58 protein-coding genes and 1 pseudogene (1 of these 59 cut by a window edge) are annotated in these 56,244 nt (G+C 72.1%); 26 read left to right on the top strand and 33 right to left on the bottom strand.

Annotated elements, in window-relative coordinates; genetic code table 11:
- Positions 1-153 precede the first annotated feature (153 nt).
- From AC0NZQ_RS00245 to disA, 3 genes are all read left to right on the top strand, one after another.
- On the top strand, positions 154-1,020 hold the full coding sequence (locus AC0NZQ_RS00245) for a copper chaperone PCu(A)C domain-containing protein (protein WP_474527596.1): 867 nt from the start codon (positions 154-156) through the stop codon (positions 1,018-1,020).
- A 115-nt stretch (positions 1,021-1,135) separates the two neighbouring features.
- Entirely contained in the window at positions 1,136-2,695 is a 1,560-nt protein-coding gene (radA, locus tag AC0NZQ_RS00250; RefSeq protein ID WP_474527597.1) for a DNA repair protein RadA, read from the top strand.
- A gap of 34 nt (positions 2,696-2,729) precedes the next feature.
- Positions 2,730-3,809, top strand: coding sequence for a DNA integrity scanning diadenylate cyclase DisA (disA, locus tag AC0NZQ_RS00255; RefSeq protein ID WP_474527598.1), 1,080 nt, complete (start codon positions 2,730-2,732; stop codon positions 3,807-3,809).
- Positions 3,810-3,813: 4 nt separating this feature from the next.
- Here the strand turns inward: disA and AC0NZQ_RS00260 are convergent, their stop codons facing one another.
- Positions 3,814-4,488, bottom strand: a complete 675-nt coding sequence (locus AC0NZQ_RS00260) for a hypothetical protein (RefSeq protein ID WP_474527599.1) — start codon at positions 4,486-4,488, stop codon at positions 3,814-3,816.
- A 96-nt stretch (positions 4,489-4,584) separates the two neighbouring features.
- Between AC0NZQ_RS00260 and AC0NZQ_RS00265 the strand changes: the two genes are divergently transcribed.
- On the top strand, positions 4,585-5,481 hold the full coding sequence (locus AC0NZQ_RS00265; protein WP_474527600.1) for an HhH-GPD family protein: 897 nt from the start codon (positions 4,585-4,587) through the stop codon (positions 5,479-5,481).
- 287 nt (positions 5,482-5,768) lie between these two features.
- On the opposite strand, the gene AC0NZQ_RS00270 is transcribed toward AC0NZQ_RS00265, so the two are convergent.
- A complete protein-coding gene (locus AC0NZQ_RS00270) occupies positions 5,769-8,282 on the bottom strand; it encodes an ATP-dependent Clp protease ATP-binding subunit (RefSeq protein ID WP_474527601.1) in 2,514 nt (837 codons plus the stop codon).
- A 259-nt stretch (positions 8,283-8,541) separates the two neighbouring features.
- Between AC0NZQ_RS00270 and AC0NZQ_RS00275 the strand changes: the two genes are divergently transcribed.
- Positions 8,542-9,255, top strand: a complete 714-nt coding sequence (locus tag AC0NZQ_RS00275; protein ID WP_474527602.1) for a dienelactone hydrolase family protein — start codon at positions 8,542-8,544, stop codon at positions 9,253-9,255.
- A 63-nt stretch (positions 9,256-9,318) separates the two neighbouring features.
- Here the strand turns inward: AC0NZQ_RS00275 and AC0NZQ_RS00280 are convergent, their stop codons facing one another.
- Together AC0NZQ_RS00280 and lysS are read right to left on the bottom strand one after the other, a co-directional pair.
- Positions 9,319-9,666 (bottom strand): histone-like nucleoid-structuring protein Lsr2, encoded by a 348-nt coding sequence (locus AC0NZQ_RS00280; RefSeq protein ID WP_474527603.1) that lies wholly within the window; start codon positions 9,664-9,666, stop codon positions 9,319-9,321.
- Between the two features lie 129 nt (positions 9,667-9,795).
- Entirely contained in the window at positions 9,796-11,313 is a 1,518-nt protein-coding gene (gene lysS, locus AC0NZQ_RS00285) for a lysine--tRNA ligase (protein WP_474527604.1), read from the bottom strand.
- A 121-nt stretch (positions 11,314-11,434) separates the two neighbouring features.
- Between lysS and AC0NZQ_RS00290 the strand changes: the two genes are divergently transcribed.
- From AC0NZQ_RS00290 to AC0NZQ_RS00305, 4 genes are read left to right on the top strand one after another with little or no spacing between them, the layout of a single operon-like run.
- Positions 11,435-12,397, top strand: coding sequence for an ABC transporter ATP-binding protein (locus AC0NZQ_RS00290; RefSeq protein ID WP_474527605.1), 963 nt, complete (start codon positions 11,435-11,437; stop codon positions 12,395-12,397).
- The gene (locus tag AC0NZQ_RS00295; RefSeq protein WP_474527606.1) at positions 12,394-13,170 is read left to right on the top strand and encodes an ABC transporter permease; all 777 of its coding nucleotides are present in this window, start codon (positions 12,394-12,396) and stop codon (positions 13,168-13,170) included. Before AC0NZQ_RS00290 ends, AC0NZQ_RS00295 begins: the two co-directional genes overlap by 4 nt.
- 21 nt (positions 13,171-13,191) lie before the next feature.
- Positions 13,192-14,340, top strand: coding sequence for a sensor histidine kinase (locus AC0NZQ_RS00300; RefSeq protein ID WP_474527607.1), 1,149 nt, complete (start codon positions 13,192-13,194; stop codon positions 14,338-14,340).
- On the top strand, positions 14,337-14,942 hold the full coding sequence (locus AC0NZQ_RS00305; RefSeq protein ID WP_474527608.1) for a response regulator transcription factor: 606 nt from the start codon (positions 14,337-14,339) through the stop codon (positions 14,940-14,942). Before AC0NZQ_RS00300 ends, AC0NZQ_RS00305 begins: the two co-directional genes overlap by 4 nt.
- A 5-nt stretch (positions 14,943-14,947) precedes the next feature.
- Here the strand turns inward: AC0NZQ_RS00305 and AC0NZQ_RS00310 are convergent, their stop codons facing one another.
- The 6 genes from AC0NZQ_RS00310 to AC0NZQ_RS00335 are packed head-to-tail and all read right to left on the bottom strand — an operon-like array spanning position 14,948 to position 20,889.
- Positions 14,948-15,874, bottom strand: coding sequence for an LLM class F420-dependent oxidoreductase (locus tag AC0NZQ_RS00310; RefSeq protein WP_474527609.1), 927 nt, complete (start codon positions 15,872-15,874; stop codon positions 14,948-14,950).
- Positions 15,874-16,638, bottom strand: a complete 765-nt coding sequence (locus AC0NZQ_RS00315; protein WP_474527610.1) for a type III pantothenate kinase — start codon at positions 16,636-16,638, stop codon at positions 15,874-15,876. Before AC0NZQ_RS00315 ends, AC0NZQ_RS00310 begins: the two co-directional genes overlap by 1 nt.
- Before the next feature lie 21 nt (positions 16,639-16,659).
- Positions 16,660-17,517 carry a carboxylating nicotinate-nucleotide diphosphorylase gene (gene nadC, locus AC0NZQ_RS00320; RefSeq protein WP_474527611.1) on the bottom strand — a complete coding sequence of 286 codons (858 nt, stop codon included), beginning with the start codon at positions 17,515-17,517 and terminating at the stop codon, positions 16,660-16,662.
- Positions 17,514-19,175 (bottom strand): L-aspartate oxidase, encoded by a 1,662-nt coding sequence (locus AC0NZQ_RS00325; RefSeq protein WP_474529370.1) that lies wholly within the window; start codon positions 19,173-19,175, stop codon positions 17,514-17,516. The genes nadC and AC0NZQ_RS00325 overlap by 4 nt, the downstream gene beginning before the upstream one ends.
- Before the next feature lie 5 nt (positions 19,176-19,180).
- Complete coding sequence (gene panC / locus AC0NZQ_RS00330; RefSeq protein ID WP_474527612.1) at positions 19,181-19,999, bottom strand: pantoate--beta-alanine ligase; 819 nt, start codon at positions 19,997-19,999, stop codon at positions 19,181-19,183.
- Between the two features lie 5 nt (positions 20,000-20,004).
- Positions 20,005-20,889, bottom strand: coding sequence for a Rossmann-like and DUF2520 domain-containing protein (locus AC0NZQ_RS00335; RefSeq protein ID WP_474527613.1), 885 nt, complete (start codon positions 20,887-20,889; stop codon positions 20,005-20,007).
- A gap of 50 nt (positions 20,890-20,939) precedes the next feature.
- Between AC0NZQ_RS00335 and AC0NZQ_RS00340 the strand changes: the two genes are divergently transcribed.
- From AC0NZQ_RS00340 to AC0NZQ_RS00390, 11 genes are all read left to right on the top strand, one after another.
- Positions 20,940-21,269: a hypothetical protein gene (locus AC0NZQ_RS00340; protein WP_474527614.1), complete on the top strand. Its 330-nt coding sequence runs from the start codon at positions 20,940-20,942 to the stop codon at positions 21,267-21,269.
- 6 nt (positions 21,270-21,275) lie between these two features.
- Positions 21,276-22,034, top strand: coding sequence for an SDR family oxidoreductase (locus tag AC0NZQ_RS00345; protein ID WP_474527615.1), 759 nt, complete (start codon positions 21,276-21,278; stop codon positions 22,032-22,034).
- A 119-nt stretch (positions 22,035-22,153) separates the two neighbouring features.
- Entirely contained in the window at positions 22,154-22,564 is a 411-nt protein-coding gene (locus tag AC0NZQ_RS00350; RefSeq protein ID WP_474527616.1) for a mechanosensitive ion channel domain-containing protein, read from the top strand.
- A gap of 89 nt (positions 22,565-22,653) precedes the next feature.
- The gene (locus AC0NZQ_RS00355) at positions 22,654-23,433 is read left to right on the top strand and encodes a TIGR03084 family metal-binding protein (protein WP_474527617.1); all 780 of its coding nucleotides are present in this window, start codon (positions 22,654-22,656) and stop codon (positions 23,431-23,433) included.
- On the top strand, positions 23,430-25,109 hold the full coding sequence (locus AC0NZQ_RS00360) for an acyclic terpene utilization AtuA family protein (RefSeq protein ID WP_474527618.1): 1,680 nt from the start codon (positions 23,430-23,432) through the stop codon (positions 25,107-25,109). The genes AC0NZQ_RS00355 and AC0NZQ_RS00360 overlap by 4 nt, the downstream gene beginning before the upstream one ends.
- Positions 25,106-26,251, top strand: a complete 1,146-nt coding sequence (locus AC0NZQ_RS00365; RefSeq protein WP_474527620.1) for an acyl-CoA dehydrogenase family protein — start codon at positions 25,106-25,108, stop codon at positions 26,249-26,251. Before AC0NZQ_RS00360 ends, AC0NZQ_RS00365 begins: the two co-directional genes overlap by 4 nt.
- Entirely contained in the window at positions 26,248-27,846 is a 1,599-nt protein-coding gene (locus AC0NZQ_RS00370; RefSeq protein WP_474527621.1) for an acyl-CoA carboxylase subunit beta, read from the top strand. Before AC0NZQ_RS00365 ends, AC0NZQ_RS00370 begins: the two co-directional genes overlap by 4 nt.
- Positions 27,843-29,807, top strand: coding sequence for an acetyl/propionyl/methylcrotonyl-CoA carboxylase subunit alpha (locus AC0NZQ_RS00375; RefSeq protein WP_474527622.1), 1,965 nt, complete (start codon positions 27,843-27,845; stop codon positions 29,805-29,807). The genes AC0NZQ_RS00370 and AC0NZQ_RS00375 overlap by 4 nt, the downstream gene beginning before the upstream one ends.
- Entirely contained in the window at positions 29,807-30,967 is a 1,161-nt protein-coding gene (locus AC0NZQ_RS00380) for an acyl-CoA dehydrogenase family protein (RefSeq protein ID WP_474527623.1), read from the top strand. The genes AC0NZQ_RS00375 and AC0NZQ_RS00380 overlap by 1 nt, the downstream gene beginning before the upstream one ends.
- Positions 30,967-31,728, top strand: coding sequence for an enoyl-CoA hydratase family protein (locus AC0NZQ_RS00385; RefSeq protein ID WP_474527624.1), 762 nt, complete (start codon positions 30,967-30,969; stop codon positions 31,726-31,728). Before AC0NZQ_RS00380 ends, AC0NZQ_RS00385 begins: the two co-directional genes overlap by 1 nt.
- A gap of 28 nt (positions 31,729-31,756) precedes the next feature.
- The gene (locus AC0NZQ_RS00390; RefSeq protein WP_474527625.1) at positions 31,757-32,356 is read left to right on the top strand and encodes a TetR/AcrR family transcriptional regulator; all 600 of its coding nucleotides are present in this window, start codon (positions 31,757-31,759) and stop codon (positions 32,354-32,356) included.
- A gap of 108 nt (positions 32,357-32,464) precedes the next feature.
- Here AC0NZQ_RS00390 and AC0NZQ_RS00395 read toward each other — a convergent pair whose 3' ends face one another.
- The 11 genes from AC0NZQ_RS00395 to dacB form a co-directional block, all read right to left on the bottom strand.
- Positions 32,465-34,195 carry a DUF6779 domain-containing protein gene (locus AC0NZQ_RS00395; RefSeq protein ID WP_474527627.1) on the bottom strand — a complete coding sequence of 577 codons (1,731 nt, stop codon included), beginning with the start codon at positions 34,193-34,195 and terminating at the stop codon, positions 32,465-32,467.
- Between the two features lie 52 nt (positions 34,196-34,247).
- Complete coding sequence (locus tag AC0NZQ_RS00400; RefSeq protein ID WP_474527628.1) at positions 34,248-34,727, bottom strand: DUF3180 domain-containing protein; 480 nt, start codon at positions 34,725-34,727, stop codon at positions 34,248-34,250.
- The gene (folK, locus tag AC0NZQ_RS00405; protein WP_474527630.1) at positions 34,724-35,212 is read right to left on the bottom strand and encodes a 2-amino-4-hydroxy-6-hydroxymethyldihydropteridine diphosphokinase; all 489 of its coding nucleotides are present in this window, start codon (positions 35,210-35,212) and stop codon (positions 34,724-34,726) included. Before folK ends, AC0NZQ_RS00400 begins: the two co-directional genes overlap by 4 nt.
- A gap of 196 nt (positions 35,213-35,408) precedes the next feature.
- On the bottom strand, positions 35,409-35,774 hold the full coding sequence (folB, locus tag AC0NZQ_RS00410; protein WP_474527631.1) for a dihydroneopterin aldolase: 366 nt from the start codon (positions 35,772-35,774) through the stop codon (positions 35,409-35,411).
- On the bottom strand, positions 35,771-36,571 hold the full coding sequence (gene folP, locus AC0NZQ_RS00415; RefSeq protein WP_474529371.1) for a dihydropteroate synthase: 801 nt from the start codon (positions 36,569-36,571) through the stop codon (positions 35,771-35,773). The genes folB and folP overlap by 4 nt, the downstream gene beginning before the upstream one ends.
- 41 nt (positions 36,572-36,612) lie before the next feature.
- Complete coding sequence (folE, locus tag AC0NZQ_RS00420; protein WP_474527632.1) at positions 36,613-37,200, bottom strand: GTP cyclohydrolase I FolE; 588 nt, start codon at positions 37,198-37,200, stop codon at positions 36,613-36,615.
- Between the two features lie 33 nt (positions 37,201-37,233).
- Positions 37,234-39,369, bottom strand: coding sequence for an ATP-dependent zinc metalloprotease FtsH (gene ftsH, locus AC0NZQ_RS00425; protein ID WP_474527633.1), 2,136 nt, complete (start codon positions 39,367-39,369; stop codon positions 37,234-37,236).
- A 132-nt stretch (positions 39,370-39,501) separates the two neighbouring features.
- The gene (gene hpt / locus AC0NZQ_RS00430; protein ID WP_474527634.1) at positions 39,502-40,050 is read right to left on the bottom strand and encodes a hypoxanthine phosphoribosyltransferase; all 549 of its coding nucleotides are present in this window, start codon (positions 40,048-40,050) and stop codon (positions 39,502-39,504) included.
- Positions 40,047-41,006: a tRNA lysidine(34) synthetase TilS gene (tilS, locus tag AC0NZQ_RS00435; protein WP_474529372.1), complete on the bottom strand. Its 960-nt coding sequence runs from the start codon at positions 41,004-41,006 to the stop codon at positions 40,047-40,049. Before tilS ends, hpt begins: the two co-directional genes overlap by 4 nt.
- 179 nt (positions 41,007-41,185) lie before the next feature.
- Positions 41,186-42,232, bottom strand: coding sequence for a zinc-dependent metalloprotease (locus tag AC0NZQ_RS00440; RefSeq protein WP_474527635.1), 1,047 nt, complete (start codon positions 42,230-42,232; stop codon positions 41,186-41,188).
- A 91-nt stretch (positions 42,233-42,323) separates the two neighbouring features.
- Positions 42,324-43,688, bottom strand: a complete 1,365-nt coding sequence (dacB, locus tag AC0NZQ_RS00445; protein WP_474527636.1) for a D-alanyl-D-alanine carboxypeptidase/D-alanyl-D-alanine endopeptidase — start codon at positions 43,686-43,688, stop codon at positions 42,324-42,326.
- A gap of 59 nt (positions 43,689-43,747) precedes the next feature.
- On the opposite strand from dacB, the gene AC0NZQ_RS00450 reads away from it, so the two are divergent.
- Both AC0NZQ_RS00450 and AC0NZQ_RS00455 read left to right on the top strand, forming a co-directional pair.
- On the top strand, positions 43,748-44,239 hold the full coding sequence (locus tag AC0NZQ_RS00450; RefSeq protein WP_474527637.1) for an inorganic diphosphatase: 492 nt from the start codon (positions 43,748-43,750) through the stop codon (positions 44,237-44,239).
- A gap of 37 nt (positions 44,240-44,276) precedes the next feature.
- Complete coding sequence (locus tag AC0NZQ_RS00455; RefSeq protein WP_474527638.1) at positions 44,277-44,825, top strand: carboxymuconolactone decarboxylase family protein; 549 nt, start codon at positions 44,277-44,279, stop codon at positions 44,823-44,825.
- A 30-nt stretch (positions 44,826-44,855) separates the two neighbouring features.
- Here the strand turns inward: AC0NZQ_RS00455 and AC0NZQ_RS00460 are convergent, their stop codons facing one another.
- From AC0NZQ_RS00460 to mqnC, 8 genes and pseudogenes are all read right to left on the bottom strand, one after another.
- Positions 44,856-45,782, bottom strand: a complete 927-nt coding sequence (locus tag AC0NZQ_RS00460) for a sucrase ferredoxin (protein WP_474527639.1) — start codon at positions 45,780-45,782, stop codon at positions 44,856-44,858.
- A gap of 13 nt (positions 45,783-45,795) precedes the next feature.
- Positions 45,796-47,061 carry a cupin domain-containing protein gene (locus AC0NZQ_RS00465; RefSeq protein ID WP_474529373.1) on the bottom strand — a complete coding sequence of 422 codons (1,266 nt, stop codon included), beginning with the start codon at positions 47,059-47,061 and terminating at the stop codon, positions 45,796-45,798.
- Positions 47,058-47,294 carry a BatC protein gene (locus tag AC0NZQ_RS00470; RefSeq protein ID WP_474527640.1) on the bottom strand — a complete coding sequence of 79 codons (237 nt, stop codon included), beginning with the start codon at positions 47,292-47,294 and terminating at the stop codon, positions 47,058-47,060. The genes AC0NZQ_RS00465 and AC0NZQ_RS00470 overlap by 4 nt, the downstream gene beginning before the upstream one ends.
- 82 nt (positions 47,295-47,376) lie before the next feature.
- Entirely contained in the window at positions 47,377-48,084 is a 708-nt protein-coding gene (locus tag AC0NZQ_RS00475) for a demethylmenaquinone methyltransferase (RefSeq protein ID WP_474527641.1), read from the bottom strand.
- Between the two features lie 72 nt (positions 48,085-48,156).
- Positions 48,157-48,400 (bottom strand): annotated as a pseudogene (locus AC0NZQ_RS00480) (BrnT family toxin).
- On the bottom strand, positions 48,397-48,630 hold the full coding sequence (locus tag AC0NZQ_RS00485) for a ribbon-helix-helix protein, CopG family (protein ID WP_474527642.1): 234 nt from the start codon (positions 48,628-48,630) through the stop codon (positions 48,397-48,399). Before AC0NZQ_RS00485 ends, AC0NZQ_RS00480 begins: the two are co-directional and overlap by 4 nt.
- Positions 48,631-48,663: 33 nt before the next feature.
- A complete protein-coding gene (locus AC0NZQ_RS00490; protein ID WP_474527643.1) occupies positions 48,664-49,587 on the bottom strand; it encodes a DMT family transporter in 924 nt (307 codons plus the stop codon).
- Between the two features lie 35 nt (positions 49,588-49,622).
- A complete protein-coding gene (gene mqnC, locus AC0NZQ_RS00495; RefSeq protein ID WP_474527644.1) occupies positions 49,623-50,801 on the bottom strand; it encodes a cyclic dehypoxanthinyl futalosine synthase in 1,179 nt (392 codons plus the stop codon).
- 42 nt (positions 50,802-50,843) lie between these two features.
- Here mqnC and AC0NZQ_RS00500 point away from each other — a divergent pair, with 42 nt between their 5' ends.
- Complete coding sequence (locus AC0NZQ_RS00500) at positions 50,844-51,518, top strand: hypothetical protein (protein ID WP_474527645.1); 675 nt, start codon at positions 50,844-50,846, stop codon at positions 51,516-51,518.
- A 6-nt stretch (positions 51,519-51,524) separates the two neighbouring features.
- Here the strand turns inward: AC0NZQ_RS00500 and AC0NZQ_RS00505 are convergent, their stop codons facing one another.
- Positions 51,525-52,358, bottom strand: a complete 834-nt coding sequence (locus AC0NZQ_RS00505) for a menaquinone biosynthetic enzyme MqnA/MqnD family protein (RefSeq protein WP_474527646.1) — start codon at positions 52,356-52,358, stop codon at positions 51,525-51,527.
- A 56-nt stretch (positions 52,359-52,414) separates the two neighbouring features.
- Between AC0NZQ_RS00505 and AC0NZQ_RS00510 the strand changes: the two genes are divergently transcribed.
- Positions 52,415-52,864, top strand: coding sequence for an SRPBCC family protein (locus AC0NZQ_RS00510; RefSeq protein ID WP_474527647.1), 450 nt, complete (start codon positions 52,415-52,417; stop codon positions 52,862-52,864).
- On the opposite strand, the gene AC0NZQ_RS00515 is transcribed toward AC0NZQ_RS00510, so the two are convergent.
- Positions 52,856-53,479 carry a pyridoxamine 5'-phosphate oxidase family protein gene (locus tag AC0NZQ_RS00515; RefSeq protein ID WP_474527648.1) on the bottom strand — a complete coding sequence of 208 codons (624 nt, stop codon included), beginning with the start codon at positions 53,477-53,479 and terminating at the stop codon, positions 52,856-52,858. The genes AC0NZQ_RS00510 and AC0NZQ_RS00515 overlap by 9 nt on opposite strands.
- A gap of 45 nt (positions 53,480-53,524) precedes the next feature.
- Between AC0NZQ_RS00515 and AC0NZQ_RS00520 the strand changes: the two genes are divergently transcribed.
- Together AC0NZQ_RS00520 and AC0NZQ_RS00525 are read left to right on the top strand one after the other, a co-directional pair.
- Positions 53,525-54,265, top strand: a complete 741-nt coding sequence (locus tag AC0NZQ_RS00520) for an inositol monophosphatase family protein (RefSeq protein WP_474527649.1) — start codon at positions 53,525-53,527, stop codon at positions 54,263-54,265.
- Between the two features lie 5 nt (positions 54,266-54,270).
- Entirely contained in the window at positions 54,271-55,020 is a 750-nt protein-coding gene (locus tag AC0NZQ_RS00525; protein WP_474527650.1) for an SDR family oxidoreductase, read from the top strand.
- A gap of 36 nt (positions 55,021-55,056) precedes the next feature.
- Here AC0NZQ_RS00525 and AC0NZQ_RS00530 read toward each other — a convergent pair whose 3' ends face one another.
- Complete coding sequence (locus AC0NZQ_RS00530) at positions 55,057-55,377, bottom strand: DUF4229 domain-containing protein (protein WP_474527651.1); 321 nt, start codon at positions 55,375-55,377, stop codon at positions 55,057-55,059.
- A gap of 4 nt (positions 55,378-55,381) precedes the next feature.
- Positions 55,382-56,244 carry the 3' portion of an aminofutalosine synthase MqnE gene (gene mqnE / locus AC0NZQ_RS00535; RefSeq protein WP_474529374.1) on the bottom strand. 277 nt of this gene lie beyond the right edge of the window, so 863 of the gene's 1,140 nt are visible here — the last part of the coding sequence; the start codon falls outside the window, past its right edge; the stop codon is at positions 55,382-55,384.

Here is a 56,244-nt window from a genome sequence, read left to right on the forward strand (position 1 = left end):
CTTGACAACCGATGTGGCGCCGTTCTGAGCCGCCCGGGACGAGGCGCCGCGAGGCGACCCCCGCACGATCGCTAGGCTGTCAGGTGGCCTGCGACCGGCGCCCACGGCGGACGGCGCGCAACCGATCAAGGCGTGCAGATGCTGGGAGTCGACGTGAGTGCACAGTCCCTCGAGACCGACGTGACGGCGGACGTCCGACGTCGCCGTGGCGGCAACGGCGCGAGCTCGTCGCGCCGGGTTCCGTCCCGCCGCCTGCTGCGCACGGCCGGCCTCGCGGTCACCGCGGTGCTCGCCACCGCCGGCTGCGCCGCGGGTCAGATCGCCCAGACCGCCGACCAGCAGTCCAGCATCGACGGCACCAACCGCACCCTCGGCACGATGGCGCTGCGCGGCGTCCTCGTCGACGCGCCGCCGAGCCTGCGCCCCTTCTACGCCAAGGGCAGCGACGCCGTCCTGAACATCGTGCTGGCGAGCAGCTCCGACAGCAACGACACCCTCACCTCGATCACCTCGTCGGCCGCCGGTGGGTGGGCCTACTTCAGCGACTACAAGGACGCCAACACCGTCCAGCAGGCCTCCGACGGCTCGGCCTCCCCCTCGGCGGCCGCAGCGTCCTCGTCGTCCGCCCCCGAGTCCTCCGAGTCGTCCGAGTCGGCGTCGGCCTCCGGTTCGGACTCCGCGAGCGAGTCGCCGTCTGGCGACTCCGCCTCGAGCGACTCGACCTCCAACGACGGCGCGGAGGGTTCGAGCAACGCCTCGGCCTCCGCCACCGCCACCCCGCTCCCCACCGGCGTCCGGTCGGTGACCATCCCGGCTCAGGGTCGTCTCTCCTCCGGTACCCCCGACGCCGCCGGAGCCATCCTGCTGACCGGGCTCACCAAGAAGCTCTATCCCGGCAACACGATCAACCTGACCTTCACCTTCGCCAAGGCCGGCAGCATCACCGTGCCTGTCCCGGTCGGGCTGGCTGACCTGCCCCGCACGTCGATCTCCGGCAGCAGCGACGAAGGCGGCGAGTGACGACTCGCCCGATCACCGGGTGAGGAGGCCACCGGCCGTTCTTGTCGGTGGTCGGGGCTAGCGTCGCCGCCGTGATCGCTGCTCGCGCCCTGTCGTATCGCCGGACGGCCCGCTGATGGCCAAGGCGACGACTCTCTTCCGCTGTTCGGCCTGCGGTGCCACAGCGGGCAAGTGGTACGGCCGCTGCCCCAAGTGCGGCGAGTTCTCGACGATGGCCGAAGAGGCCGCGGCGCCGCTGCAGAGCGGGCTCCGGGCCAGTGCGCGCTCCAGCGCCCCCACCCGCCCGGCCCGTCCGGTCGGCGACATCGACGCCGACGGTCCACGCGAACGGCTCGCCACCGGGATCGGGGAGTTCGACCGCGTCCTCGGCGGTGGCCTCGTGGCCGGCCAGTTGTGTCTCTGCAGCGGACCGCCGGGGTCGGGCAAGAGCACGCTGCTGCTCGCCGTCGCCGACGCCGTGGCGCGGCGCAGCGGCCGTCCGGTGCTCTACGTCTCCGGGGAGGAGTCCGCCGAGCAGATCGCGTTGCGGGCACGGCGTATCGGCGCCCTCGCGCCCAACCTGCTGTTGGCCGACGACACCGATCTGGGCGCCGTGCTGGGGCATCTGGAGGCGCATCCGGACGCCGCGCTCGCCGTCGTCGACTCGGTGCAGACCATCGCCTCGGCCGACGTGGACGGCCGCGCCGGGGGCGTGACGCAGGTGATGGAGGTCGCGCAGGTGCTGACCCGAGTGGCGAAGTCGCGGGGCCTGCCGATGCTCGTCGTCGGACAGGTCACCAAGGACTCCAGCGTCGCCGGACCACGCGCGCTGGAGCACATCGTGGACACCACGTTGAGCCTGGACGGCGACCGGCACAGCTCGTTGCGCATCCTGCGCTCGGTGAAGAACCGCTTCGGCTCGCTCGAGGTGGCCGCCTTCGAGCAGACCGACGCCGGCATGGCCGAGGTCCCGGACCCGAGCGGTCTGTTCCGCGCGCAGCGCGAAGCCCCTGTCCCCGGCAGCTGCGTCACCGTGACCGTGGAGGGGCATCGCGCGCTGCTGGCCGAGGTCCAGGCGCTGGTGGCGACCACCCACAACCCCAACCCGCGACGCGGCGTCTCGGGCCTCGAGACCGGCCGCTGCGCCATGCTCATCGCCCTCGCCGAGCGGGTGGGTCGCGTCAAGCTCTTCGACAAGGACGTCTTCCTCGCCACCGTCGGCGGCATGCGGCTCGCTGATCCCGCCACCGACCTGGCCGTCTGCCTCGCGGTGTACTCGGCGATCTCGGGCCAGGCCATGCCACTGGACATGCTCGCCGTCGGCGAGGTGACGCTCTCCGGTGACATCCGGTCGGTGCCGCTGCTGAACGACCGGCTGGCCGAGGCGCAGCGGCTGGGCTACGAACGCATGCTGGTGCCGCCCGGCACCCGAGAGCGAGTGAACCGGGCGGCGAAGTCGCGGCTGGTCGAGGTGGGGTCGCTCGCCGACGCCTTCCTGGCCCTGCAGGCACCGCAGCCGCAGCGTGGGCGGCCGGGCACCCCCAAGGCCCGGCTCCGTCCGGTACCGAGCCTGTCGGATGCCGTCACGCCGGCGCCGGCCGCACCAGCGGCCAAGCGGCGCTCGTCCCGCACCCCGGGTCCGCGGGCGACACCGGTCGACGAGTTCGGCAACCCGCTCGAATTTAGACTGACCTGACGGCTACGGTCGTTCGAGCAACCAAGGGGGGTCCATGGCGACGAGCGACTTCGAGGACGGCCTGCGTGGCGTTCTCGCCACCGTCGCGCCGGGAACCCCGCTGCGGGACGGCCTGGAGCGGATCCTGCGGGGCAATACCGGCGCCCTGATCGTCATCGGGTGGGACGACACCGTCGAGCGGCTCTGCACCGGCGGCTTCCCGCTGGACGTCGAGTTCTCCTCCACCCGGCTGCGTGAGCTCTGCAAGATGGACGGCGCGGTCGTCCTCACTGGCGACGGCTCCCGCATCGTCTACTCCGCCACGCACCTCATGCCCGACCCCGCCATCCCGACCGAGGAGTCCGGCACCCGGCACCGGACGGCGCAGCGAGTCGCGTTGCAGACCGGCTACCCGGTGATCTCGGTGTCGCAGTCGATGCGCATCATCAGCCTTTATCTGGGGGACCGCCGCTACGCACTCGAGGGCACCGGCGAGATCCTGTCACGCGCCAACCAGGCCATCGCGACCCTCGAGCGGTACACCTCGCGGTTGGACGAGGTCTCGCAGGCGCTGTCGGCATTGGAGATCGAGGACCTCGTCACCGTCCGCGATGCCGCCGTGGTCTCCCAGCGCCTGGAGATGGTCCGCCGCATCGCCGACGAGATCACCGGTTACGTCGTCGAGCTGGGCACGGACGGCCGGCTGCTCGCCCTGCAGCTGGACGAGCTCATGGCCGGCGCCGAGGCTGACCGCGAGCTCATCGCCCGCGACTACCTGCCCACCGGACGGCGGTCCCGCACCGCCGCCACGGTCCTGAAGGAGCTGAGCGAGCTCTCCGCCGTCGACCTGCTCGACCTCACCCAGGTCGCCCGGGCGATGGGGCTGCCCAGCACCCCGGAGGCCCAGGACAGTGCCGTCAGCCCGCGCGGTTACCGGCTGCTGTCCCGGGTGCCGCGGATGCCCCCTCCCACCCTGGCCCGCATCGTCGAGCACTTCGGCGGGCTGCAGAAGCTGCTCGCCGCCTCGGTCGAGGACCTGCAGGTCGTCGAGGGCATCGGCGAGATCCGGGCGCGAGCGGTCCGCGAGGGCATCTCCCGGCTGGCCGAGGTCTCCATCATCGACCGGTTCAGCTGAACCGTCAGCCGATGGTGAACTGAGCCGCCTTGCCGCTCTTGCCCGAGAGCTGCGAGTACAGGGTGTACGTCCCCGCCGCCACCTGCTGTCTGGCCCCCTTGCAGCCTTCCTGCGAGGTGCGGCCGGACCACGTGATCGTCACGCGAACGGCCTGACCCGGCAGCAGGGTGCGATCGGCGGTGCCGGGCTGGACCTCGCAGTCGTGGCTGCCCCAGACCCGTGACTCGCCGTTGTAGACACGGAGCACGATCTGCTTGTCGGCGAGGTCCTGGACGCAGGGTAGCGACCCGGAGTTCGTCACCTGCAGCGCCAGGACGGGCTTGGCGCCGACCTTGTACCGCGTCTGGCCCACCACGCTCTGCACCGCGAGATTGGCGGTGCGGCACGCGACCGGCACCGCGGAGCTGCGCGACGTCGAACCCGAGGAGGCAGCTCCCGAGGACGAACCCGACGGGCGCGATGTCGAGGACGACGACGCCGGCGGCGAAGTCGGCTGCGGCGACGAGCTGGGCGAGCCCGAGGTCGGGTTCCCGGCGGCCTCGGTGCTGCCGCCGTCGCCACCAGTCACCACGCGCAGGGTGAGGACGACCAGGAGCACGAGCAGCACGGCTGAACCGAGCACGAAGACACGCCGACGCCAGTACACCGAAGGCGGCTGATTTCCGACCGGGGAGAACATGTCGCCCGCCACGGTATCGGCTCATCATGAGCACGCCTCGGCGACTCGCGGTGCGCGCTCAGCGGGTCGGTGCGTCATGGCACGATCGCGGGTGACATGCGCTCCCCCGACCCGCGCGCCACCGCGCCGCACCTCGTCGAGACACTCCTCGAGTGGTACGACGCCACCGCTCGGGAGCTGCCGTGGCGGGATCCGGCGGCGACGCCGTGGTCGGTGCTGGTGAGCGAGGTGATGCTGCAACAGACCCCCGTGATCCGGGTGCTGCCGGTCTGGGCGACGTGGCTGTCCCGCTGGCCCGATCCCGCGTCGCTGGCCGCCGACTCCGCCGGCGAGGCGGTGCGGATGTGGGGCAGGCTCGGCTATCCCCGCCGGGCGCTCCGGCTGCACGCCTGCGCAGTTGCCATCAGCGAACGGCACGGCGGCGTTGTCCCGGACAAGGTCGACGACCTTCTCGCGCTCCCCGGCATCGGCGAGTACACGGCTCGCGCGGTGGCGTCGTTCGCCTTCCGGCAGCGCCACCCGGTCGTGGACACCAACGTCCGGCGCGTCGTGGCCCGCGCCGTGGCCGGAGCTGCCGAGGCCGGGCCCCCCTCGACGACGCGTGACCTCGCCGCCGTGGAGGTGCTCTTGCCCTCGGATCCGGAACGAGCCTCGCGCTTCAGCGTCGCGCTCATGGAACTCGGGGCGCTCGTCTGCACCGCCCGAGGCCCGCGCTGCGAGGAGTGCCCGATCCGGTCGGACTGTGCCTGGCAAGCGGCGGGACGGCCGGCCTGGACCGGCCCGGTCGCCAGGACCCAGAAGTTCGCCGGCACCGACCGCCAGGTCCGCGGACTGCTGATGGGTGTGCTGCGGGGGTCGGACGGGCCGGTCCCCAAGCCGGCGCTGGACCTGGTCTGGCCCGACGATGTCCAGCGCGAGCGCGCCCTCGACACCCTCGTCGCCGACGGCCTGGTCGACCCGCTCCCGGACGGCCGCTACGCCCTCCCCGCCTGACCTCCTGCCCCCGCTCCCCCGCCCCGCCCCCGCTTCCCCGCCTGTCCCCCGCTTCCCTACGCCGAGTGGTCGATTTCGGTGCCCAGTGGTCCCTGGACAGTGACCACTCGGGCGCACAATCGACCACTCGGCAGCCAGCGGCGGGGGCAAGCGCCCCAGGGGGACGCGCCAAGGGGTACGCGCCAAGGGGTACGCGCCCAGGCGGACGCCAAGCCACGGGGGAATGCGAAGGGCCCGCCCGGACATCGTCCGGGCGGGCCCTCGATCAGGTCGAACTGGTGCTGCGGTCAGTCGGCGGAGACCCCGGCGGCCGGGGGCTCGTCCAGCGCCAGCGCGGACGGCTTGGCCTCACCGCGGAAGCTGAACGTCTTCGGACCGTCCTTCTTCATCGGGTCCACCGGCTCGACGTCGACCAGGACGATCTGGCCGGCCTCGAGTTCGCCGAAGAGGATCTTCTCGCTCAACGGGTCCTCGATCTCGCGCTGGATGGCGCGGCGCAGCGGCCGGGCGCCCAGCACGGGGTCGTAGCCCTTCTCGGCAAGGAGGTTCTTCGCCTCCTGAGTGAGCTCGATGCCCATGTCCTTGTTCCGCAGCTGGACATCGAGCCGAGCCAGCATGAGGTCGACGATCCGGATGATCTCTTCCTGCGACAGCTGGTGGAAGACGATGATGTCGTCGATGCGGTTGAGGAACTCGGGCCGGAAGTGCTGCTTGAGCTCGTCGTTGACCTTGGCCTTCATCCGGTCGTAGTTCGACTCGGAGTCGTTGCTGGCCGAGAAGCCCAGGCCGACCGCCTTGGAGACGTCGCGCGTACCGAGGTTGGTGGTGAGGATCAGCACCGTGTTCTTGAAGTCCACGATGCGGCCCTGACCGTCGGTGAGGCGGCCGTCCTCCAGCACCTGCAGCAGCGTGTTGAAGACGTCCGGGTGGGCCTTCTCGACCTCGTCGAAGAGGACCACGCTGAACGGCTTGCGCCGCACCTTCTCCGTCAGCTGGCCACCCTCGTCGTAACCGACGTAGCCGGGGGGTGCACCGACCAGGCGCGACACGGTGTACCGGTCGTGGAACTCGGACATGTCGATCTGGATCAACGCGTCGTCGTCGCCGAAGAGGAACTCCGCCAGCGTCTTCGAGAGCTCGGTCTTACCGACGCCGGACGGGCCGGCGAAGATGAACGAGCCACCGGGACGCTTCGGGTCCTTCAGACCGGCACGCGTGCGTCGGATCGCCTGCGAGACGGCCTTGATGGCCTGCTCCTGGCCGATGACGCGCTTGTGGAGCTCGTCCTCCATGCGCAGCAGGCGGGCGGTCTCCTCCTCGGTCAGCTTGAAGACCGGGATGCCCGTCCAGGTCGCCAGGACCTCGGCGATCTGCTCGTCGTCGACCTCGGCCACGACGTCGAGGTCGCCGGCCTTCCACTCGGCCTCACGCTTGCTCTTCTCGGCAAGGAGGTTCTTCTCCTTGTCGCGCAGCGCCGCGGCCTTTTCGAAGTCCTGCGCGTCGATCGACGATTCCTTCTCGCGACGGACGTCGGCGATGCGCTCGTCGAACTCGCGCAGGTCCGGCGGGGCGGTCATGCGACGGATGCGCATCCGCGCGCCGGCCTCGTCGATGAGGTCGATCGCCTTGTCGGGCAGGAACCGGTCGCTGATGTAGCGATCGGCCAGGCCCGCCGCCGACACCAGGGCGGCGTCGGTGATCGAGATGCGGTGGTGCGCCTCGTACCGGTCGCGCAGCCCCTTGAGGATCTCGATGGTGTGGGCCACGGTCGGCTCCGGCACCTGGATCGGCTGGAAGCGGCGCTCGAGCGCGGCGTCCTTCTCCAGGTGCTTGCGGTACTCGTCCAGCGTCGTCGCACCGATGGTCTGCAGCTCGCCGCGGGCCAGCATCGGCTTGAGGATGGAGGCGGCGTCGATAGCGCCCTCGGCGGCACCGGCACCGACGAGGGTGTGGATCTCGTCGATGAACATGATGATGTCGCCGCGGGTGCGGATCTCCTTGAGCACCTTCTTCAGGCGCTCCTCGAAGTCACCGCGGTAGCGGGAGCCGGCGACCAGGGAGCCGAGGTCCAGCGTATAGAGCTGCTTGTCCTTCAGCGTCTCCGGGACCTCGCCCTTGACGATGGCCTGCGAGAGGCCCTCCACGACGGCGGTCTTGCCGACGCCGGGCTCGCCGATGAGCACCGGGTTGTTCTTGGTGCGGCGGCTGAGCACCTGCATCACGCGCTCGACCTCCTTCTCACGCCCGATGACCGGGTCGAGCTTGCCCTCGCGGGCAGCCTGCGTGAGGTTGCGGCCGAACTGGTCGAGCACCAGGCTCGTCGACGGGGTCGCCTCGGCGGCGGTCCCGGCCGGCTCCTTGCTCTGGTAGCCGTTGAGCAGCTGGATGACCTGCTGGCGGACCTTGTTCAGGTCGGCGCCCAGCTTCACCAGCACCTGCGCGGCGACGCCCTCACCCTCGCGGATGAGGCCGAGCAGGATGTGCTCGGTGCCGATGTAGTTGTGGCCGAGCTGCAGGGCCTCGCGCAGCGAGAGCTCCAGCACCTTCTTGGCCCGCGGCGTGAACGGGATGTGCCCGCTCGGCGCCTGCTGACCCTGTCCGATGATCTCCTCGACCTGCTGGCGCACGGCGTCCAGCGAGATGCCGAGTGATTCGAGAGCCTTGGCGGCCACGCCTTCACCCTCGTGGATCAGCCCGAGCAGGATGTGCTCGGTGCCGATGTAGTTGTGATTGAGCATCCGGGCCTCTTCTTGGGCCAGGACGACTACGCGCCGTGCGCGGTCTGTGAACCGTTCGAACATCAGGCAGCTCCTTCCGCGCCGATTGCCGCTGGGGTCCAACTGTAGTCCGCATCGCACGCGGACCGGCGGCTGTGCCCTGGTTCGGACGAACCGGCGGGCACCCGTCCACCCGGTCTTCGGGGTGAACACCCGTTCCAACGACGGGGGCGCACGATTTGCTCCGGGGCAGGCGCGGCACGATTAAGCCGCCCGCGAACACGGCGCGGACGAGCAATGGAGCGCGGGTCGGTCCCGCGCCGGACGGATTGGACGTGGCGTGATGCCCGATATCTCCCTCGGCCCGGTGGACGGCGGCTCCCGCACCCTCGGCGGGTACCTCGCCGTGCCTGCCGGTGACGGACCCTGGCCCGGCGTCGTCTCGCTGCACGAGGCGCTGGGGCTGGACGACATCCAGCGTCGCCAGGCCGACCGGCTCGCGGCAGCGGGCTACCTGACCCTGGCACCGAACCTTTTCAGCGACGGTGGCGTCCGTCGCTGCCTGCTGAGCACGTTCCGAGCCCTCTTCGCGGGCCGGGGAAAGCCCTTCGCCGACATCGAGGCAGCGCGGCAGCAGCTGCTCGCCGACGACCGCTGCACCGGCAAGGTGGGCGTCATCGGCTTCTGCATGGGTGGCGGCTTCGCCCTCGTCACGGCTGGTAGCGGCTTCGACGCGGCTGCCCCGAACTACGGCGCCGTGCCGCGGCACGCGGCGCAGGTGCTCGCCGGCGCCTGTCCCGTCGTGGGCAGCTACGGCGGCAAGGACCTCAGCCTGCGCGGCGCCGCCGCCAAGCTGGAGCGCGTGCTCACCGACCTGGACGTCCCGCACGACGTGAAGGAGTACCCGACGGCGGGGCACTCGTTCCTCAACGACCGGCCCTTCGGACCGGCCGTCACCCACCCGCTGCAGCGCATCGCCCACCTCGGCCCGGACCCGGAGGCCGCCGCCGACGCCTGGCGCCGCATCGAGACGTTCTTCGCCGAACACCTGGGGTGACGGTGAGACGCGGAAGGGCCCGGTCACGGAGCAGGTGACCGGGCCCTTCGACGACAAGATGCGTCAGTTCTGCGAGTTGTACGCCTCGATGATGTGCGCCGGGATACGGCCCTTCTCACCGACCTTGTAATCGTGCTGGCGAGCCCACTCGCGAATCGCCTGCGTCTGCTCGCGGTCACCGCGAGCCGGACGGCCGCGGCGGGGCGAGGACGACGAAGCGGAGCGCGCGCTGCGCCCCGAGGCACGTCGCGCGTTGGCCACGTACTTGGCGAGCGCGTCGCGGAGTTCGGCGGCGTGCTTGGACGAGAGGTCGATCTCGTAGCTGGAGCCGTCGATTCCGAAGAGCACGGTCTCGTCAGCGGCGCCGTCGTCCAGATCGTCGATCAGCGTCACGACAGTTTTCTGAGCCATTCGTTTTGCCATTTCTGTGCAGGGGCATTGTTACCGACCTGCTGAAGGTAGCGCATCCCGGTTGGTTATGACGAAACCCGGGCCGCGTGGCGTGGCAATGGTGCCGCGGACGACATTGCCCCGGATGAATCAGGTTGGCTTCAGCAAAGGGAAGAGAATGGTTTCCCGGATGCCCTTGCCGGTGAGCACCATGATGAGCCGGTCGACGCCGAGGCCCATGCCACCGGTGGGCGGCATCCCGTATTCCAGTGCCCGCAGGAAGTCTTCGTCCAGCTCCATGGCCTCGGGGTCGCCCTTGGCCGCGGCGAGCGATTGCTCGACGAGGCGGCGTCGCTGTTCGACCGGATCGACGAGCTCGGAATAGGCGGGGGCGACTTCGACGCCGCCGATGATGAGGTCCCACGCCTCGGCCAGTCGCGGATCGTCTCGATGCGGTCGCGCGAGCGGGCGGACCGACACGGGATAGTCGGTGACGAAGGTCGGCTGGACGAGGGTGTGCTCCACCAGCTTCTCGTACAGCTCGAGGACGATCTCGCCGGCTCCCCAGTCGGGCTTGAGGCCCACGTTCACTCGTTCGGCGATGGTTCGTAAATCCGAAACCGAGGTGCCGGCGTCCACCGGCTCCCCCACCGCCTCGGCGACCAGGTCATGGACCGTCTCGCGGCGCCACTGCCCCTGCAGGTCGATCTCGACGCCGTCGGCCGTCACGGGGGTCTCCCGACCCACGGCAGCCGCCGCGTCCAGGATCAGTGCGCGAGTGAGATCGGCCATGGTGTGGTAGTCGCCATAGGCCTGATATGCCTCGAGCATCGTGAATTCGGGCGAATGACTGCTGTCGACACCCTCGTTTCGAAACGTCGGGCCGATCTCGTAGACGCGCTCGATGCCACCCACGATGCACCGCTTGAGGTAGAGCTCGGTGGCAATTCGCAGCGACATGTCCTGGTCGAATGCGTTGAGGTGGGTCTGGAAGGGCCGTGCCGCGGCGCCCCCGTGCACGGCCTGCAGGATCGGCGTCTCCACCTCGGTGAATGCGCGAGCGTCCAGGGTGGCGCGCAGCGAGCGGAGCACCGATGCACGGGTGTGCACCATTGCCCGGGCCTCCGGACGCACGATGAGGTCGACGTAGCGCTGCCGCACCCGCATCTCGTCCGAGAGCGGTTTGTGAGCCACCGGCAGCGGCCGCAACGCCTTCGCGGTGAGGCGGAATTCGTCGGCCATCACCGACAACTCGCCCCGCTTGGACGAGACCACCTCGCCCCGCACGAAGACAAGGTCACCGAGGTCGACGTCGGCCTTCCACGCCGCGAGGGCATCGGCGCCCACCCGATCCAGCGAGAGCATGACCTGCAGTTCGCCGTCGTCCTCACGCAGCATCGCGAAGCAGAGCTTGCCGGTGTTGCGCACGAAGATGACCCGGCCGGTGATGCCGACGAGATCACCGGTCTCCGCACCCGGCTCGAGGTCGGGGTGGTCGGCCCGCACCTTGGCCAGCGACGCCGTCCGCGGCACGCCGACCGGGAACGGCGCCCGCTGCGTGTCGGTCATGAGCCGGTCGTACTTCTCCCGGCGGACCCGGAGCTGTTCGGGGAGATCGTCGACCGTGGAATCGAGGTCGGCTCGGTCGTCACGCGGTGCATCACTCACGACCGGGGAGCCTATCGGCGCGGGCTGAGGAGGCCCCGGGCCCGGCGCTGACGAATGTCACGCCGACTCCGGTGACCGTGACACTGGCCCGACGAGGCGGCGGCCAGCAAAGTCTGCGGACATGACCACACCTGACACCGGTGACACCGCTGCCGCCGGCATCGCGCTCCGGGGCCTGCACAAGACCTTCGCCACCCCCGCCGGTCCGGTGCACGCCGTCCGGGGCATCGACATCGCCATCGCTCCCGGCGAGACGGTGGCCCTGCTCGGACCCAACGGCGCCGGCAAGTCCACGACGATCGACATCCTGCTCGGGCTGGGACAGGCCGACCACGGCACGGTCACCGTCTTCGGCATGACCCCGGAGGGTGCCGTCGCCGCCGGTGCCGTCGGCGCGATGCTGCAGACCGGCGGGCTGCCGGCCTTCACCTCACCCCGCGAGTTGCTCCTGACGGTCGCCTCCTTCTACCCCGACCCGCTGCCGGTCGAGGAGGTCATGCGGATCACCGGCGTCGCCGACTTCGCCGGCCAGCGCACGGACCGGCTCTCCGGCGGTCAGGCACAGCGGGTACGCGCCGCGCTCGCCCTCGTCAGCAATCCCGACCTGCTCGTCCTGGACGAGCCGACCGTCGCGATGGATGTCGAGGGGCGGCACACCTTCTGGCAGGCCGTGCGCTCCTTCGCCCGCGCCGGCAAGACGGTGCTCTTCGCGACGCACTACCTGGAGGAGGCCGACCAGTACGCCGACCGCATCGTGCTGATGCGCCACGGCAGCATCGTCGCCGACGGCCCGGCCAACGAGATCAAGGCCATGGCAGGGCAGCGGACCATCCGCGCCACCATCCCTGGCGCCGACCTCGACGCCCTGGGACGGCTGCCCGGCGTCGGCGCCGTGGACACCCGCGGCGACACCGTCGTGCTCGGCTGTCCCGACTCCGACGCCGCCGTCCGCGCGCTGCTGGCCGCCTATCCCGCTGCCCGCGACCTGGAGATCACCGCCGCCGGCCTGGAGGCCGCCTTCCTCGCCCTCACCGGCGACGAGGCCGCCGCCGCCGACAACTCGACCGAGGAGACCGTCCGTTGAGCACCACCGCCGCCCCGGCACCCCGTCCGCTCACCGCCACCGTGGCCTACACCCGATTCGAGTTCAAGCGGCTGCTGCGCAACCGTCAGAACGTCATCTTCTCGATGGTCTTCCCCCTCGTCATGTACCTGGCCATCGCGGCGCCGCAGGTCGACGACAACATCGCTCCCCGTGGGCTGCCGACCCTCACCTTCGGGCGCTTCTACTTCGCCGGCATGGCGGCCTTCGGCATGCTGGCCGCGGTGATCTCCGGCGGTGCCCGGATCGCGCTGGAACGCCAGGTGGGGTGGAATCGGCAGCTTCGGCTCACCCCGCTGCCGGCGAGCACCTACCTGCGAACGAAGGTGCTGACCTCGTACGCGATCGCCTTCGTGAGCCTGCTGCTGCTCACCGCGGTGGCGCTGGCGGTCGGTGCCACGCTCGACCTGCGTGAGTGGCTGGTGGGGGCGGGGCTGTCGATGATCGCGCTGATCCCGTTCGCGGCCATGGGCACCGCCCTTGGCCACCTCGTCAAGGGTGACTCGATGGGCCCCTTTATCGGCGGCGCGATGTCGCTCTTCTCCCTCGTCGGTGGCGCCTACTTCCCGGTCACCGACGGCATCATCCACACCATCGCGAAGTACATCCCCTCGTTCTGGCTGGTGCAGGCGAACAAGAACGGCATCGGCGGGCAGGCCTGGACACCCCTGGCCTGGACCGTGATCGCGGTCTGGAGCCTCGCCATGGTCGGCCTCGCGATGTGGGCCTATCGACGCGACACCCGGCGTGCCTGAACCCGGCTAGCCTGACCACCGATGAAGGACGCACGGAGCGACGCCAGCGCGAAGGACGAGGCCGAGCACATCGCGGGGATGTGGGACCACGGCTGGCGCCGCTACGTCTTCCCGTCCCTGTGGCTGGTCTACCTCAGCCAGATCATCACCACGATCAACCGCTACCACTCGGGCGTGACCGCGATCGTGGGCTACGGGATCGTCGTCGGCTTCGGGGTGAACTACCTCGTCGCACTGGTGGCCGGGGTGCAGCGCCACCATCGGCGGTTCTGGCGTTGCTACACCCTCGGGGTCGCGCTGACCCTCGCCTGCCTCTACTTCGCCCACCAGGACGCGCTCGGCTTCCTCGTCTACCTCGCCGTCCTCACCATGGCCACGCAGCGGCCCGCGGCTCTCCCCGTCGTCCTCGGCTACGCCGCGGTGGCGACGTTCCTGCCGCCGCTGGTCCCGGCCTGGCACCGCGGGGTCAACTGGAGTCTGGGCTTCACGCTGCTGCTCGTCGCGGTCGCCATGCTCGGCTTCTTCAAGATCGTCCGGGCCAACGTGGAGCTCGCCGCCGCCCGCGCCGAGGTGGCCCGGCTGGCCGCCGAGAACGAGCGCACCCGGATCGCCCGCGACCTGCACGACCTGCTCGGACACTCGCTCACCACCATCACGGTCAAGGCCGGCCTCGCTCGCAAACTCGCCGAGCGTGGCGAGGACGACCGCGCGCGGGCGGAGATCGCCGAGGTGGAGCAGCTGTCCAGACGCACCCTCGGCGACGTCCGCGCCGCGGTGTCGGCGCACCGCGACACCACGCTCGCCGGGGAGCTGGCCACCGCCCGCGAAGTGCTGCGCGCGGCGGGCATCGACGGCCAGCTGCCCCCCACCGTGGCCGAGGTGGACGCGGATGTCGAGGAGCTCTTCAGCTGGGTGGTGCGCGAAGGGATCACCAACGCGGTGCGGCACTCGGGAGCGGCGCACCTGCGGATCGGCCTGGGGCGGCGCAGCCTGGAGATCAGCGACGACGGCCGCGGCGGCACCGGCATCAAGGGCAACGGCCTCACCGGCCTCACCGAACGCGTCGAGGCCCGCGGTGGGCGGCTCACGGTACGGGCCGGCGGCGGCGGTTTCACGCTCCGCGTCGAGGTGCCCGAACCGGTCGTCCCGAGCCCGGTGGTGACCTCGTGATCAAGCTCTTGCTCGCCGACGACCAGCATCTCGTCCGGACGGCGCTGGCCGCCCTGCTCGATCTCGAGGACGACTTCGAGGTCGTCGCCCAGGTGGCTCGCGGTGACGAGGTCGTGCCGGCGGCGCGGGACAGCCGACCGGACGTGGCGCTGCTCGACATCGAGATGCCCGGCATGGACGGCCTCGCCGCCGCGGGGGCGCTGCACGAGCAGCTGCCGCAGTGCCGGGTCATCATCCTCACCGCCTTCGGCCGACCCGGTTACCTGCGGCGCGGGATGGAGGCCGGAGCCGCGGGCTTCGTCGTCAAGGACGCCCCCGCCGAGCAGCTCGCCGACGCCGTCCGACGGGTCGCGCGAGGCGAGCGGGTCGTCGACCCGGCGCTGGCCGCCGCGACGCTCGCCGGCGGCGTCTCGCCGCTCACGGCGCGGGAGCGCGACGTCCTCGTCGCTGCCCGCGACGGGGCCACCGTCGCCGATGTCGCGAAGAAGCTGTTCCTCTCCGAGGGGACGGTCCGCAACTACCTCTCCGCCGCCATCGCCAAGACCGGCGTCCGGAACCGCACCGAGGCCATCCTCGTCGCCGACGCGCGGGGCTGGCTGTAGGGCTCCTAGTCCGCCAGCTGACGCATGACCTCGACGGCGAGGTCCAGGTGCTCGTCGTCGCCCAGGCTCATGTGCTGCAGGTACATCCGGGCCGCGCCCGCGTCACGGAACGCGGCGAGCTTGGCCACGACCTCGTCGACGCTGCCGCAGGCCGCGCTGTTGCGGCGCAGCTCCTCGGGGTCCCGGCCGGCATCGGCGGCGCGGCGGGCGATCTCGGCGTCGGAGGTGCCGAGGCAGAGCGTCTGCGCGGCGGTGTAGCTGAGCTCCCGACCGGTCTCGGTGGCCGCGGCGCGGACCCGGTCCCAGACCGCCGTGGTGTCGGCCAGCGAGGAGAACGGGACGTTGTACTCGTCGGCGAAGCGGGCGGCGAGGGCGGCGCCGCGCTTCTTGCCGGCACCGCCGAGGATGAACGGCGGCCGTGGCGACTGGGCGGGCTTCGGGAGCGCCGGTGAGTCGCTGAGCGTGTAGTGCTCGCCGGCGAAGGAGTACGTCTCACCCGCGGGGGCGCGGAGCAGGCCGTCCACGATCTCGACCTGCTCGGCGAAGCGGGCGAAACGCTCCGGCGTCTCGGGATAGGGGATGCCGTAGGCCTCGTGCTCGGCGGTGAACCAGCCGACGCCGAGGCCGAGCTCGACGCGGCCGCCGCTCATGGCGTCGACGTTCGCCACGCTGATCGCCAACGGCCCCGGCAGCCGGAACGTCGCCGGCGAGACGAGGGTTCCGAGCCGGATCCCCGTCGTCTCCCGAGCCAGACCGGCCAGCGTGATCCAGGCGTCGGAGGGGCCCGGCAGCCCGTCGATGGGGCCCATCGCGAGGTAGTGGTCGGAGCGGAAGAAACCGGCAAAGCCGCGGTCGGCGGTCGCGCGGGCGACGCGGAGCAGGTCGTCGTAGGTCGCGCCCTGCTGCGGCTCGGTGAAGACGTGGAACTCCATCAGGCGTTCCTCTCCCAGATCAGGCGCAACCCGATGAGGGTCAGCGCGGGTTCGTAACGGGTCACGGTCTCGCTGTGGTCGATGACGAGGCTGGCCAGGCCGCCCGTCGCGATGACCGCGACCGAGCCGGGGTCGTCCGGGACCAGGGCGCTGGACAGTCGCCGCACCATGCCGTCGACCTGGCCGGCGAAGCCGTAAAGGATGCCCGACTGCAGCGACTCGACGGTGTTCTTGCCGATCGGGCTGCGCGGCGCGACGAGCTCCACCTTGCGCAGCTGCGCCGCGCGGGCGGCGAGGGCGTCGAGCGAGATCTCGATGCCCGGTGCCAGCGCACCGCCGAGGAAGTCGCCGCGCGGGCTGACGACGTCGAAGTTCGTGGACGTGCCGAAGTCGACGACGATGCAGGCGCCCTCGGTGAGGTGGTACGCGGCCGCGGTGTTGCAGATGCGGTCGGTGCCGACCTCCTTCGGGTTGTCGGTGAGGATGCTGACCCCGGTCCGGACGCCCGGCTCGACGAGCACGGTGGGGACGCCGGCGTAGTAGCGCGCCAGCATCGAGCGCAGCTCCCGCATGACGGCCGGGACGGTGGAGCAGGCGGCGATACCGGTGACCGGATGATCGGTGACCAGGCCGCGGAAGGCGAGGGCGAGCTCGTCGGCGGTGGTCCGCGCGTCGGACTTGATGCGCCAGGACTCGCGCATCTCGTCACCCTCGAAGACGCCCATGACGGTGTTGGTGTTGCCGACGTCGATGGCGAGCAGCATGGCGTGGCTTCTCCTCCCGGCCTAGAGGTCCAGGCCGATGTCGAGGACGGGCGCCGAGTGGGTCAGCGCGCCGACCGCGAGGTAGTCGACGCCGGTCGCGGCGACCTCGTGGGCATTGTCGAGCGACAGCCGACCCGACGCCTCAAGCTTTGCGCGTCCCCGCGCAAACTCAACGACCTGCCGCATCAGGTCGACGGTCATGTTGTCGAGCAGGACCAGATCGGCGCCGGCGTCGATCACCTCGCGCGCTTGCTCGACGGTGTCGACCTCGATCTCGAGCGGCAGCCCGGGATAGCGCCCCCGGACGGCCTCGAAGGCGGCCACGACACCACCGGCGGCCACGACGTGGTTGTCCTTCACCAGTGCCGCGTCCGACAGCGACATCCGGTGGTTCACCCCGCCGCCGCAGCGCACCGCGTACTTCTCCAGCACGCGCAGTCCGGGCATGGTCTTGCGCGTGTCGCGCACCGCGGCCCCGGTGCCGGCGACCGCGTCGACCCAGCGGCGGGTCAGCGTGGCCACGCCGGAGAGATGTCCGATGAGGTTCAGCGCGGTGCGTTCGGCGGTGAGCAGGTCACGCAGCGGTCCGGAGACGGTGGCGAGCACCGTGCCGGGCGCGATGCGGGCACCATCCTCGACCGCGGCGGAGAACCGCAGCCGTCCCTGACCGACGGTGGCGAAGACGTGCTCGGCCACGGGCAGCCCGGCGACGACGCCCTCCTGCCGCGAGACGAGCGCGGCGGTCGCCGTCGCATCGACCGGGACGGTGGCGGCGGTGGTGACGTCGCCGGCCTCGGCAAGGTCCTCGGCCAGGGCACGGCGGACGATGTCGGCCACCACCGCCACGGGGACGCCGGGGGCGACGACGGGCTCGGTCACGGGGCTCCTCGACTGGGGACGGCGACCCGGGCGGGTCGGTACTCGGTGCGAAGCCTGCCATCGGCGTCCAGCACGGTGTCCAGATGCCCCTGCCAGCGCTCGTCGTCGCGGTCGGGGCAGTCGTCGCGCCAGTGGGTGCCGCGGGTCTCCCGTCGCATTGTTGCGGCCTGGACCAGCGCCGCGGCGACGGTCACGAGATTGGTGGTCTCCCACGCGTCGGTGCCCGGCGTGCCGCCGTCGCGCGCGACGATGCCGGCGACCCCGTCGGCCGCCGCGCGCAGCCCCGCCTCGTCACGCAGCACACCCACCTGACCGGACATGAGGTGCTGCAGCTCGGGTCGGGCATCGGCGCTCACCAGCGAACCCACGGCGCCCGTCGCAGCGTCGACTGCGCCGTCGGCCCCCGGCTCGGCGAGTCGCGCGATGATGGTGTCGGCGATGCGGTGCCCGAAGACGAGACCCTCCAGCAGCGAGTTCGAAGCGAGCCGGTTCGCGCCGTGCACGCCGGTGCAGGCGCTCTCGCCGCAGACGAAGAGATTGCGCAGCGACGACTCGCCGGTGAGATCCACGCGCACGCCGCCGCTGGCGTAGTGGCAGGCGGGGACGACGGGGACGAGCTCGGTGACCGGGTCGATCCCCCGCGCCAGCAGCGTGGCGAGGATGGTCGGGAACCGCACCCGCCACTTCTCGACGCCGAAGTGACGCGCGTCCAGCCAGACGTGCTCGACGCCTTTGTCGCGCATCGTGCGCAAAATCGCCTTGGCCACGACGTCCCGGGGCGCGAGGTCACCGAGCTCGTGGACGCCGGCCATGATCCGCTGCCCGTCGTCGTCGACGAGGAAGGCCCCCTCGCCCCGGACTGCCTCGCTGACGAGCGGCTGCTGGCCCCGCGAGCGCGGACCGAGGTAGGTCACGGTGGGGTGGAACTGCACGAACTCCAGGTCCCGCACGACCGCTCCTGCCCGCAGCGCCGCCGCGACGCCGTCCCCGGTCGAGACGCTCGGATTGGTGGTCGAGGCGTAGACCTGCCCGATACCGCCGGTCGCCAGCACGACGGCCCTGGCCCGGACCGCACCGACGCCGTCGCGCTGACCTTCGCCCATCACGTGCAGGGTCAGGCCGGTGACGCCGTCGGGACCGGTGATGAGGTCCAGCAGCAGGGCGTGCTCGATCACCTCCACGCCGGAGGCGTCGAGCAGCCGGGTCACCAGCGCCCGCTCGATCTCCTCGCCGGTGGCATCTCCACCGGCGTGGGCGATGCGGTCGCGGTGATGCCCGCCCTCACGGGTCAGCGAGAGCCGACCGTCGGCGCCACGGTCGAAGCGCGCCCCCATCTGGGCGAGCTCGCGGACCGCCGCAGCGCCCTCGCGCACCAGCACCCGGACGGCGGCCTCGTCGCAGACTCCCGCCCCGGCGACGATGGTGTCGGCGAAGTGGTCGTCCGGGGAGTCACCGGCGCCGAGTGCCGCGGCGATGCCGCCTTGCGCCCACCGGGTCGAGCCCGCAGCCAGCACGTCCTTGGTGACGAGCAACACCCGCAGTGACGACTGCCGGCTCAGGTGCAGCGCCACGGTGAGGCCGGCGATACCGGAGCCGACGATGACGACATCGGCCTCCACCGTCCAGCCGGGTGAGGGGGCGGCGAGCCGGCGTGGCAGCGGCGTCACAGCTGCACGCCGACGTTGTCGATCAGCCGAGTGCTCCCGACCCGGGCGGCGACGAGCAGCCGCGCCGCGCCGTGCTCGGGGATCTCGCCCAGATCGGCAGCACGAAGCTCCAGGTAGTCGACCTGCAAACCGGGTTCGCGGGCCAGCTCGGCGGTGGCGCTGGTGATGACGGCGATCGCCCCGTCCCGGGAGGCCGCCTGGCCGGCACGCAGCGCACGGGACAGCGCGAGCGCGTGCTGCCGCTCCTCGGCCGAGAGGTAGACGTTGCGGCTGGAGAGTGCCAGCCCGTCGTCGTCGCGGACCGTCGGCACGCCGACGATGGCCGAGCCGATGTCCAGGTCGTCGGCGAGCTGCCGCACCAGCGCGAGCTGCTGGTAGTCCTTCTCGCCGAAATAGGCCCGCCCCGGCCGGACCAGGTTGAGGAACTTGGCCACGACGGTGAGCACCCCGCTGAAGTGACCCGCCCGCACCGCGCCCTCGAGGATGTCGCCGAGCGGGCCCGGCTCGACGCGCACCCTGGTGACGCCACCGTGCGGGTAGACGTCCTCGACGCCGGGCGCCCAGACGAGGTCCACCCCGGCCTCCCGGCAGATCTCCAGATCGGCATCGAGGGTGCGCGGATACCGGCCGAGGTCCTCGGTCGGCCCGAACTGGATCGGGTTGACGAAGTTCGTGGTGATCACCGAGGCGCACTCGGCGCGGGCGGCGTCGAGCAGGGCGCGGTGCCCCGCGTGCAGCGCGCCCATCGTCGGCACCAGGCCGACGGGGCCGCCGAGGTCGGCACGGGCGGCGAAGAACTCCGACCGGCTGCGCACGAGTTTCACGGTCGGGCCTCCAGTGCCTCGCCGAGCGCGGCCTGCTGCCGCGCGTCGATACGGCCGGAGCGACGCGCCCGCTCGGCGGTGCGCCTGGCCAGGGCGACGTACGCCTCGACCGTCTCCGGCGCCGCGTCGCGCAGGGTCGCCACGTGTCGGCGGACCGTCTCGGCGTCACCGCGCGACACCGGTCCGGTGAGCGCGGCGTCCCCCAGGCGCAGCACGTTGTCCAGCGATGCGCTGAGCAGCGGCGCCACCAGCCGGGTGGGCTCGCCGACGCCGGCCTCGTCCAGCACCGACACCGCGTCGTTGACGAGGGTGACGAGATGGTTCGAGGCCATGGCGAGCGCAGCGTGATAGAGCGCCCTGGCGGCCTCGGGAACCCACACCGGCTCACCGCCCATCTCCAGCACCAGCGACTCGGCGACGGGGCGCAGCTCCTCGAGCGAGGTGACGCCGAACGGCGCGCCGTCCAGGCGGTCGAGATCCTCCGGTCGGCCGGTGAAGGTCATCACCGGGTGCAGCGCGAGGGCCAGCGCCCCGCGGGCCGCCGCCGGGTCCAGCACGTCGATCCCCCGGGCCCCCGAGGTGTGGGCCACCAGCTGGCCCGGACGCCAGACGTCGGCGTCGGCCAACCCCGACACCAGACCGCGCAGCACGTCGTCGGGAACGGCCAAGAGCACCAGGTCGGCGGCGGCGACCGTCTCGTCGACCGGCAGGACCGGGGTCAGCGGCAGCAGCCGCTCGGCACGCTGCCGGGACCGCTCGGAGATGCCGGCGGCGGCGACGACCTCGTGGCCGGCGCGGGCCAGGGCGGCACCGAGCGTGCCGCCGACACGGCCGACGCCGACGACGCCGACGCGCAGTCGCGCCGGTCGCGAGTGATCCACGGGGACCGAGCGTAGTGCGCCGCCGATCGGCACGAGTAGGTTCGGTCCCCGTGGATGACCTGCAACAGATCGTCGCCCGCAGCGCCGACGCGGCCGACCTGCACGCCACCGTCCCCACCCTGCTGCTCGAGCTGCAGACGATGCTGGGCTCGCTCGCCGCGACCGTCACCGCGGGCTCGGACCGCGGCCGGCGGCCGTACCGGCCGGGCGAGGACCTCACCACCCGGCTCGGCGAGCTCGCCTACGGGGTGTACCTGCTCGCCGACCAGACCGGCGCCGACGTGGCGCAGGCCGTCACCGCCACCGCCGCGCGGCTGACGCAGCAGGCCGAGCAGCTGCGGGCACGCTCCGACGCCGACGACTGGCCGCTGCCCGAATGACCGGCGATGGCTGAGTTCCGGCGCCGGGTCCTGATCACCGGTGCGAGCGCCGGCCTGGGCGCCGAGATGGCTCGACAGCTGGCCGCGGCGGGCCACGACCTGGCGCTCTGCGCCCGCCGGCTCGACCGGCTGGAGTCACTGCGCGACGAGATCGTCACGGCCCACCCCGAGCGGCGGGTCGAGGTCCGTGCCCTCGATGTCGACGACCACGACGCCGTCTTCGGCGTCTTCGACGACCTCGCCACCGCCCTCGACGGCCTGGACCGGGTCGTGGTCAACGCCGGCCTGGGCAAGGGCGCTCCGGTGGGGACCGGCCGGTTCGACGTGAACAAGCAGACGCTGACGACCAACCTGCTCTCGGCCCTGGCGCAGTGCGAGGCCGCCATGCAGCTGTTCCGCGCTGCGGGCGCCGGGCACCTGGTGGTCGTCTCGTCCATGTCGGCCATGCGCGGGATGCCGCGCTCGATGACGGCCTATGCGGCCTCGAAGGCAGGCGTGGCGTCACTGGCCGAGGGGTTGCGGGCCGAGACCTTGGGCACGGGCATTCGCGTCACCACGCTCTTTCCCGGCTACATCGAGTCGGAGATGAACGATCGCGTCGCGCAGCGGACACCACTGATGGCGACGACCGAGGCGGGGGTCCGGGCGATGCTGCGCGCCGTCGAGCGCGAGGTGCCGAGCGCGGAGGTCCCGCGGTGGCCGTGGCGGCCGCTCGGGATGGTGCTGCGGCACGCGCCGCTGCGGGTTGTCCGCCGCTTCGCCTGAGGGCGCAATGACCCGCTTCGTCCCCCGCGGGTGATGATCGACACTGAGATCGCTGACATCCGGGTGAAGATTCCGCCCTGCGTCCGGGAATCCCTTGCTAGACAAGGGATGTGGGGCTCATGACCAGCATGCGCGAGGATGCTCGCCGCGCCCTCGGGGCGCACCGCGAGCGCGCGTCGGCGACCCCCGCCCCGGTCGCCGCCCCGCTGCTCACCACGGCATGGCTGATGGTGGTCGGCGCGGGTGTTCTCCTGCTCTGCGGGTTCGGGCTCCTGCCGGCATTCGGGGCGGCGGTCGTCATCGGCCTGCTCGGGGCGATCGCCTCCTACCGCACCACCCTCAGCCTGATCGCCGGCCTGACGCTCTTCCTCGTCCGGCCGTACCGCCCCGGCGAGCGGATCCGGCTCGATGTCGCCGAGCACGGCGGTGTCGTCGAGGCGGAGATCGTCCGCATCGGGCTCTGGAACACCACGCTCTGCACTCCGACCGGGCTGCTTGTCGTCGCCAACGCCCGCCTGCTCCAGCGCTGAGAGCCCTCGCCATCGGAACGAGCCAATGATTGCCCAAGAATCAAGCAAGCGTGCTTGATTCTTTTCGGCGACGCTGACAGGCTGCGCGGGTGACCGCCGACGCCGTGCTGGCCGACCTCCGCGCCGAGAGCGAGGAGTTGGACGCCCTCGTCGCCGGACTGCCGGCGGCGCAGTGGTCGCGCGCCACCCCCGCCGAGGGCTGGACGATCGCGCACCAGATCGGTCATCTCGCCTGGACCGACGCCGTGGCCACCACCGCGGCAACCGATGCCGCGGGCTTCGCCGCCCTGCTGGCGGAGGCAGCCACCGCCCCCGGCGACTTCGTGGACGCCGCCGCCGCCTCGACCGGAGGTGCGCCGCCGGCGGAGCTGCTGCAGTCCTGGCGCGCCGGCCGGACCACCCTCGCCGACGCCCTGGCCGCCGTCCCCGACGGCGTCAAGATCCCGTGGTTCGGCCCGCCGATGAGTGCAGCGTCGATGGCCACGGCACGGCTGATGGAGACCTGGGCGCACGGTCAGGACGTCGCCGATGCTCTCGGGGTCCGTCGCGAGCCCACCGATCGGCTGCGCAATGTCGCGCACATCGGGGTGCGCACCCGCGACTTCGCCTACGCCATCCGCGGGCTCACCCCGCCGGCCGCGCCCTTCCGCGTCGAGCTGACCAGCCCCGGCGGCGAGCTCTGGACCTGGGGTCCGGCCGACGCCGAGCAGCAGGTCGCCTGCGCCGCGCTGGACTTCTGCCTGCTCGTCACGCAGCGGCGACACCGCGCGGATCTGCGCGTGACGGCCGTCGGCGCCGACGCCGACGCCTGGTTGGAGATCGCGCAGGCCTTCGCCGGCGCCCCGGGACCAGGTCGGGCCCGGTCATGACCGAACCGCTCCACATCGCGAATGCCTCCGGTTTCTACGGCGACCGGGCCAGTGCCCTCTACGAGATGGTCACCGCCCCCGGCGTCGACGTGGTGACCGGCGACTACCTGGCCGAGCTGACCATGCTCATCCTCGGCCGGGACCGCATCAAGGACGCGAACCTCGGTTACGCCAAGACGTTCCTGCGCCACCTCGAGGTCGCCCTCCCCGCCGCGGCCGAGCGCGGCGTCAAGATCGTCACCAACGCCGGCGGGCTCAATCCGGCCGGACTGGCGAACGCCGTCCGCATCCTCGCCGACCGGCTCGAGCTCGACGTCGCCGTCGCCCACGTCGAGGGCGACGACCTGCGGGAGCGAGCCGCCGAGCTCGGGCTCGGTGAGCCGCTCGCCGCCAACGCCTACCTGGGCGCCTTCGGCATCGCCGAGTGCCTGCGAGCCGGTGCCGACATCGTGATCACCGGCCGGGTCACCGACGCCTCGCTGGTCGTGGGCCCCGCTGCCTGGCACCACGGCTGGACGCCGGACTCCCTCGACGCGCTGGCCGGGGCCGTCGTAGCCGGGCACGTCATCGAGTGCGGCCCCCAGGCCACCGGCGGCAACTACGCCTTCTTCACCGAGCTGCCGGACCGGGACCGGCCGCTGGGCTTCCCCATCGCGGAGGTCCATGCCGACGGCAGCGCGGTCATCACCAAGCCGCCGGGCACGGGCGGTGCCGTCACCGTCGGGACGGTCACCGCTCAGCTGCTCTACGAGATCACCGGCGCCCGCTACGCCGGGCCGGACGTCACCGCACGCTTCGACACGATCACCCTGACCGCGGAGGGGACCGACCGGGTCCGGATCAGCGGCGTCCGGGGCGAGGCGCCGCCGGCCACGCTGAAGGTCGGCTGCAACACCCTCGGCGGCTTCCGCAACGAGGTCACCTTCGTCCTCACCGGCCTCGACATCGAGGCCAAGGCGCAGTGGCTCCGGACCCAGCTCGCCGACGTGGACGCCACCTGGACCCTCGCCCGCACCGACCATCCGGACGCCGACGTCCAGGAGGAGGCAGCCGCGCTGCTCCGCTGCGTCGTCCGCGGTCCCGATCCGAAGGCGCTCGGACGGGCGTTCTCCGGCCGCGCTATCGAGCTGGCGCTGGCGTCCATCCCCGGTTTCCACGTCACCGCGCCGCCGGGCGAGGCGGCGCCCTACGGCGTCTTCACCGCGGCCACCGTCCCGGCGTCGGAGGTGCCGCACCTCGCGGTGCTGCCGGACGGGACGCGGATGGCGATCAGCCCCGCCCCCGTCACACAGGAGCTCGCCGACGTCCCGGCTCCCCCGACGCCGACCGCGCCGCCGTCGGGCGCCACCCGACGCGCGCCGCTCGGCACCATCGTCGGGGCGCGCTCCGGGGACAAGGGCGGGTCGGCCAATGTCGGGGTCTGGGCCCGGTCGGACGACGCCTACGCCTGGCTCTCCGCCGTGCTCACCGTCGCGCGGTTCCAGCAGCTGCTGCCCGAGACGGCGCAGCTGGAGGTGCGACGTCACGACCTGCCCAACCTGCGCGCCCTGAATTTCGTCGTCGAGGGCCTGCTCGGCGAGGGCGTCGCCTACAACGCCCGTCACGACCCGCAGGCCAAGGCCGTGGGCGAATGGCTGCGTTCCCGCGTGGTCGACATCCCGGAGGAGTTGCTGTGACAGCCGAGTTCGTCACCGAGGAGCGGCGCGCGCTGCGCGACACCGTCCGCCGCTTCGTCACGGCCGACGTCTTGCCGCACCTGGCGCAATGGGAGCAGGACGGCGAGCTCCCCCGCTCGCTGTCCCGGCGGGCCGGCGAGCTCGGCCTCCTCGGGCTCTCCTACCCCGAGGCCGTCGGCGGTGGCGGTGGCGACGCGGTGGACGCGGTCGTGCTGGCCGAGGAGTTCCACTACGCCGGCGGCTCCAGCGGTGCCTTCGCCTCGCTCTTCACCTCCGGCATCTCGCTGCCGCACCTCGTGCAGTCCGGGGACGCCTCCCTCGTCGACGCCTACGTCCGGCCCACCATCGCCGGGGAGATGATCGGCTCGCTGGCCATCACCGAGCCCGACGGCGGCTCGGACGTCGCGAACCTGCGGACGACGGCGAAGCGGGACGGCGACGAGTACGTGATCAACGGCGCGAAGACATACATCACCTCAGCCGTGCGCGGCGACTTCGTGGTGACCGCCGCCCGCACCGGTGATGCCGGCGCGCACGGCATCTCGTTGCTCGTGGTCGACAAGGGCACACCGGGTTTCACCGTGTCGCGCAAACTCGCGAAAATGGGTTGGCTCTGCTCCGACACCGCCGAGCTCTCCTACGTCGACGTCCGCGTGCCGGCCTCCCACCTTGTCGGCGAGGAGAACAGCGGCTTCGTGCAGATCGCGCAGAACTTCGTCTCCGAGCGGGTCGGCCTCGCCGTCCAGGCCTACTCCTGCGCGCAGCGCTGCCTGGACCTCACCGTCGAGTGGTGTCGTGAGCGGGACACCTTCGGCCGGCCGCTCATCAGCCGGCAGTCCGTGCAGCACACGCTGGCCGAGATGGCCCGCCGGATCGAGATAGCGCGCAGCTACACCCGCGCGGTGGCCGTCCGGGCAGTGGCCGAGCCCAATCTCATCCTCGAGGCCTGCTTCGCCAAGAACACCGCCGTCGAGACGGGTGAGTGGGTGGCGCACCAGGCCGTCCAGCTGCACGGCGGCATGGGCTACATGCGCGAGGCCGAGGTGGAGCGGCAGTTCCGCGACATGCGCATCATCGGCATCGGCGGCGGGACGACCGAGATCCTCACCGGGCTCTCGGCGAAGATGCTGGGTTACTCGTGAGCACCCTCAGGTCCCACGTCGACACGGCATCTCCGGACTACGCCGCCAACCGCGACGCGCTGCTGGAACAGATCGCCGGCATCGAAGCCGAGCACGCCAAGGCGGTCGCCGGCGGCGGCGAGAAGTACGTCGCCCGGCACCACAAGCGCGGCAAGCTGCTCGTCCGCGAGCGCATCGAACTGCTGCTCGACCCCGGTTCGCACTTCCTCGAGCTCGGCACCCTGTCGGCGTGGGGCAGCGACTACACCGTGGGAGCCTCGGTCGTCACCGGCATCGGTGTCGTCAACGGCGTGGAGTGCATGATCAACGGCTCCGACCCGACGATCCGCGGTGGCGCCTCCAACCCGTACACGTTGAAGAAGACCCTGCGCGCGAACGAGATCGCACTGCAGAACCGGCTGCCGGTCATCGGCCTCACCGAGTCCGGCGGCGCTGATCTGCCGACACAGAAGGACATCTTCATCCCTGGCGGTCAGATGTTCCGGGACCTGACGCGGCTGTCGGCGGCAGGCATCCCGACGATCTCGCTGGTCTTCGGCAACTCGACGGCCGGCGGCGCGTACATCCCCGGCATGAGTGACTACGTCGTGATGATCAAGGAGCGCTCCAAGGTCTTCCTGGCCGGCCCACCCCTGGTCAAGATGGCGACCGGTGAGGAGTCCGACGACGAGTCCCTGGGTGGCGCGGAGCTGCACGCCCGGCAGTCCGGGCTCGCCGACTACTTCGCCCGCGACGAGCACGACGCCATTCGCCTCGGCCGCGAGATCGTCGGCCGCCTCAACTGGCACAAGCAGGGTCCGACCCCGAAGCCGGAGGTGGTCGAGCCCCGCTATGACGTCGAGGAGCTGCTCGGCATCGTCCCCGCCGACCTCAAGACCCCCTTCGACCCGCGCGAGGTCATCGCCCGGCTGGTGGACGGCAGCGAGTTCGACGAGTTCAAACCCCTCTACGGCTCGTCGCTGGTGACGGGCTGGGCCAGCCTGCACGGCTACCCGATCGGCATCCTCGCCAACGCGCGGGGCGTCCTTTTCAGCGAAGAAGCGCAAAAGGCAGCGCAGTTCATCCAGCTCGCCAACCGCGCCGACACCCCGCTGCTCTTCCTGCAGAACACCACCGGCTACATGGTCGGCGCCGAGTACGAGCGCAACGGCATCATCAAGCACGGCGCGCAGATGATCAACGCCGTCTCCAACTCGACGGTGCCGCACCTGACCGTCACCATGGGCGCCTCCTTCGGCGCCGGCAACTACGGCATGTGCGGACGGGCCTACGGTCCCCGCTTCCTCTTCACCTGGCCCAACGCCAAATCAGCGGTGATGGGCCCCGCGCAGCTCGCCGGCGTCCTCTCCATCGTCGCCCGCCAGTCGGCCGCCGCCCGCGGTCAGGACTACGACGAGGCCGCGGACGAGCAGATGCGGCAGTACGTCGAGGCGCAGATCGAGAGGGAGTCCGTGGCGCCGTTCCTCTCCGGAATGGGTTACGACGACGGCATCATCGACCCGCGCGACACCCGCACCGTGCTGGGCATCGCACTGTCCGCCATCCACTCGGGTCCCGTCGAGGGAGCCCGCGGCTACGGAGTCTTCCGCCTGTGATCACGTCAGTGCTCGTGGCCAATCGCGGCGAGATCGCGCGACGGGTGTTCCGCACCTGTCGAACGCTCGGCCTGGCGACCGTGGCCGTCTTCTCCGATGTCGACGCCGACGCGCCGTTCGTGGCCGAGGCCGACGCCGCCGTCCGGCTGCCGGGCGCGACACCCGCCGAGACCTATCTGCGGGGCGATCTCGTCATCGCCGCCGCGCGCCGGGCCGGGGCTGATGCCATCCACCCCGGCTACGGCTTCCTCTCCGAGAACGCCGACTTCGCCCGCGCGGTGATCGATGCCGGCCTGATCTGGATCGGCCCGCCGCCGGAGGCCATCGACCGGATGGGCTCCAAGATCGAGGCCAAGAAGCTCATGGCGGCGGCCGGCGTGCCTGTGCTCACCGAGCTGCACCCCGGCGCCGTCACCGAGGCCGACCTGCCGGTGTTGATCAAGGCCTCCGCCGGCGGCGGCGGGCGTGGCATGCGGATCGTCACCGACCTCGCCGCCCTGCCCGACGAGGTCAAGGCGGCCCGGGACGAGGCGCAGAGCGCCTTCGGCGACCCGACCGTCTTCTGCGAGCCCTATCTCGCCACGGGCCGGCACATCGAGGTCCAGATCATGGCCGACACGCACGGCACCGTCTGGGCCGTCGGTGAGCGGGAGTGCTCGATCCAGCGGCGGCACCAGAAGGTCGTCGAGGAGGCGCCGTCCCCGCTGGTCGAGCGCACGCCGGGGATGCGCGACGAGCTCTTCGCCGCGGCCCGCGCGGCCGCGAGCGCCATCGACTACGCCGGCGCCGGGACCGTGGAGTTCCTCGCCGCCGACGACGGGCGCTTCTTCTTCCTCGAGACCAACACCCGGCTGCAGGTCGAGCACCCGGTGACCGAGTGCACCACCGGCCTGGATCTCGTCGCGCTGCAGCTTGCCGTCGCCGAGGGCGCCGCCCTCGACGCCGCACCGCCGGCCGCTACCGGGCACGCCATCGAGGTCCGGCTCTACGCCGAGGACCCCGCCGCGGACTGGCAACCGCAGTCCGGAGTGCTGCGCCGTCTCCGCGTGCCGGACGTCGACGTCGAGTTCGGCCTCACCGGCCGCGGCGCCGGACTGCGGCTGGACAGCGGGGTCGTCGACGGGTCGGTGGTCTCGGTCTTCTACGACCCGATGCTGGCCAAGGTGATCGCCTGGGCGCCGCAGCGGCGGCAGGCAGCGACCCGCCTCGCCACCGCGTTGGCCGGTAGCGAGATCCATGGCCTCGTCACCAACCGTGAGCTGCTGGTCCGGGTGCTGCGGCACGAGGCTTTCCTGGCCGGGGAGACCGACACCGCGTTCTTCGACCGCCACGGCCTGGAGACCTTGGCCGCGCCCTTGGCGGACGAGGCGGCCACCGAGCTCTCCGCCCTCGCCGCTGCCCTGGCGTGCGACAGCGCGGGGCGGGCGGCGGCGCCGGTGCTGCCGCAGCTGCCGTCCGGGTGGCGCAACGTGGTGAGCCAGCCACAGCTGGCACGCTTCGAGGGGCACGAGGTCCGCTACCGGCACGGCCGGGACGGGCTGCGGGTCGAGGGCCACGACGACGTCGCTCTGGTCAGCGCCGCGGCCGACCTCGTCGTCCTGGAGGTCGGCGGCGTGCGCCGACGCTTCCGGGTTGCCGTCGAGGGAACCGACGTCGAGGTCGACTCGGCGCTGGGTCCGGTGCGGCTGCGGCGGGTACCCCGCTTCACCGACCCCGCCGATCAGATCGCGGTCGGCTCGCTGCTCGCCCCCATGCCCGGTTCGATCGTCCGGATCGCGGTCGCCGAGGGCGACACCGTCGCCGCCGGCCAACCCCTGCTCTGGCTCGAGGCGATGAAGATGCAGCACCGCATCGACGCGCCCGCCGCCGGTGTCGTCAGCCGCCTGCCCGTCACGCAAGGTCAGCAGATCGAGGTCGGCGCCGTGCTCGCCGTCGTCGAGCCATCCGAAGGAGAGAACTAGTGGACTTCCGCGAAACCGAGGAGCAGCAGGCCCTGCGCAAGGCGGTCGCCGCGCTGGGCGGACGCTACGGCCACGAGTACGCCGCACCGCTAGCCCGACGTCGTGAGCCGCTGGCGGAGTTGTGGCAGGAGGCCGGGCAGAGCGGCTTCATCGGCCTGAACCTGCCCGAGCAGTACGGCGGCGGGGGCGCCGGCATGTACGAGCTGGCGCTCGTCTGCGAGGAGCTCAACACCGCCGGCTGCGGGCTGCTGATGATGGTGGTCTCGCCCGCCATCAACGGCACCATCATCAGCCGCTTCGGCACCGACGAGCAGAAGCAGCGCTGGCTGCCGGGCATCGCCTCGGGCGAGACGATCATGGCCTTCGGCATCACCGAGCCGGACGCCGGCTCCAACTCGCACAAGATCACCACCACCGCCAAGCGGGACGGCAGCGACTGGGTGCTCAACGGCCGCAAGTACTACGTCAGCGGCGTCGACCATGCGCAGGCCATCCTCATCGTCGCCCGCACCGAGGACCAGGACACCGGCAAGCTGAAGCCCGCGCTCTTCGCCTTCCCCACCGACACCCCCGGCTTCGAGTACACCGCCATCGACATGGACGTGGTGATGCCGGACAAGCAGTTCATGCTCTATCTCGACGACGTCCGGCTGCCCGCCGAGGCGCTCATCGGCGAGGGTGACGCGGCGCTGGCACAGCTCTTCGCCGGGCTCAACCCGGAGCGGATCATGGCGGCGGCGGGCTCGGTCGGCATGGGTCGCTACGCGCTGGACAAGGCGGTGAAGTACGCCAACGAGCGCAAGGTCTGGGGTGGCAAGCCGATCGGCACCCACCAGGGCATCTCGCATCCGCTGGCAAAGGCCAAGGTCGAGCTGGAGCTCAGCCGGTTGATGATGCAGAAGGCCGCGTCGCTCTACGACGCCGGCGACGACATGGGGGCGGGCGAATCGGCGAACATGGCGAAGTACGCCGCCGCGGAGGCCTCCATCGCCTGCGTCGATCAGGCGGTGCAGACCCATGGCGGCAACGGCCTGGCCCACGAGTACGGCCTCGGCAACCTCATCATCGGCGCACGGGTGGCCCGCATCGCGCCGGTGAGCCGCGAGATGATCCTCAACTTCGTCGCCCAGTTCTCGCTGGGCCTGCCCAAGTCGTACTGATGGCGCTCGTCCGTCGAGAGGTCGACCGCGGCATCGTCACGCTCACGCTGGACTCGCCGCAGAACCGCAATGCGCTGTCGGCACAGCTGGTCGGTGAGCTCACCGAGTTCCTGGTGTCGGCGGCCGCGGACGGGAGCGTCCGGGCCGTCGTCCTCACCCACACCGGTCGGGTCTTCTGTGCCGGGGCGGATCTGAAGGAACAGGCCGGCGAGGGCGGACCGCAGGCCGGGACGCAGCGCATGCTGGACCTGATGCGCAGCATCGTCGACCTGCCCAAGCCGGTGGTGGCGCGGGTCGACGGCGCGGTCCGTGCCGGCGGCATCGGCGTGGTCGGCGCCTGCGACATCGCCCTGGTCAGCGAGGCCGCGAGTTTCGCCTTCACCGAGGTGCGGCTGGGGCTGGCGCCGGCGATCATCTCGCTCACCACCCTGGGCCGGATGACCGAGCGCGCCGCATCGCGGTACTACCTCACCGGCGAGACCTTCGGCGCCGAGGAGGCTGCGTCCTGCGGGCTGGTCACCGCGGTGGCCGGTGACCTCGACGCCGAGGTCGGCACCGTCCTGGCGGCGCTGCGGGCATGCTCGCCGCAGGGTCTGGCCGAGACCAAGCCGCTCACCACCGCGACGGCGGCCGCCGCCTTCGGCGAGCGTGCGGAGCAGATGCAGCAGCTCAGCGCGCGGCTCTTCGGCTCGGACGAGGCCCGCGAGGGCATGACGGCCTTCCTGGAGAAGCGGCCGCCCCGCTGGGCGGCAGACTCGTGACACCCCTCATGACAGGGCGTGGGGTCGCGTGACCGGCCTGGACACCCGGCAGCCGCAGCAGGACCGCTCGCGGGCGACCCGCGCCCGGCTGCTCGAAGCCGCCATCGAGTCCTTGGCCGAGCTGGGGTGGTCGGCGAGCACGGTGGCAGTCGTCGCGGAGCGGGCCGGGGTGTCACGCGGTGCCGCGCAGCACCACTTCCCGACCCGAGAGGCGCTCTTCACCGCCGCACTGGAGCACGTCACCCGCGAACGCGGCGAGCAGCTGCGCCGCGAGCTGGGCGAGCATCCGGGCGGAGTCACCACCGACCGCATCGTCGAGGTCGTCTTCGACCTCTTCAGCGGGACGTTCTTCCGTGCCGCGCTGATGCTGTGGGTGGCGGCCGCAGCCGAACCGTTGCTGCGCGAGCAGATCGTCCCGCTCGAGGCCCGCATCGGCCGCGAGGTCCACCGGCTGGTGGTCGACGTGCTCGGGGTGGACGAGCGCCGTCAGGGCGTGCGGGAGACCGTCCAGGCGACGCTGGACCTGGCCCGCGGCCTCGGCCTGGCCAACCTACTCACCGACGACAGCCAGCGCCGGGCCGGTATCTCGCGGATGTGGGCGCGCACGCTGGACGAGCGACTCCGGTAGCGCCTCGTCGACCATCCTCGCTCGTCGCGTACGTCGGGCGGTGCGCGAGGTCACGACGACGCAGCCGGGTCCCGGCGCCGCCGGCGCACGGGATCGGCGCCGACGCGTTTAGCGGTCCGCGGACGTCTCCCGCGCCAGCAGCCGGGCCAGCAGCTCGCTGCCGTCGTCCTCGCCCTCGTCGCGACGCCGCCGTCGGCCGCCGGCATTGCCTGCCTCGGTCGCTGCGGGCGAGGGCTGGGGCGATGCCGCCGGTGCTGCCTGCTGCGCCGGTGCACCGCCCGCGGCGTGACTGCCGTGACGGGCTGGCGTCTCCTCGTCGGCAGCCCGGCGGCGGCCACGGTAGTTGGCGTGGTCCGGTCCCGGCGCGGACGGGGTGTTGCTGCCGTTGGCCTTCGCGGCGGGCTGACCATTCCCGCTGCCGTTGACGTCCTTGGCGGGGGAGCCGCTGCGGCCACGCTCCGGGGCACCGCTGTCGACCACGGGGTCGAGCGCGAAGTCGGTGAAACGGCTCAGGCGCGGTAGGGAGGCGAAGGGATCGGCCGGCTCAGCGGGTGCGACCGGCTCGGCAGGCTTCGCGGCCTTCGCCCCCGCGGCGGGCTTGGCGGCCTTCGCGTCGGCGACGGGCTCCACGGGCTTCGCCGCGGCGGCGGGCTTCGTCGACGTCGCCTCGTCGGCGGGCTTCACCGCGGGCGTCTGCGCCGGGTTCCGATCGGTGCGGGCGACGGCGGCCTCGGCGGCCGGCTGCTGCCGGGCCGGCTGCGCGGCCCGCGGCTGGCCGTCGGTCTGCGGTTGTCCGCTGTCGCGGCCGGCAGCCGAGCCGGCGACTCCCTGCGCGGGGGCCGCCTCCGCCGGACGGGTCAGCGGCTTGAGCGTCGGGACTCCGTTGGCCGGGCGGGCGACGGGCTGCTCGTCGGCTCGGCCGGGGCGCTGCTGTGCCGCTTGCTGTCCCGACTGCGGCGCTGCCGGGCGACCCACCTGCTGGGGGGCGCCGGCGCTGCGGGAACGGACCGCCTCGTCGGCGGCCTGCGAGACCGGCTGCCGGGCCGCCGGAGTCTCGGGACGGGCGGCGGCCCCGTTCGGCTGCGACGCCCGTGCGTGACCGGGACGGCCGGCGGGCTGCTGCGCGATCGGCTGCTGGACGGGCGACTGCGGTGCGGTCGGGGGCTGCATGCCGGACTGCGCCGGGCGGACATCTGCCTCGACCTCCGCGGTCGGACGGCTGACCGGACGGACCCGCGCCGGCTCCACCACGGGCCGGACGGCCAGCCGCGGGTCGTTGGTGGCGTTCGCGGCGAGGAGCAGGTCGCGCATGGCGGGCAGGCCACCGTTGACGTCCTTGAGCTGGCGCACCTCGTGCTGCAGCGCCTCGAGGTCCGAGCCGATCAACCGGGTCGTCTCGATGCGTTCCAGCCGCAGCTGGCCACCCACCTTGTCCAGGATCTCCTGGCGCAGCTCAGCAATCTCGTGACGCAGCGCGGCGGTCTCGCGTCCGACGGCGGTGCTGATCTCCCGGCTGATGAGGCGCTCCAGCCGTGCCTCCCACGACCGGCGGTCGTCGGCGTCGTCCCGACGCTCGACGGCTCGCGCCTCGCGGACAGCGATCTCGCGGCCGGGGTCGTCACCCGACTCGAGGCCGGGCGCGCGGCGGGCGCCGAACATCGAGTAGGCGCCGAGCAACAGTCCCCACAGGCCGACAAGCATGCCGATCCGCATGCTCTTCTGCGTCTCGCTGGTGACGGTCAGCCAGACCGCCACCGCCCCGAGGGCGATGGCCACGGTGAAGCCGATGCTGCGCAGCACGACGGCACGCGTGAGCGGCGGCTTCTCGGGCGGAGGCACCGGGCCAGTTTAGACACCGAGCCTGACCTTCCCCGACAGACCGAAGAGAATCTCAGGTACCGCGTCGGGCCCCGCGCTCGTCGCTGCCGGGGTCGATCCCGGCCCGTTCCAGCGCCATCCCGGCCAGGACCACCAGCACCGCCGCGAGCAGCAGCAGGCCGCCCACCCCGGCGTCGTGTTCGGCCGCGTCGACGGCGCCGACGTCGGGGAGCACGCGCAGCAGCAACCCCACAGCGGCACCGGCCACACCGGCTCCCACGAGGGCCGAGGCCTTGCCGAGGGCGACGAAGCGGGCGATGGCCAGGGCGGCCATCGGCTTCGCATCCGGATCGTGCCGGACCGCCGCCCGGACACGCCGTGACGAGACCCACTCCACCACCGCCAGCACGGCCAGCGGGAGCGGGACGAGGTACTGCAGCGGCGGCAGCGAGTCGTAGCTGAGGCGGAGCAGCAGGTAGACCACGCCCGTCACCACGGCGAAGGGGATGGCGAGGTCGCTCCAGGCCGTACGGCGCATGCCGGGCCGACTCATGTGAGCTCCACCTCGCTGCGGCGGACGGCGGCGACCTCGTCACCGGGCAGGTCGGCGAGCCAGGCGCTCACCGAGCGTCCGGCGAGTGTTGCCAGCGGGTCGAGCGCAGCCCACGGCACCAGGACGAAGGCGCGCTCCGTCGCCCGGGGATGGGGCAGCGTGAGCACCGGGTCGTCGCTGCGGACGTCGTCCACGGTGACGACGTCGACGTCCAGCGTCCGGGGGCCCCACCGGACGTCACGTGTCCGCCCGGCCGCCTGCTCGGCGTCGTGGGCGCGCTGCAGCCAGTCCCGCGGCGTCGCGTCCGGATCGTCGACGACCAGCACGGCATTGAGGAAGTCGTTTTGCTCGACCGGGCCCCACGGCGGCGTGGCGTAGACCGGTGACACCGCCCGCAGCCACGGCCGCAGGCTCTCGACGGCCAGCTGCAGCTGCGCAGCCGGGTCGCCGAGATTGGCGCCGATCGACAACACCGCCGTGCTCATCGGCGTCCCCGCCGGCTTCGGGGCCCCGACCCACCCGGCTGAGTGGACCCCGCCCCACCCGGTTGAGCGGGCCCCGCCCCACCGCGCCGAGTGGGCCGAAAAGCTGCTGAGTGGGCCGAAATACCGGCCCACTGAGCCCCGAACGGCCCACTCACCGGGGCGGGGGCGGCGCCGGTGTGGCGGACGGCCGGGGTGGTCACGTCGCCCGCTCGCGACGGATGGTGACGGCCACATCGGCGAAGGTGAGCGGGATGGGCGCCTGCGGCTTGTGGACGGTGACGGTTGCGGCGTCGACCCGGTCGTCGGCCAGGCAGACCTCGACCAGCCGCTGCGCCAGCGTCTCGAGCAGGTCGACCGGCTCCCCCGCGACAACGGCGGCGAGACCCTCGGCCAGCTCGCCGTAGTGGACGGTGTGGGTCAGGTCGTCGGTGGCGGCGGCGCGCGCGGTGTCGAGTTCGAGCACGACGTCGACGACGAAGTCCTGACCGTCGCGTCGCTCGAAGTCGAAGACGCCGTGGTGACCGCGGACGGTGAGCCCCCGCAGGGCGATGGTGTCGGTCATCGGACCGCCCGCCGGATCGCCGCGATCGCCCGCGCCGCGTCGACCGAGCGTCGCACCTCGTGCACCCGCACCCCCCACACCCCGGCGGCGGCGCAGTGCGCGGTGATGGCGGTCGTCGCGTCCTCGCGGTCGCCGACCGGACGGGGAGTCCCGTCCTCGTCCGCGAGCAGCCTGCCGAGGAAGGACTTGCGCGAGGCGGCGACGAGGACAGGCAGCCGCAGCTCCAGCAGCACCGGCAGCGCGGCGAGGAGGGCCCAGTTGTGGGCCGCGGTCTTGGCGAAGCCGAGCCCGGGGTCGACGATCAGCCGGTCCTCGGACACTCCCGCGGCGAGGGCCGCGTCGACCCGCTCCCGCAGCTCGTCGGTGACGTCCTTGACGACGTCGTCGTAGACGGCCAGCTCGGACATCCGGTCGGAATGCCCCCGCCAGTGCATCAGGCTCCAGGGACAGCCGGCGTCACGCACCACCCGCACCATGTCGGGGTCGGCGAGGCCGCCCGAGACGTCGTTGACCATGACGGCACCGGCGTCGAGCGCAGCAGCGGCCACCGACGCGCGGTAGGTGTCGATGGAGATCGGCACCCCCGCCGCGGCGAGCTCCGTGACGACGGGCAGCACCCGCCGCAGCTCCTCCTCGGTGTCGATCCGCCGGGCGCCGGGCCGGGTGGACTCCCCACCGACGTCGACCAGGTCGGCACCCTCGGCGCGCAGCCGCAGGCCGTGCGCCACCGCCGCGTCGAGGCGCTCGTGTCGGCCGCCGTCGGAGAAGGAGTCCGGCGTCGTGTTCAGGACGCCCATGATCGTGATGCGGTCGTCGCGCACCGGCACCACCGTCACGGCTATCGCCCCAGGATCAGGCTGAGCGCCTCGGAGCGGGTGCGGGGGTCGGTCTTGAAGATCCCGCGCACCGCCGACGTCATGGTCTTCGACCCCGGCTTGCGGATACCCCGCATGGACATGCAGAGGTGCTCGGCCTCGACGACGACGATGACGCCACGGGGGCGCAGTCGCTCGGCCATGGCGTCGGCCACCTGCCGGGTCAGCCGCTCCTGGACCTGCGGCCGGCGGGCGTAGAGATCCACCAGCCGCGCCAGCTTCGACAGCCCGGTGATGCGGCCGTCGGCACCGGGGATGTAACCGACCGCCGCTGTCCCGTGCCACGGCACCAGGTGGTGCTCGCAGGTGGAGTAGAGCGGGATGTCCTTGACCAGCACCAGCTCGTCATGGTTCTCGGCAAAGGTGGTCTCGAGGACGTCGGCCGGTTCGACGGCGAGGCCGCCGAAGACCTCGGCATAGGCCTTGGCCACCCGCGCCGGGGTCTTCTGCAGGCCCTCGCGGTCCGGGTCCTCACCGAGGGCGAGGAGCAGCTCGCGGACCGCTGACTCGGCGCGGGCCACGTCGATGCCGAGCATCTCGCTGTCACTCATGGGTCCACCCGACGCTGCCCTGCCGGCTGTCGCTCACGCCCCGCCACCGGTCGGCGGGCCGTAGCCACCGCCCGGCTGACCGTAGCCACCACCGGCCGGGGGCGGACCGAAGTAGCCGCCGCCAGGGGCTGGCGGCTGCGGCGCCGTGGGCTCGGGGGTGACACCGGGCTGCGCACCGTTGCCGTTGCCATGGCCGTTCGAGCCATTGGCCGAGCCGTTGGCCGAGCCGTTCGGAGACGGCTTGCGCAACGACGGCGGAATCTCGATCGGCGGCCGGTCGCTGGGCGTGCGCTTGCCGAAGGCGGTGAAGGTGTTGTGCGGCGGCCGCTTGTGGACCGGCGCGAGGATGCGCTCCAGGTCTTCCTTGGAGAGCGTCTCCTTCTCCACCAGCTCGAGCACCATCGCGTCGAGGGCGTCGCGGTGCTGCTGCAGGATCTCCCACGCCTCGTCGTGCGCGCCCTCGATCAGGTCACGGACCTCGGCGTCGATGTCCGCGGCGATGTCCTCGCTGTAGTCGCGCTGGTGACCGTAGTCGCGCCCCATGAACGGCTCGGAGTCGCCGGTGCCGTACTTGACCGCGCCGAGCTTGCTGCTCATGCCGTACTCGGTGACCATCGAGCGGGCCAGCTTGGTGGCCTTCTCGATGTCGTTCGACGCTCCGGTGGTCGGCTCGTGGAAGACGAGCTCCTCGGCGGCCCGGCCGCCGAGCGCGTAGACCAGCTGGTCCAGGATTTCGGCACGGGTCTGGGTGTAGCGATCCTCCAGCGGCAGCACCAGGGTGTGGCCCAGCGAGCGCCCGCGCGGCAGGATCGTCACCTTGTGCACGGGGTCGAGGTTGGGCATCGCCCACGCGGCCAGCGCGTGGCCGGCCTCGTGGTAGGCGGTGACCCGCTTCTCCTTGTCGCTCATCGCCCGCGTCTTGCGCTCCGGGCCGGCGATGACGCGGTCGATGGACTCCTCCAGCGCAGCGGCGGTGATGAGCCGGCCGTTGTTGCGCGCGGTGAGCAGTGCCGCCTCGTTGATGACATTGGCCAGGTCGGCGCCGGTGAAGCCGGGTGTCCGGCGCGCGATGACCGACAGGTCGACGTCCGCGGCGAAGGGCTTGCCCTTGGCGTGCACCTTCAGCACGGCCTCGCGGCCGATGACGTCGGGCGGGCCGACGGCGATCTGGCGATCGAAGCGACCGGGGCGCAGCAGCGCGGGGTCGAGGATGTCGGGACGGTTGGTGGCGGCGATCATGATGACGCCGCCCTTGACGTCGAAGCCGTCCATCTCGACGAGCATCTGGTTCAGCGTCTGCTCGCGCTCGTCGTGACCGCCGCCCATGCCGGCGCCGCGGTGCCGGCCGACGGCGTCGATCTCGTCCACGAAGATGATGGCCGGCGCGTTGGACTTGGCCTGCTCGAAGAGGTCGCGGACGCGCGAGGCACCGACGCCGACGAACATCTCCACGAAGTCCGAGCCGGAGATCGAGTAGAACGGGACGCCGGCCTCGCCGGCGACGGCGCGGGCCAGCAGCGTCTTGCCGGTGCCGGGCGGGCCGTAGAGCAGGACGCCCTTGGGGATCTTGGCGCCGATCGCCTGGAACTTGGCGGGGTTGGCGAGGAACTCCTTGATCTCGTCGAGTTCTTGAATCGCCTCGTCGGCGCCGGCGACATCGGCGAAGGTGGTCTTCGGGGTGTCCTTGCTGACGAGCTTGGCCTTGCTCTTGCCGAAGCTCATCACCCGGCTGCCGCCGCCCTGCATCTGGCTCATGACGAAGAACAGGACGCCGAAGATGATGATGAAGGGCAGCAGGCTCACCAGCAGCGACAGCCAGGTGTTGTCCTTGGCCACGTAGGTGCGGAAGCTGAGCCCGTCGTTCTTCTGGGCCGCCGAGCTCAGGGTGTTGAAGATCTCGTCGCCGGCGCCGGAGGGGTACTGCGCGCTGATCTTCGAGTACTTGCCGTCGAGCTTGTCACCGCTCTTGAGGTCCAGCTTGATCATCTGGGCCTTGTCGTCGATGACGACCTTCGAGACGTGGTTCTCGCGTACCTGCGCAAGCGCGTCGGACGTCGAGACGCCCCGGTACTCGTCGCCGCCGGAGAGGATGTTCGGCAGCACGATGAAGCTGAAGAGGATCACGATGGCCCAGAGCCACCACGACCGGAGAATGCGCCTGCGATTCATATCATTACCACGAACGGCGGGCCGCCCGCGTTCCTTCCCACGTCTGGAGGGGACTGTGAAGTGCACGAAGGGCCCGTCAGACGGGCACTTCTGAACCCCTGACGGTACACGGCGGGCCTGATCCGCCGCCGCTCAGCCGCCGTAGACGGCGGGCTTCAGACGTCCGATGTAGGGCAGGTCTCGGTAGCGCTCGGCGTAGTCCAGGCCGTACCCGACGACGAACTCGTTGGGGATGTCGAATCCGACCCAGTCGACCGCGATGTCCACCTTGACGGCCTCGGGCTTGCGCAGCAGCGTGACGATGCGGATCGAGGCAGGGTTGCGGCTGCGCAGGTTCCGCAGCAGCCACGACAGCGTCAGTCCGGAGTCGATGATGTCCTCGACGATGAGGACATGCTTGCCGGCGATGTCGCGGTCGAGGTCCTTGAGGATGCGCACCACACCGCTGCTCTGGGTGCCGCTGCCGTAGGAGCTGACCGCCATGAACTCCATGGTCGACGGCCGCTCGAGGGCTCGCGCGAGGTCGGACATGAACATGGCCGCACCCTTGAGCACTCCCACCAGGATGGGCTCGCTGTCGGCGTAGGCGGTGTCGATCTCCGCGGCGAGTTCGCCGATCTTGGTCGCGATCGCCTCGGTCGAGATCAGGACCTCGTCGATGTCCGCGTCGAGCAGGCTCACGTCGTCTCCGTCCGCACGGCAACGAGTCTCCCAGACGCCCGTTGCACGCTGACGCCCCCGGGCAGGTCCACCGGTCCCTGGCCGTGCCAGTCGGTGACGAGGGCGTCGAGGGCGGCGGTCCGCTCGGCGCTCAGCGACCCGGCTCCGGCGCGCGCCGCCCAGGACCGCAGCCGCCGCCTGCGCAGTGCCGCGGGCTGCGCGGCGAGCTCGGCGACCGGCAGCGGACCGGCCGGCACAGGCCCGGCGGCGTCGGCCAGCTCGTCCAGCACGTCGGCGTCGGCGCGGAGCTGGTCAGCCGTCCGGGCCAGCGCCTCCGCGACCCCGCCACCGAGCACCTCCTCCAGCAGCGGCAGCACCTCGGTCCGCAGTCGCACCCGCCGGAAGGCCGGATCGGTGTTGTGCGGGTCGTCCCAGACAGGCAGGCCCAGGTCGACGCAGGCCTGCCGGGTCACGGCCCGCCGCAGACCGAGCAGCGGACGGAGCCGGTCTCCGGTGACGGGCCGCATCCCCGCCAACGCCCGCGCTCCCGAACCACGGCCCAGACCGAGCAGCACCGTCTCGGCCTGGTCGTCCAGCGTGTGGCCGAGCAGCAGCCGGGCGCCGAGCGCTGCGGCGGTGGCGTCCAGGGCGGCGTAGCGGGCCTCGCGCGCCGCCGCCTCGGGCCCGCCGGCGGTCCCGACGGTCACCGGCAGCACCACGACGGGGTCGAAGCCGAGTTCGGCACCCAGCGCCGCGACCGCCGAGGCGCGGCGGTCCGACCCGTCCTGCAGGCCGTGGTCCACGGTGGCGAGGCCGGCGGAGATTCCGGTGCGCGGCGCGACGAAGGCGACCGCCGCCGCGAGCGCCAGCGAGTCGGCGCCGCCGGAGCACGCGACCAGGACGGGTCGGTCGTCCCCGGTCAGCGCTGCCCGGATCGCGGACCGTACCGCCGCGACCGCCGCCGTCGGCCCCATCAGCCGACCCCACGGACGGTCGGCCCCACCCGTCGGACGTGATCAACTTGTCTTTGCCTTCGTCCTGGCGACGGCAAAGACAAGTTGATCACAGGGGACGGGGCGCGACGGGCCGGGCCCACAAGGGACGGGGCGTGAGCCGCCGGCCAGACGGGGCGGACGGCCAGCGGACCTGACACCGGTCAGGCGTGGACCCGGGCGATCCAGCGCTCGGGGTCGGCGATCTCGGCGCGGGTGGGGAGGGTCTCGGGCGAGGTCCAGACGGCGTTGAAGTCGGTGACGCCGATGCGGGCGACGACGTCGCGGACGAAGGCGGAGCCGTCGACGTACTGCCTGGTCTTGGCCTCCATCCCCAGCACCCGGCGCAGCAGCCGGTCCAGCGGGTTGCCGCCGCGGCGACGGCGCGCCCCGAAGCGGCTCTCGATGACCTGCTGGCTCGGGATCACGGTCGGCGACACGGCGTTCATGACGTACTCGGCGTGGCCCTCGACGAGCGACATGAAGGCGGTGACCCGCTCCAGCACCTGCCGCTGCTCCGGTGTGGCGAGCACCGACAGCACGCCGGAGCCGTCGCCCTGGTTCCGGACGACCTTCACCAGCTCACCGACCGCGCCCCCGATACGGCGGCGCATCTCGGCGGGGTCGGTGTCGATGGTCGCGCTCAGCGCGTCGATCTCGTCGAGCATGTGACGCCGCAGCCACGGCACCGCGGTGAACTGGACCCGGTGGGTGACCTCGTGCAGGCAGACCCAGAGCCGGAAGTCGCGCGGATCGACCTTCAGCTGCCGTTCGACCGAGACCAGGTTCGGCGCGACCAGGAGCAGCTGACCGCCGGGGCGGTCGAAGAACTCGAACTGCCCCAGCACCTTGCCCGAGAGGAAGCCGAGCACCACGCCGACCTGGACTCCGGTGAGCCGGCCGCCGATCCGCTCGGCGACCCGGCCGACCGGGTTGTCCTCGGTGAGCCGCTCGACGACCGGGCTCATCACCGTGCGCATGCCGTTGGCGTTGGCCTCGATCCAGGCGGCCCGGTCGATCACGCGGGTGACGGCGGTGACGGGCGGTTCCTGCAGCAGCGTCAGCGAGGCGACGTGGTCGGCGGCCTCCGCGGTCGCACGGTAGAGCTCGTCCACCGCGTCGTCGGCCTCCCGCCGGGAGACGTCGGGCGACGCGGGGCTGAAGCGCTTGGCCGCGCGGGTGGCGAGCTCCCAGTCGATGAGCCCGCTCACGGCGCCCACCGGGCTCCGGGTCGGCGGGTGGCTGACGGCATGGCTACACGCTACGCGGACGACGATGTGAGCGCGCTCGGCGCGACCGGGCTCAGCAGGCGCAGGTCGCCATCGTCGTGATCAGGGCGTCGAGTGCCGCCTGCGCGGCAGGGGTGCCGGTGTTCCGGTCGGCGAAGACGGCGAAGACGATCAGTCCGCCCCGGCGGGTGTGCGCGAGGCCCGCCAGCGTCGAGACCCCGGTGAGCGTCCCGGTCTTCGCGCGGACCACCCCGGCGCCGGCGGAGCTGGCGGCGGCGCCGTAGCGCGCGGCCAGCGACCCGGACCAACCGGCGACCGGCAGCGACGCGGCGATCTGCTGCACGGCCGGGTTGCTAGAGGTGACCACCGCCCGCAGCAGCGAGGTGAGCGTGGCCGGAGCGAGACGGTCTCGCGCCGCGAGACCGCTGCCGTCCACCAGCCCGGTGCCGATCGCCACCCCGACCCGCTGCTGCAGCACCTGCCGCACCGCGGCCGCGCCTCCGGTGAAGGTGGCCGGCTCACCCGTCGCGAGCGCGACCTGCCGCGCCAGACACTCGGCGATGACGTTGTCCGATTCCAGCAGCATCTGCTCCACGAGCATGCCCATCGGTGCCGACGCGACGGTGCCGACCGTCCGCGAGCCCGCCGGTGCACTGCCCCGCGCGATGGGCAGGCTCCCCCGGCCGAGCAGTCCCGCGAAGGAGCGCGCGGCGGCGAGATCGGGCTCGGCACTGCGGACGGCGTCCCCCGGCGCGGCGCGGCCACCGTCGGCCATCAGTCCGGTGATGCCGGCGCCGTAGTCGCTGGGGACGTCCTCGCTCGCCCACGCCGGCGAGACGACCGGGCCGGTGAAGCGGGAGGCGACGACGATGCGCCGGACCGCCACCCCGGAGCGCCTCACCTGCGCCGCCAGGTCGCTGAGCCGCGCGGCGCCGGGGTACTCGGTCTGCCGTCCGGCCGGCGCGGCGCTCAGCGTCGGGTCGCCACCGCCGACGAGGGTGAGCGTGCCGCGACCGTCGCTCACCGCGACGGTGGTGATGCGATCGGTCGCCTTCCGGACGGTCAGCGCCGCGACGGCGGTGGTGAGCTTGGCCGTGGAGGCCGGTGCCGCCGGGGTGCTGCCGGAGCGGTCGAGCAGCACGGTCCCCCGCCGGGCGTCCACGACGCTGGCCAGCACGCTGCTGCCGAGGCCCGGCGCGCGCAGGGCCGAGGCGACGGCGGCGGCCAGCGCGGCACCGTCCACCGGCCGCTCGGCGAGCCGCGGGAGCGCGGCGGGTCGGCGGTCGGCCGCGGCGTAGGCACTCGGCTCGGCGGGGACGGGTGCCGTCGCGGTGCCGCGCACCCGGTCGGTGATCATGAAGCCGGCCACCGCCGCGGCGGCCGCGAGAACCATGACGAGCAGCACCAGTGCGGCCGTCCGCAGGGTGCGCGCGTTCATGATGCGCCACACTAGGGCGTCGTGCCCGCCGGCACGTGTGTCGCACGAAGGAGAAGGCCGTGGAGTTCGACGTCCTCATCGAGATCCCCCGGGGCAGCCGGAACAAGTACGAGGTCGATCACGAGACCGGACGGATGCGGCTGGACCGCACGCTGTTCACCTCGACCCAGTACCCGGCCGACTACGGCTTCATCGAGGAGACGCTGGGCGAGGACGGCGATCCGCTGGACGCGCTCGTGCTGGTGCACGGCGACCCGCTCTTCCCGGGCGTGCTGGTGCGGTGCCGGGCCATCGGCATGTTCCGGATGACCGACGAGAAGGGCGGCGACGACAAGGTCCTGGCCGTCCCCGTCTCGGACCCGCGGCTGGAGCACCTGCGCGACATCCATCACCTGCCGGAGTTCGACCGGCTGGAGATCCAGCACTTCTTCGAGGTCTACAAGGACCTCGAGCCCGGCAAGAGCGTCGAGGGCGCCAACTGGGTGGGACGCGCCGACGCCGAGGCCGAGATCAACCGCTCCTACGAGCGGCTCAAGACCCAGGGACACTGACGACGGCACGACACCGCCCGGAGCAGGAGGGACCGCGATGACGGCGACACCGGATCCCAGGATCACGCCCGGCGACCGCCACGAGATCGGTCTCGTCGCGCATGCCTTCACCGCCGCCTCGGGTGTGGCGATGCGGACCAACCCGCCGAACCTGTTCCGCACCATGGCCCGGAACCGCAGGCTGTTCCGGGGCTGGCTCCGCTTCGCCGGCAGGCTCATGCCCCGGGGCACGCTGCCGCGTCGCGAGACCGAGCTGGTGATCCTGCGGGTAGCGCATCTGCGCGGCTGTGCCTACGAGTTCGACCACCACGTGCGCATCGGCGGGCGCGCTGGCGTCACGGCTGGGGACGTCGACCGCGTGACGGCCGGCCCCGACGCCCCCGGCTGGAGTTCCCGCGAGGCGACACTGCTGCGAGCGGCCGACGCGTTGGTCCGGGACCGGGATCTCGACGACGCGCAGTGGGAGCGGCTCCGTGCCGAGCTGGCCGAGCCGCAGCTGGTGGAGCTGCTGCTGCTCGTCGGCCACTACGACATGCTGGCGACCTTCCTGCTGACGCTCCGGGTCGCGCCCGACCGTCCGCGCTGAGGTGGCGCCGCGCGGCCCGTGGTCGCCGGATCAGTCGACCGGCTGCACCAGCGTCGGCCGGTAGCCGAGATAGTGCCCGGCCCGCGGGTTGGCGCAGGTCAGGCCGGTGACGTCCATGCGCTCGACCTGGACGGTGACGTCCACGAGCCCGTGCGGCGCGCGGAGCCGGACCACCGAGACCCCGTTCACCGGGGGCGGGGCGTCGACGACGGCGAGGTCGTCACGCCGGCGAACCGCGAGCTGCTCGTGGGCGAAGCCGAGCGCGGCCTGCGCCACCGGCGGCAGCCCGATGCGGCCTCGCAGCAGCGCGCCGACGACCTCCCCCGCCTCGGCCGCCGCCACGAATTCCGGGGCGGCGAAGGGCAGGACCCGACCGTACAGCAGGCCGGAGGGCAGGACGAGGACGTTGGCGGCGAAGCGGTCGCCGCCCAGGTGGCTGGTCTCCCACACCCGGCCGGGACGGAGCTCGGCGATGGCCGCGGCGACGGGACGGCCACGGAGCGCGCAGCAGGTGTCGTGCTTGCTGTGGGCGCAGACCAGGAAGAGGGGCTCGCCGCTGCCGGGCTCGCCGTCGGTGCCGTCGAAGGCCAGGTCCAGCAGCTCGGCGTCACGCCCATAGGTGCCGAAGCGCACCGTCTGCCGGTCGTCGCGGGTATCCACCACCGCCCAGTGGCGCGCCGTGCCGCGGGGGGTGCGGCCATGGCGCCGGACCGCCTGCACCCGAACCCCGACGGCACCGGCGCGGGACTCCAGCTCGCGCGCCGTCTGCGGGTCGAAGTCGGAGTCGCAGAGGCCACGCCGTCCCCAGGCGCCGGGCTGCTCGACGAGCAGCAGCCGGGCGGCCGGGAAGGCGCTGCCGAGCATGAGGTCACCGCGCAGCTGCGCCCGCAGCGCGCAGCGGTCCAGGGTCTCGCGGGGCCGGGGCGCGGTCTGCGTCGGCCGCTCAGCGGGCGTCACGACAACCAGTGTCTCAGCTGCGGGCACCCCGAACAGCCGTGACGAGCACGCCTTCGCGCAGCAGCCGGCGCACGAAGGTGGTCGCACCGGTCTCGTCCAACCCCGGCAACTGCGCCGGGGTGAAGGGGTCACCGGCGAGCACCAGCTTCACCGCATCCGCGGCGTCGGCGGGGACGGTGACTGTCCGGTCGAGCAGGATCAGCGCGATGGTGTCGCCGTCCTCGGCCGGCCGCACGCGGACCCGCAGCCCGGACCGCAGTCTCACCTCGGTCTCCGCTGTCACGTCCTCGGCGGCGGCGAGCTGCGCCAGCGGCCCGATCGCCTCCGGGCGGGTGCGTTGCATCAGGGTGGTCTCGAGGTGCTCGGCCGCGGCCGGCACCGGCTGCGCGTCCAGCGCGCGGTGCAGGGCGTCCAGGGTCGCGGCCAGCTCAGGTCCGAGGACGTCGGGGTCGCCGAGGTCCACGCCCATCGGCAACGACGCGCGCAGCTCGGGATCCTCCTGGACGGCAGCCAGCAGATGCTGCACCAGGTGGTAGCGGGTCAGCGGGTGGACGCCGACGGTGAGGTGGATCGAGGTCTCGCCCTGTGCCACCGCCGAGTGGATGGTGCCGCGCGGCAGGTACAGCGCGTCGCCCGGCTCCAGGACGGTGTCGACTAAGGGCTCGCCCTGCGCGGCGGCCTCGACGGCCGGCCGGCGCTTGTCCCAGGGCTGGTTGTCCAGCGGGGAGTCGACGACGGGGGGATGGATGGTCCAGCGCTTGCGGCCCGAGACCTGCAGCACGAAGACGTCGTGCACGTCGTAGTGCGCCGCGAAACCCTGGTTCTGCGGCGGGGTGATGTACGCGTTCACCTGCGCGGGGTGGCCCAGCTCGGCGGCCAGCTGCGAGGCGAAGTCGACCAGGGGCGGCCACGTGCGGTGCAGGGCCTGCAGCACGAGGGTGGCGCCGTCACCCATCGCGGCGAGGATCTTGTCGTCGGCGGCCTGGTCGGCGATCGTCGCGCCAGCGCCGCCACCGCGGGTGAACTTCGCCGCGGGCAGCACCGAGCCCTCCTTGGCCATGCGCAGGAACGGCGTGCGCAGGCCGCGCTCGGAGACGAGCTCGTCGACGGCCTCAGGGCTCAGCAGGTCGTCGAAGCGACCGGGCAGCTCGGCGGCCCGGGAGAGCAGCGGGGCACGGCCCCAGTGCTCGGTAGCGAAGACATCGGCGGTGCGGGCGACACAGCGCGCAAGCGCCGTGCCGACCGCACCGCCGAAGGAGTCAGCGTGAGACACGCTCAGCTGTCCGCCGGGCCCTCGGGGCCGGGGGTGGCAGCGCCGTCGGCACCGCCGTCACCGCTGTCGGCCGGGCCCTCGGGGCCGGGGGTGGCAGCGCCGTCGGCACCGCCGTCACCGCTGTCGGCCGGGCCCTCGGGGCCGGGCTCGGCAGCGCCGTCAGCGCCACCGTCGCCGCTTCCCGCGCCGCCGTCGGCGCCACCGTCACCGGTGATGATGTCGTCGTCGTCCAGGCTCATGTCTCGTCCTCTCGGGTCGTGGCGAACAACGCGGGGTCCACGCTGCGCCTCTACAGCCGACGTACCCCCGGGCGGTCGGAGGCTAACCGGCGGTGCGGGTGCCGACGTGCAGCGCGACGATGCCACCGGTGAGGTTGCGGTACCGGACGTCGTCCCATCCCGCCCCGGCCACGAGGGCCGCGAGCTCGTCCTGCGCAGGCCAGGCCCGGATGGACTCGGCGAGGTAGACGTAGGCGTCGGCGTTGGACGAGACCCGCCGGGCGATCCACGGCAGCGCGCGCATCAGGTAGTTCAGGTAGACGTGGCGGAACGGCTTCCACACCGGCCGGCTGAACTCGCAGATCACCAGCCGGCCACCGGGGCGGACGACCCGGGCCATCTCGCGCAGCGCGCCGGCGTAGTCCGAGACGTTGCGCAGCCCGAAGCTGATCGTGACGGCGTCGAAGACGGCGTCGGCGAAGGGCAACCGGGTCGCGTCGCCGGCGACGAAGGGGACCCGGTCACGGCGGTCACGGCGAGCATGACCCGCCTTCAGCATGCCGAGGCTGAAGTCGCAGGCCACCGCGTCGGCACCGCTGCGGGCCAGCTCGACGGTCGAGACGCCGGTACCGGCGGCGAGGTCCAGCACCCGGTCGCCGGGCTTGAGCTCCAGGACGATCCGCGTGCGGCGACGCCAGCGGCGGTCCTGCCCGAAGGAGAGCACGGTGTTGGTGAGGTCGTAGCGCCGGGCCACGCCGTCGAACATCTCGGCGACCTCGGACGGTCGCTTGTCCAGACTGGCGCGGCTCACCGCCTCAGTCTGTCATTCCGCTCGGCATTGCCGGACGGTCGGTGCGCTCCAGTTTCGACGCGCGGGCGAGGACTACGACAGGAGGTCCCAGTACTGCTTCCGCGCCGACATCGCGTGGATCACCAACTCATCTCCCCGACTCGAATACGAGAACGACGGTTTCCAGCAGCCGCGCCTGTGTGTCGAACCCGAGACGGAGCTCCCGGTGCGGCCAGTCGTCGTCCTGCAGCGGCTCGACCCATTGAGCCCATTCGGCCGCATGTACAGCATCCTCGATTGACACACCGTGCTTGAGAGCGCTGCGGTGCGCTTTCACGCGGCGAAGTGGGCCAGCGCCTGTCGGATTGCGTCGGAGCGTGACAGATTCTCACGCCGAGCGATGTCGTCCACCATCGCCAGCTCGTCCGCGGTGAGACGGACGGCGACGACCTGCATGGGCTCGGCACCGCGTCCCGGACGGCCGCGACCCCGGCGCTTCAACTGCTCGACGTCGTAGCCCGACTCGGCCTCGTCTGCCCACTGCTGGATCTGCGCGTCGCTGACCATGGTCAAATCGTATTACGAAAACCCTCGAGGTGCTCAGTCCACCGGTGCGGCGGGGGCGACATCCGGAGTCGAGGTCTGCTTGCCGGGCGGGGCGTGGTCGTCCTCCGGCGGATTGGCCAGCTTGATAGCACCCGCCGTGACCACGCCGAGGCAGGCGACGTAGGCGACGATGTGCGGCAGGTCGGACGGGATGCGCTCACGGAGCACGATGGCGCCGAGCAGGACGGCGACGAGCGGATCGGCCGCGAGGTTGGCAGGCAGCGTCGCGCCGATGGCGCCGACCTGGAAGGACATCTGCGTCAGGATCATCCCGGTGGTGCCGACGACGAACATCCCGACGATCGGCACCAGGCCCTTGGGGCTGTCCAGCAGTCCCTCGAAACCCCGCTGGGACAGCCGGTCCGAGGCGGCGTCCACCAGCATCGCCAGCGTGCCGAAGCAAGCGCCCGCGGAGGCGCCGTAAACGGCGCCGCGGACGGTCTTGCTCATCTTCAGCGTGACGACGCAGGCGAGCACCGACAAGACGATCACGATGCCGATGGTGAGGATCAGGAACCGCACCTTGGGGACGTGGGGCTCGCCGGGGACGCCGATGAGGGCCAGGAACGTGGCGAGGCCGGCGAGCACCGCCGCAACGCCGAGGTAGTCGCCGAGCGTCGGCTTGTGCCCGCCCATCAGGTACCCGACGATCAGCGCCACCGGCAGCATGAGCACGACCAGCGGCTGGATGAGCACCACCGGCCCGGTGGAGAGCGCGACGAGGTTCAGGATGAAACCGAGGAAGTCGCCGCAGAGCGACAGCAGGAAGATCGGGTGCTTGATCAGCCGCAGCAGACCGGCCGCGCTGGCCCCGTGGTCGTCGGCCTGCTCCTGGGCGACCTTGTGCTGGACGACGCTGGACGTGCCGTAGACGACTGCCGAGGCCAGCCCGAACGGGATGGCGACGGCGAGGGACACGCCGTCAGACTAGCGGCCCTTCTCTGGCACGCCGCTCAGCTCGCGCTGGCCACCGGCAGCAGCTTCAGCGCGGTCGAGCTGAAGTGCGAGTGGACGCGGTCGTCGGTCGGGTCGTCGGCCGGATCGCGGTGCACCACGAGGTGGTTGTAGAGGGTGTCGCGCTGTGCCGGGATGCGTCCCGCGCCGCGGATGAGATCGATGAGCTCCTGCCGGTTGGAGCGGTGCTTCGCGCCGGCGCTGGAGACGACGTTCTCCTCCAGCATCACCGAGCCGAGGTCCTCGGCGCCGAAGTGCAGCGTGAGCTGACCGATGTCTTTGCCCGTGGTCAGCCAGGACCCCTGCAGGTGGACGATGTTGTCGAAGAAGAGCCGGGCCACTGCGACCATGCGCAGGTACTCCAGGCTGGTGGCCTGCGTCCGTCCCTTGAGGTGGTTGTTCTCCGGCTGGTACGTCCACGGGATGAACGACCGGAACCCGCCGGTGCGGTCCTGGACGTCGCGGATCATGCGCAGGTGCTCGATGCGCTCGGCGTTGGTCTCGCCGGTGCCCATCATGAACGTCGCGGTGGATTCGAGGCCGAGGCCGTGGGCGGTCTCCATGACCGACAGCCACACCTCGCCCTTCTCCTTCAGCGGGGCGATGGCAGTGCGCGGCCGGTCCACCAGGATCTCGGCGCCCGCCCCGGCGAAGGAGTCGAGCCCGGCCGCCTTCAGCCGGGTGATGACCTCGGCGTGCGAGAGGTCCGAGACCTTGCTGATGTGCACCACCTCGGAGGCGCCGAGGCTGTGCAGCGTCAGCTGCGGGTAGTGCTCCTTGATCGCGGCGAAGGTCTGCTCGTACCACTCCATGCCGAGCTCCGGCGAGTGGCCGCCCTGCAGCATGATCTGGGTGGCGCCGAGGTCCACCGCCTCGCCGCAGCGGCGCAGGATCTCCTCCTGCGGGTGCGTCCACCCCTCCGCGTGCTTCGGCGCCCGGTAGAAGGCGCAGAACTTGCAGGCCGTCAGGCAGACGTTGGTGTAGTTGATGTTGCGGTCGATGATGTACGTCGCGATGTTGTCGGGGAAGCGTCGGCGGCGGACGGCGTCGGCCGCCCGGCCCAACGCGTGCAGCGGCGCGTCGGTGTAGAGCTCGAGCGCCTCGGCCGGCGAGATGCGGCCACCGTCGGCAGCGCGGTCGAGAACGGCCTGGAGGTCGGCGCGGGTCCCTGACGTCATGCCTCCAGGCTACGGCGGGACGTCCGGCATGATGGCAGGGCCATGACCGATGACACCCGCGATTCCCAGCCGGGCGACGGCTCGCCCGACACCGGCGAAGCACCCAGCGCCCCTGCCCCTGCCCCTGCCGACCGCACGCTGAGCTGGCTGCCGCTGGTCGGCGCCGCCGCGCTGGCGATCGTGGTGGCGGCGGTGGTCTTCCTCGTCGGCGCGGGCAAGGACAATCGCGGTGGCTCGCGGGTCGACGACGACGGCGCCCTCGCCTGCCCCGGCACCTATGCCGGCAGCGTCACCGACATCACCCGCCGGGTGCCGGCCGTCCCCTCCGGCGTGGACGGCGAGGCCGACCTCGTCCCCGACGCGCAGCCGCGCTACGTGGCGATCTGCCGCTACCGGGCCGCCGCGCCGGGGCAGCGGGGCGTCGACCTGCCGCTGGACGGCCGGGTCGTCCTGGACGACAACGAGCGGGGCGCCGCCCGCTTCCTCAGCGCCGCGGCGAAGGCGTCGAAGAAGGCGCGCTGCGACCTCCCCGCGCCGATGGCCAAGCAGCCGTCCTACCTGCTCGGCTTCACCTTCAGCACGGGCATCGTCTGGGTCTCCGTGCCGGGCACCGGGTGCCAGTTCGCCTCCAACGGCGAGTTCGTCACCAAAGATGACCTGCGCACCGTCACCAACGACGCCTTCCGCACCATGGTCTGGCCCGCGGCAGCGAACTGACCGCCGTCAGAGCTGCGCGAAGACCGGGTCGACCGGCATCCCGACCCGACGGGCGAACTCGCGCAGCCCGTCGACCTGCCGGTCGCCGAGCGAGAAGTCGAGGGTGCGGAAGTAGGTCGCCAGGGTCTCGGCATCGAAGACCTCCCACCGGGACGCCGTGGCGGCGATCTCGTCCACGTGCGCGAGCGCGTCGTCACGGCCGGTGACGAAGGCGTGGTGGACGTCCTTCACCAGGCCGGGGTTGGCCTCGGCGTACTCGCGGCGGGCGGCCCAGACCGCGAAGACCATCGGCAGGCCGGACCACTGCCGCCAGGCCGTCCCGAGGTCGTGGACCGTCAGCCCCATCGCCGGCGCCTCGTAGGTCGCGCGCAGCGCCGCGTCGCCGATCAGCACGGCGGCGTCGGCCTCCAGCAGCATCGTCGACAGGTTCGGCGGACAGGTGAAGTACTCCGGCTCGACGCCGTGGACCTCCGCGAGCCAGCGCCGGGCGAGCAGCACCGACGTCCGGGACGTCGACCCCAGCGCCACCCGACCGCCGTCCAGCTCCTTCAGCGGCACGGTGGAGACCAGGTTCACCGACAGCACCGGTCCGTCGGAGCCGACGGCGATGTCGGGCAGGACGACGAGGTCGTCGGCATTGCGCAGGTACTCCACCAGCGAGATCGCGCCGATGTCCAGGTCGCCCCGGACGAGCATCTCGTTGAGGTGGTCCGGGGTGTCCTTGGTGAGCTCGACGTCCAGCAGCGCACCACCGCGCACCAGGCCCCAGTAGATGGGCAGACAGTTGAGGAACTGGATGTGTCCCACGCGCGGGCGCGGGGCGGGGGCCGGGTGCGTCACGTAAGCCACGCTACGACTGCGGTACCAGCCGACCGCAGCCGGGAACTCCCATGGGCATGACCGTCTCGCAGGTAGACACCGGACCGCGCAAGATCACGTTCACGACCGAGGTGGCCCGTCCCGCGGACGAGCTCTTCGCCCTGGCCGCCGATCCGCACCGGCACCACGAGCTGGACGGCTCCGGCACCGTGCAGGATGCCGTCAAGGGACCCTCCCGGCTCGCCGCCGGGGACAGGTTCTCGGTGAAGATGAGGATGTACGGGGTCCCCTACCGGATCACGAGCAGGGTGACCGAGCTCGTCGACGGCCGCGTCGTCGAGTGGCGGCACCCGGCCGGTCACCGGTGGCGCTGGGAATTCGAGCCGACTGCGACCGGCACGAGGGTCACCGAGACCTTCGACTACAGCACGGTGCCGGGCGTCCAGGCCAAGGTGCTGGAGCTCGTCGGCATGACGAAGCAGAACGCCAACGGCATTCGCAAGACGCTGGAGAAGCTTTCACGATAGGGACGGCGGCAGTGAGATCCCGTCCCGCAGGTCGGGCGCGGGCCGGGGCTCGAGTCGCGAGGTCCGCAGCGGCACCACGCCTGCCCAGGCGTCCCCGGCGACGTCCTCGGGCGGGTCGTCCGGCCAGCCGTCGGAGATCTTGAGCGACCACTCGACAATGGGCAGCGCCAGCAGGAGGGTGGCGGCGAGCTCGCGGGGGGTCGAGGCGCGGACCTCCGCGGTGCGGCCGGGCAGCAGGTGCTCGGTGATGACGTCCAATGCCCTGGTCTTGTCCGGCCCGTCCACCGTCTCGCAGCAGCCGAAGAGCACCGCGCTGCGGTAGTGCAGCGACGACTCGAAAGCCGACCGAGCGACGACGAGCCCGTCCAGCGCGGTGACGGCGAGGCTGACCGGCGCTCCGTCGGCGACCGCGCGCATCCATCGCGAGCCGGTCGAGCCGTGCATCAGCACCCGGTCGCCGTCGCGGGCGATCGCGGTCGGCACGACGACGGGGCCGCCGCCGTCCCGAACGACGGCGAGGTGTCCGACCACGGCCTCGTCCAGCAACGCGTCCAGCGCCGCGCGGTCGGTGGTCGCCTTCTCGCGCAGCCGGGTGACGGTGGTCCGCTCGCTCACGCCCGCGCACTCTGCCAGAACGCGCCGCCGCTAGCGTGGTGCTTCGTGGACGATCTGCAGCTGGCCGCCGACCTCGTCCGCGACGCCGGGACACTGGCCGCCCGCATGCTGCGCGAGGGTCTGGACGTCGAGTACAAGACCTCGATCTCGGACGTCGTCTCCGCCGCCGACCACGCCGCGGAGGAGCTGGTCGTCTCACGGCTGCGCCACGAGCGACCGGACGACGCCATCGTCGGCGAGGAGGGGACGGCCGACGCCGGTGGTGGCCGCACCTGGTACGTCGATCCGGTGGACGGCACCTACAACTTCGTCTCCGGACTGCCCACCTGGTGCGCTGCCGTGGCCCGCGACGACGCGCTCGGCGCGATCTACCAGCCGGCCACCGACGAGCTCTGGCTCGGCGGCGACGGCGCGGCGGCGACCCGCAACGGGATCGGGCTGCCCCCGCTGGCCGACAGGCCGTACGCCGAGGTCTCGCTGGCGACGTACCTGCACCCGACCACGCTGCCCGACGCCGAGCTGCGCGAGCCGCTGCTGCGGGTGATGCAGGGTGCGGCCACCGTCCGGATGCTCGGGTCGGGATCGGTCGAGCTCGCCGCCGTCGCCGCCGGACGCCTCGGCGTCTACGTCCAGGCCAACTGCAAGCCCTGGGACTGGCTCCCCGGTGCGGCGCTGGTCCGGGCGGCCGGCGGCGCGACCGAGGTCGTCGAGACCGCCGGACCCCGCTGGCACGTGGCCGGACCACGGCGGGTCGTGGACGAGGTCCTCGCGCTGCTGGCAGCCTGACCGTCATGCGGATCGCGGTGGCCGGCGGAACCGGACTCGTCGGCAGGATGGTCGTGCGGCAGGCACGCGACGCCGGGCACGAGGTCGTCGTGCTCTCCCGGACCAAGGGTGTCGACCTCACCACCGGCGACGGCCTGCGCGACGCGCTCACCGGCGCCGAGGCGGTCATCGACGTCTCGAACGTGACGACGCTGTCGGCCAAGGCCGCCGTCGACTTCTTCACCACCGCCACCGGACACCTGCTCGCCACGGGCAAGGAGGTCGGCATCCGGCATCACGTGGCGCTCTCCATCGTCGGCGTGGACCGCGTCCCGTTCGGCTACTACCGGGGCAAGGCCGCGCAGGAGCAGGCGATCGCCGCCGGCGCGGTGCCGTGGACGGTGCTGCGTGCCACGCAGTTCCACGAGTTCCCCGGCCAGCTGCTGCGACGGGTGGCCGGGCCGGTCGTGCCGGTCCCACGGATGCGATCGGCCACGGTGGCCGCGCGCGAGGTCGCCGCGCACCTGGTCCGACTCGCGGGCGAGGAGCCGGCGGGGATGGCAACCGAGCTGGCCGGTCCCGAGGTCCACGAGATGCCCGACCTCGTCCGCCGCGAGCTGCGCCGGCAGCGGCGGCACCGGCTGGTGGTGCCGGTGAAGCAGCCGGGCGAGACCGGTCGGCTCATGGCCGCCGACGGCCTGCTCCCGGCCGGCGACTGCCTCCGGGGCACCGAGACCTTCGACCAGTGGTTGGCGGGCCAGTCGGCGCTGTCCTGACCCCGGGACGTGCCGCAGCCGTCCACCGGAGCTGACTCAGTCTCGGTCGGCGGCGTCCCGATCGTGACCCTCGGGGTCCAGCTGCTCGTCCAGCCCGGCACGTCGCTGCCGCTGGACGTCCAGGCGCTGCTCGAGCTGCTCGGTGAAGGCACGCCGCGGCTTGGCGAGCAGGACGAACGACAGCGGCACCGACAGCAGCAGCGCGACGAAGGCCGCGAAGAGCGACTCCAGGCCGACGAGGACGAGGATCCCCCACAGCGCGAAGAAGAGGCCGAAGCGCAGCAGCGTGAAGAGCCACATCGTGCCCATCCACCTGACATAGGTGGGCTGGGGCTGCGCGCCGGGGGTTTCGCTCATTCCGTCACGCCCAGACGGCCTGCGGCTCGGCGCGACGCTCCGCCAGCGGCACCGGCGCGTCGTAGGTGCGGATGACCTCGTAGCGGGTGTTGCGCTCCTTGGGCTGGAAACCGGCGTCGCGGATGAGCGTGAGCAGGTCGTCGCGGGTGAGCTTGTCCGGCGTGCCGAAGTTGTCGGCGTCGTGGGTGATCTTGTACTCGACCACCGAGCCGTCCATGTCGTCGGCGCCGTAGTTCAGGGCGAGCTGGCTCGTCGACAGCCCGTGCATCACCCAGAAGACCTTGACGTGCGGGAAGTTGTCCAGCATCAGCCGGCTGACCGCGAACGTCTTCAGCACATCCGCGGGCTGCGCCATGCGCAGGTGCGACAGCCGGTTGTTGTCGTTGTGGAACCGCAGCGGGATGAAGACCTGGAAGCCGCCGGTCTCGTCCTGCAGCTCGCGCAGCCGCAGCACGTGGTCGACCCGGTGCCGCGGCTCCTCGATGTGGCCGTAGAGCATGGTCGCCGGGGTCTTGAGCCCCTTCTGGTGGGCGAGCCGGTGGATGCGCGACCAGTCCTCCCAGTGGGTGTCGTGGTCGACGACCTGCTTGCGGACGTCCCAGTCGAAGATCTCCGCGCCGCCGCCGGTGAGCGACTCCAGGCCCGCGTCGATGAGCTCGTCGAGGATGGCGTCGGCGGTGAGACCGGAGATGGTCTCGAAGAAGTGGACCTCGGTGGCGGTGAAGGCCTTCAGCGCGACGTCCGGCAGTGCGGCCTTCAGCTCGCGCAGCACGCGGGGGTAGTACTTCCACGGCAGCGTCGGGTGCAGGCCGTTGACGATGTGCAGCTCGGTGAGCCCGTCGTCCTTCATGGCCAGCGCGGCCTCGA

This window comes from Jatrophihabitans sp. sgz311053 (assembly GCF_056135305.1).

Coding starts and splice junctions, on each gene's coding strand:
- AC0NZQ_RS00455 (WP_474527638.1), top strand. CDS start 44,277: ATGACGGCGACACCGGATCCCAGGATCACGCCCGGCGACCGCCACGAG.
- radA (WP_474527597.1), top strand. CDS start 1,136: ATGGCCAAGGCGACGACTCTCTTCCGCTGTTCGGCCTGCGGTGCCACA.
- AC0NZQ_RS00470 (WP_474527640.1), bottom strand. CDS start 47,294: ATGAGCCTGGACGACGACGACATCATCACCGGTGACGGTGGCGCCGAC.
- folK (WP_474527630.1), bottom strand. CDS start 35,212: ATGAGCACGGCGGTGTTGTCGATCGGCGCCAATCTCGGCGACCCGGCT.
- AC0NZQ_RS00360 (WP_474527618.1), top strand. CDS start 23,430: ATGACCGAACCGCTCCACATCGCGAATGCCTCCGGTTTCTACGGCGAC.
- mqnC (WP_474527644.1), bottom strand. CDS start 50,801: ATGACGTCAGGGACCCGCGCCGACCTCCAGGCCGTTCTCGACCGCGCT.
- AC0NZQ_RS00290 (WP_474527605.1), top strand. CDS start 11,435: ATGACCACACCTGACACCGGTGACACCGCTGCCGCCGGCATCGCGCTC.
- AC0NZQ_RS00510 (WP_474527647.1), top strand. CDS start 52,415: ATGACCGTCTCGCAGGTAGACACCGGACCGCGCAAGATCACGTTCACG.
- AC0NZQ_RS00400 (WP_474527628.1), bottom strand. CDS start 34,727: ATGAGTCGGCCCGGCATGCGCCGTACGGCCTGGAGCGACCTCGCCATC.
- AC0NZQ_RS00315 (WP_474527610.1), bottom strand. CDS start 16,638: ATGCTGCTCGCCATCGACGTCGGCAACACCAACACCGTCATGGGCGTC.
- folE (WP_474527632.1), bottom strand. CDS start 37,200: ATGAGTGACAGCGAGATGCTCGGCATCGACGTGGCCCGCGCCGAGTCA.
- AC0NZQ_RS00385 (WP_474527624.1), top strand. CDS start 30,967: ATGGCGCTCGTCCGTCGAGAGGTCGACCGCGGCATCGTCACGCTCACG.
- AC0NZQ_RS00500 (WP_474527645.1), top strand. CDS start 50,844: ATGACCGATGACACCCGCGATTCCCAGCCGGGCGACGGCTCGCCCGAC.
- AC0NZQ_RS00485 (WP_474527642.1), bottom strand. CDS start 48,630: ATGGTCAGCGACGCGCAGATCCAGCAGTGGGCAGACGAGGCCGAGTCG.
- AC0NZQ_RS00310 (WP_474527609.1), bottom strand. CDS start 15,874: ATGGAGTTCCACGTCTTCACCGAGCCGCAGCAGGGCGCGACCTACGAC.
- AC0NZQ_RS00530 (WP_474527651.1), bottom strand. CDS start 55,377: ATGAGCGAAACCCCCGGCGCGCAGCCCCAGCCCACCTATGTCAGGTGG.
- AC0NZQ_RS00270 (WP_474527601.1), bottom strand. CDS start 8,282: ATGTTCGAACGGTTCACAGACCGCGCACGGCGCGTAGTCGTCCTGGCC.
- AC0NZQ_RS00265 (WP_474527600.1), top strand. CDS start 4,585: ATGCGCTCCCCCGACCCGCGCGCCACCGCGCCGCACCTCGTCGAGACA.
- AC0NZQ_RS00300 (WP_474527607.1), top strand. CDS start 13,192: ATGAAGGACGCACGGAGCGACGCCAGCGCGAAGGACGAGGCCGAGCAC.
- AC0NZQ_RS00275 (WP_474527602.1), top strand. CDS start 8,542: ATGCCCGATATCTCCCTCGGCCCGGTGGACGGCGGCTCCCGCACCCTC.
- AC0NZQ_RS00260 (WP_474527599.1), bottom strand. CDS start 4,488: ATGTTCTCCCCGGTCGGAAATCAGCCGCCTTCGGTGTACTGGCGTCGG.
- AC0NZQ_RS00345 (WP_474527615.1), top strand. CDS start 21,276: ATGGCTGAGTTCCGGCGCCGGGTCCTGATCACCGGTGCGAGCGCCGGC.
- AC0NZQ_RS00525 (WP_474527650.1), top strand. CDS start 54,271: ATGCGGATCGCGGTGGCCGGCGGAACCGGACTCGTCGGCAGGATGGTC.
- AC0NZQ_RS00350 (WP_474527616.1), top strand. CDS start 22,154: ATGACCAGCATGCGCGAGGATGCTCGCCGCGCCCTCGGGGCGCACCGC.
- folB (WP_474527631.1), bottom strand. CDS start 35,774: ATGACCGACACCATCGCCCTGCGGGGGCTCACCGTCCGCGGTCACCAC.
- dacB (WP_474527636.1), bottom strand. CDS start 43,688: ATGAACGCGCGCACCCTGCGGACGGCCGCACTGGTGCTGCTCGTCATG.
- disA (WP_474527598.1), top strand. CDS start 2,730: ATGGCGACGAGCGACTTCGAGGACGGCCTGCGTGGCGTTCTCGCCACC.
- AC0NZQ_RS00280 (WP_474527603.1), bottom strand. CDS start 9,666: ATGGCTCAGAAAACTGTCGTGACGCTGATCGACGATCTGGACGACGGC.
- folP (WP_474529371.1), bottom strand. CDS start 36,571: ATGGGCGTCCTGAACACGACGCCGGACTCCTTCTCCGACGGCGGCCGA.
- ftsH (WP_474527633.1), bottom strand. CDS start 39,369: ATGAATCGCAGGCGCATTCTCCGGTCGTGGTGGCTCTGGGCCATCGTG.